The 56,379-nt window shown below is 35.4% G+C and carries 62 protein-coding genes and 1 riboswitch (1 of these 63 only partly in view); of the genes, 30 read left to right on the top strand and 32 right to left on the bottom strand.

From position 1 onward, the window contains the following. The 3 genes from CQ046_RS14845 to CQ046_RS14835 all read left to right on the top strand — a co-directional run. Positions 1–191: the 3' portion of an alpha/beta fold hydrolase gene (locus CQ046_RS14845; protein WP_105703021.1), read on the top strand. The gene continues 670 nt to the left of window position 1, outside the view; 191 of the gene's 861 nt are visible here — the last part of the coding sequence; the start codon falls outside the window, past its left edge; its stop codon occupies positions 189–191. A 7-nt stretch (positions 192–198) separates the two neighbouring features. Continuing rightward, positions 199–567, top strand: coding sequence for a VOC family protein (locus tag CQ046_RS14840; protein WP_105703071.1), 369 nt, complete (start codon positions 199–201; stop codon positions 565–567). Between the two features lie 104 nt (positions 568–671). Further along, positions 672–1,214 carry a hypothetical protein gene (locus CQ046_RS14835; protein ID WP_105703020.1) on the top strand — a complete coding sequence of 181 codons (543 nt, stop codon included), beginning with the start codon at positions 672–674 and terminating at the stop codon, positions 1,212–1,214. Between the two features lie 79 nt (positions 1,215–1,293). Here CQ046_RS14835 and CQ046_RS14830 read toward each other — a convergent pair whose 3' ends face one another. Beyond that, on the bottom strand, positions 1,294–1,755 hold the full coding sequence (locus CQ046_RS14830; protein WP_079241360.1) for an Lrp/AsnC family transcriptional regulator: 462 nt from the start codon (positions 1,753–1,755) through the stop codon (positions 1,294–1,296). Between the two features lie 195 nt (positions 1,756–1,950). Continuing rightward, a riboswitch (cobalamin riboswitch) is annotated at positions 1,951–2,137 on the top strand. Positions 2,138–2,311: 174 nt separating this feature from the next. Between CQ046_RS14830 and metE the strand changes: the two genes are divergently transcribed. Continuing rightward, complete coding sequence (gene metE, locus CQ046_RS14825) at positions 2,312–4,615, top strand: 5-methyltetrahydropteroyltriglutamate--homocysteine S-methyltransferase (protein WP_105703019.1); 2,304 nt, start codon at positions 2,312–2,314, stop codon at positions 4,613–4,615. 101 nt (positions 4,616–4,716) lie between these two features. On the opposite strand, the gene CQ046_RS14820 is transcribed toward metE, so the two are convergent. After that, positions 4,717–5,514: a helix-turn-helix domain-containing protein gene (locus CQ046_RS14820; protein ID WP_105703018.1), complete on the bottom strand. Its 798-nt coding sequence runs from the start codon at positions 5,512–5,514 to the stop codon at positions 4,717–4,719. Between the two features lie 124 nt (positions 5,515–5,638). Beyond that, positions 5,639–7,054, bottom strand: a complete 1,416-nt coding sequence (locus CQ046_RS14815) for an aldehyde dehydrogenase family protein (RefSeq protein WP_105703017.1) — start codon at positions 7,052–7,054, stop codon at positions 5,639–5,641. Positions 7,055–7,542: 488 nt separating this feature from the next. On the opposite strand from CQ046_RS14815, the gene CQ046_RS23910 reads away from it, so the two are divergent. Continuing rightward, the gene (locus CQ046_RS23910) at positions 7,543–7,845 is read left to right on the top strand and encodes a DUF1062 domain-containing protein (RefSeq protein WP_228406965.1); all 303 of its coding nucleotides are present in this window, start codon (positions 7,543–7,545) and stop codon (positions 7,843–7,845) included. 393 nt (positions 7,846–8,238) lie between these two features. Here the strand turns inward: CQ046_RS23910 and CQ046_RS14805 are convergent, their stop codons facing one another. From CQ046_RS14805 to CQ046_RS14765, 9 genes are all read right to left on the bottom strand, one after another. Continuing rightward, a complete protein-coding gene (locus tag CQ046_RS14805) occupies positions 8,239–9,477 on the bottom strand; it encodes an RNA polymerase sigma factor (protein WP_105703016.1) in 1,239 nt (412 codons plus the stop codon). Positions 9,478–9,786: 309 nt separating this feature from the next. Next, complete coding sequence (locus tag CQ046_RS14800; RefSeq protein WP_105703015.1) at positions 9,787–10,188, bottom strand: DoxX family protein; 402 nt, start codon at positions 10,186–10,188, stop codon at positions 9,787–9,789. 13 nt (positions 10,189–10,201) lie between these two features. Continuing rightward, entirely contained in the window at positions 10,202–10,822 is a 621-nt protein-coding gene (locus tag CQ046_RS14795; RefSeq protein WP_105703014.1) for a hypothetical protein, read from the bottom strand. A gap of 65 nt (positions 10,823–10,887) precedes the next feature. Further along, complete coding sequence (locus CQ046_RS14790; protein ID WP_105703013.1) at positions 10,888–11,484, bottom strand: Crp/Fnr family transcriptional regulator; 597 nt, start codon at positions 11,482–11,484, stop codon at positions 10,888–10,890. A 105-nt stretch (positions 11,485–11,589) separates the two neighbouring features. Continuing rightward, a complete protein-coding gene (locus tag CQ046_RS14785; protein ID WP_105703070.1) occupies positions 11,590–11,907 on the bottom strand; it encodes a hypothetical protein in 318 nt (105 codons plus the stop codon). A gap of 124 nt (positions 11,908–12,031) precedes the next feature. Continuing rightward, positions 12,032–12,379 carry a hypothetical protein gene (locus CQ046_RS14780; RefSeq protein WP_105703012.1) on the bottom strand — a complete coding sequence of 116 codons (348 nt, stop codon included), beginning with the start codon at positions 12,377–12,379 and terminating at the stop codon, positions 12,032–12,034. Between the two features lie 177 nt (positions 12,380–12,556). After that, complete coding sequence (locus CQ046_RS14775; protein WP_105703011.1) at positions 12,557–12,970, bottom strand: hypothetical protein; 414 nt, start codon at positions 12,968–12,970, stop codon at positions 12,557–12,559. A 196-nt stretch (positions 12,971–13,166) separates the two neighbouring features. Continuing rightward, positions 13,167–14,369: an MFS transporter gene (locus CQ046_RS14770; RefSeq protein WP_105703010.1), complete on the bottom strand. Its 1,203-nt coding sequence runs from the start codon at positions 14,367–14,369 to the stop codon at positions 13,167–13,169. 114 nt (positions 14,370–14,483) lie between these two features. Further along, positions 14,484–15,440, bottom strand: a complete 957-nt coding sequence (locus CQ046_RS14765) for a helix-turn-helix domain-containing protein (RefSeq protein ID WP_105703009.1) — start codon at positions 15,438–15,440, stop codon at positions 14,484–14,486. Positions 15,441–15,711: 271 nt separating this feature from the next. Between CQ046_RS14765 and CQ046_RS14760 the strand changes: the two genes are divergently transcribed. Next, positions 15,712–16,557: a hypothetical protein gene (locus CQ046_RS14760; protein ID WP_105703008.1), complete on the top strand. Its 846-nt coding sequence runs from the start codon at positions 15,712–15,714 to the stop codon at positions 16,555–16,557. Positions 16,558–16,707: 150 nt separating this feature from the next. On the opposite strand, the gene CQ046_RS14755 is transcribed toward CQ046_RS14760, so the two are convergent. Continuing rightward, the gene (locus CQ046_RS14755; RefSeq protein ID WP_105703007.1) at positions 16,708–17,319 is read right to left on the bottom strand and encodes a response regulator; all 612 of its coding nucleotides are present in this window, start codon (positions 17,317–17,319) and stop codon (positions 16,708–16,710) included. Positions 17,320–17,324: 5 nt separating this feature from the next. Beyond that, on the bottom strand, positions 17,325–18,299 hold the full coding sequence (locus CQ046_RS14750) for a sensor histidine kinase (RefSeq protein WP_105703006.1): 975 nt from the start codon (positions 18,297–18,299) through the stop codon (positions 17,325–17,327). A 743-nt stretch (positions 18,300–19,042) separates the two neighbouring features. Here CQ046_RS14750 and CQ046_RS14745 point away from each other — a divergent pair. Further along, positions 19,043–19,252, top strand: a complete 210-nt coding sequence (locus tag CQ046_RS14745) for a hypothetical protein (RefSeq protein WP_105703005.1) — start codon at positions 19,043–19,045, stop codon at positions 19,250–19,252. A 93-nt stretch (positions 19,253–19,345) separates the two neighbouring features. Here CQ046_RS14745 and CQ046_RS14740 read toward each other — a convergent pair whose 3' ends face one another. After that, complete coding sequence (locus CQ046_RS14740) at positions 19,346–19,993, bottom strand: DUF1349 domain-containing protein (protein WP_105703004.1); 648 nt, start codon at positions 19,991–19,993, stop codon at positions 19,346–19,348. Between the two features lie 89 nt (positions 19,994–20,082). On the opposite strand from CQ046_RS14740, the gene CQ046_RS14735 reads away from it, so the two are divergent. The 9 genes from CQ046_RS14735 (at position 20,083) to CQ046_RS14695 (ending at position 28,970) form a co-directional block, all read left to right on the top strand. Continuing rightward, positions 20,083–20,820 carry a response regulator transcription factor gene (locus tag CQ046_RS14735; protein ID WP_105703003.1) on the top strand — a complete coding sequence of 246 codons (738 nt, stop codon included), beginning with the start codon at positions 20,083–20,085 and terminating at the stop codon, positions 20,818–20,820. 96 nt (positions 20,821–20,916) lie between these two features. Further along, complete coding sequence (locus CQ046_RS14730; protein ID WP_105703002.1) at positions 20,917–21,276, top strand: helix-turn-helix domain-containing protein; 360 nt, start codon at positions 20,917–20,919, stop codon at positions 21,274–21,276. 424 nt (positions 21,277–21,700) lie between these two features. Continuing rightward, entirely contained in the window at positions 21,701–22,957 is a 1,257-nt protein-coding gene (locus CQ046_RS14725; RefSeq protein ID WP_105703001.1) for an aminotransferase class I/II-fold pyridoxal phosphate-dependent enzyme, read from the top strand. Between the two features lie 5 nt (positions 22,958–22,962). Next, on the top strand, positions 22,963–23,595 hold the full coding sequence (locus CQ046_RS14720; protein ID WP_105703000.1) for a TetR/AcrR family transcriptional regulator: 633 nt from the start codon (positions 22,963–22,965) through the stop codon (positions 23,593–23,595). A 98-nt stretch (positions 23,596–23,693) separates the two neighbouring features. Continuing rightward, positions 23,694–24,779: a DNA polymerase III subunit gamma/tau gene (gene dnaX, locus CQ046_RS14715; protein ID WP_105702999.1), complete on the top strand. Its 1,086-nt coding sequence runs from the start codon at positions 23,694–23,696 to the stop codon at positions 24,777–24,779. 38 nt (positions 24,780–24,817) lie between these two features. After that, the gene (locus CQ046_RS23905; RefSeq protein ID WP_228406964.1) at positions 24,818–25,393 is read left to right on the top strand and encodes a hypothetical protein; all 576 of its coding nucleotides are present in this window, start codon (positions 24,818–24,820) and stop codon (positions 25,391–25,393) included. Between the two features lie 400 nt (positions 25,394–25,793). Continuing rightward, positions 25,794–26,873, top strand: coding sequence for a chorismate mutase (locus tag CQ046_RS14705; protein ID WP_089691033.1), 1,080 nt, complete (start codon positions 25,794–25,796; stop codon positions 26,871–26,873). Positions 26,874–27,036: 163 nt separating this feature from the next. Then, the gene (rsgA, locus tag CQ046_RS14700) at positions 27,037–27,963 is read left to right on the top strand and encodes a ribosome small subunit-dependent GTPase A (protein WP_105702998.1); all 927 of its coding nucleotides are present in this window, start codon (positions 27,037–27,039) and stop codon (positions 27,961–27,963) included. A 590-nt stretch (positions 27,964–28,553) separates the two neighbouring features. Next, positions 28,554–28,970, top strand: coding sequence for a nucleoside-diphosphate kinase (locus tag CQ046_RS14695; RefSeq protein ID WP_034687444.1), 417 nt, complete (start codon positions 28,554–28,556; stop codon positions 28,968–28,970). Positions 28,971–29,037: 67 nt separating this feature from the next. Here the strand turns inward: CQ046_RS14695 and CQ046_RS23900 are convergent, their stop codons facing one another. Continuing rightward, positions 29,038–29,226, bottom strand: coding sequence for a hypothetical protein (locus CQ046_RS23900; RefSeq protein ID WP_228406963.1), 189 nt, complete (start codon positions 29,224–29,226; stop codon positions 29,038–29,040). Positions 29,227–29,231: 5 nt separating this feature from the next. Next, a complete protein-coding gene (locus CQ046_RS14690) occupies positions 29,232–30,884 on the bottom strand; it encodes an alpha-L-fucosidase (RefSeq protein ID WP_228406962.1) in 1,653 nt (550 codons plus the stop codon). Positions 30,885–31,040: 156 nt separating this feature from the next. On the opposite strand from CQ046_RS14690, the gene CQ046_RS14685 reads away from it, so the two are divergent. The 3 genes from CQ046_RS14685 to CQ046_RS14675 are packed head-to-tail and all read left to right on the top strand — an operon-like array spanning position 31,041 to position 32,891. Beyond that, positions 31,041–31,262, top strand: coding sequence for a hypothetical protein (locus CQ046_RS14685; RefSeq protein WP_105702997.1), 222 nt, complete (start codon positions 31,041–31,043; stop codon positions 31,260–31,262). 3 nt (positions 31,263–31,265) lie between these two features. Next, entirely contained in the window at positions 31,266–32,363 is a 1,098-nt protein-coding gene (locus tag CQ046_RS14680) for a DUF692 family multinuclear iron-containing protein (RefSeq protein ID WP_105702996.1), read from the top strand. Between the two features lie 36 nt (positions 32,364–32,399). Beyond that, a complete protein-coding gene (locus CQ046_RS14675; RefSeq protein ID WP_105702995.1) occupies positions 32,400–32,891 on the top strand; it encodes a DUF1772 domain-containing protein in 492 nt (163 codons plus the stop codon). Positions 32,892–33,109: 218 nt separating this feature from the next. On the opposite strand, the gene rpe is transcribed toward CQ046_RS14675, so the two are convergent. Both rpe and CQ046_RS14665 read right to left on the bottom strand, forming a co-directional pair. Further along, the gene (gene rpe / locus CQ046_RS14670) at positions 33,110–33,760 is read right to left on the bottom strand and encodes a ribulose-phosphate 3-epimerase (RefSeq protein ID WP_105702994.1); all 651 of its coding nucleotides are present in this window, start codon (positions 33,758–33,760) and stop codon (positions 33,110–33,112) included. A 117-nt stretch (positions 33,761–33,877) separates the two neighbouring features. Beyond that, positions 33,878–34,951, bottom strand: coding sequence for a M42 family peptidase (locus tag CQ046_RS14665; protein ID WP_105702993.1), 1,074 nt, complete (start codon positions 34,949–34,951; stop codon positions 33,878–33,880). A gap of 51 nt (positions 34,952–35,002) precedes the next feature. Between CQ046_RS14665 and CQ046_RS14660 the strand changes: the two genes are divergently transcribed. Further along, positions 35,003–35,707 (top strand): DUF4294 domain-containing protein, encoded by a 705-nt coding sequence (locus tag CQ046_RS14660; RefSeq protein WP_105702992.1) that lies wholly within the window; start codon positions 35,003–35,005, stop codon positions 35,705–35,707. Positions 35,708–35,739: 32 nt separating this feature from the next. Here the strand turns inward: CQ046_RS14660 and CQ046_RS14655 are convergent, their stop codons facing one another. Further along, positions 35,740–36,156, bottom strand: a complete 417-nt coding sequence (locus tag CQ046_RS14655; protein WP_105702991.1) for an NUDIX domain-containing protein — start codon at positions 36,154–36,156, stop codon at positions 35,740–35,742. A 208-nt stretch (positions 36,157–36,364) separates the two neighbouring features. Beyond that, positions 36,365–37,039, bottom strand: coding sequence for a tRNA (5-methylaminomethyl-2-thiouridine)(34)-methyltransferase MnmD (mnmD, locus tag CQ046_RS14650; RefSeq protein ID WP_105702990.1), 675 nt, complete (start codon positions 37,037–37,039; stop codon positions 36,365–36,367). Positions 37,040–37,124: 85 nt separating this feature from the next. Here mnmD and CQ046_RS14645 point away from each other — a divergent pair, with 85 nt between their 5' ends. From CQ046_RS14645 to CQ046_RS14620, 6 genes are all read left to right on the top strand, one after another. Next, a complete protein-coding gene (locus CQ046_RS14645) occupies positions 37,125–38,195 on the top strand; it encodes a branched-chain amino acid aminotransferase (protein WP_105702989.1) in 1,071 nt (356 codons plus the stop codon). Positions 38,196–38,389: 194 nt separating this feature from the next. Next, entirely contained in the window at positions 38,390–38,902 is a 513-nt protein-coding gene (locus CQ046_RS14640) for a hypothetical protein (RefSeq protein WP_105702988.1), read from the top strand. Between the two features lie 81 nt (positions 38,903–38,983). After that, positions 38,984–40,021, top strand: coding sequence for a peptidylprolyl isomerase (locus CQ046_RS14635; RefSeq protein ID WP_228406969.1), 1,038 nt, complete (start codon positions 38,984–38,986; stop codon positions 40,019–40,021). A gap of 166 nt (positions 40,022–40,187) precedes the next feature. After that, positions 40,188–40,763 (top strand): hypothetical protein, encoded by a 576-nt coding sequence (locus tag CQ046_RS14630; RefSeq protein ID WP_105702987.1) that lies wholly within the window; start codon positions 40,188–40,190, stop codon positions 40,761–40,763. A 118-nt stretch (positions 40,764–40,881) separates the two neighbouring features. Further along, positions 40,882–41,103 (top strand): hypothetical protein, encoded by a 222-nt coding sequence (locus CQ046_RS14625; protein ID WP_105702986.1) that lies wholly within the window; start codon positions 40,882–40,884, stop codon positions 41,101–41,103. A gap of 151 nt (positions 41,104–41,254) precedes the next feature. Beyond that, positions 41,255–42,277, top strand: coding sequence for a hypothetical protein (locus CQ046_RS14620; RefSeq protein ID WP_105702985.1), 1,023 nt, complete (start codon positions 41,255–41,257; stop codon positions 42,275–42,277). Positions 42,278–42,336: 59 nt separating this feature from the next. Here the strand turns inward: CQ046_RS14620 and CQ046_RS14615 are convergent, their stop codons facing one another. Then, the gene (locus tag CQ046_RS14615) at positions 42,337–42,567 is read right to left on the bottom strand and encodes a hypothetical protein (protein WP_123906630.1); all 231 of its coding nucleotides are present in this window, start codon (positions 42,565–42,567) and stop codon (positions 42,337–42,339) included. Positions 42,568–43,175: 608 nt separating this feature from the next. Between CQ046_RS14615 and CQ046_RS14610 the strand changes: the two genes are divergently transcribed. Then, entirely contained in the window at positions 43,176–43,694 is a 519-nt protein-coding gene (locus CQ046_RS14610; RefSeq protein ID WP_105702983.1) for a hypothetical protein, read from the top strand. A gap of 234 nt (positions 43,695–43,928) precedes the next feature. Here CQ046_RS14610 and CQ046_RS14605 read toward each other — a convergent pair whose 3' ends face one another. The 7 genes from CQ046_RS14605 to CQ046_RS14575 all read right to left on the bottom strand — a co-directional run bounded on the left by CQ046_RS14605 (position 43,929) and on the right by CQ046_RS14575 (position 51,954). Further along, positions 43,929–45,287 (bottom strand): M28 family peptidase, encoded by a 1,359-nt coding sequence (locus CQ046_RS14605; protein WP_105702982.1) that lies wholly within the window; start codon positions 45,285–45,287, stop codon positions 43,929–43,931. A 3-nt stretch (positions 45,288–45,290) separates the two neighbouring features. Further along, positions 45,291–46,649 (bottom strand): M20/M25/M40 family metallo-hydrolase, encoded by a 1,359-nt coding sequence (locus tag CQ046_RS14600; protein WP_105702981.1) that lies wholly within the window; start codon positions 46,647–46,649, stop codon positions 45,291–45,293. A gap of 2 nt (positions 46,650–46,651) precedes the next feature. Further along, entirely contained in the window at positions 46,652–48,055 is a 1,404-nt protein-coding gene (locus CQ046_RS14595; protein WP_105702980.1) for a M28 family peptidase, read from the bottom strand. A 54-nt stretch (positions 48,056–48,109) separates the two neighbouring features. Continuing rightward, positions 48,110–49,354 carry a DUF1015 domain-containing protein gene (locus CQ046_RS14590; protein ID WP_105702979.1) on the bottom strand — a complete coding sequence of 415 codons (1,245 nt, stop codon included), beginning with the start codon at positions 49,352–49,354 and terminating at the stop codon, positions 48,110–48,112. Positions 49,355–49,356: 2 nt separating this feature from the next. Beyond that, positions 49,357–50,322 carry a D-2-hydroxyacid dehydrogenase gene (locus CQ046_RS14585; RefSeq protein ID WP_105702978.1) on the bottom strand — a complete coding sequence of 322 codons (966 nt, stop codon included), beginning with the start codon at positions 50,320–50,322 and terminating at the stop codon, positions 49,357–49,359. Between the two features lie 106 nt (positions 50,323–50,428). Continuing rightward, a complete protein-coding gene (serC, locus tag CQ046_RS14580) occupies positions 50,429–51,493 on the bottom strand; it encodes a 3-phosphoserine/phosphohydroxythreonine transaminase (RefSeq protein WP_105703067.1) in 1,065 nt (354 codons plus the stop codon). A gap of 110 nt (positions 51,494–51,603) precedes the next feature. Continuing rightward, on the bottom strand, positions 51,604–51,954 hold the full coding sequence (locus tag CQ046_RS14575; protein ID WP_105702977.1) for a 4Fe-4S binding protein: 351 nt from the start codon (positions 51,952–51,954) through the stop codon (positions 51,604–51,606). A 59-nt stretch (positions 51,955–52,013) separates the two neighbouring features. On the opposite strand from CQ046_RS14575, the gene CQ046_RS14570 reads away from it, so the two are divergent. From CQ046_RS14570 to CQ046_RS14560, 3 genes are read left to right on the top strand one after another with little or no spacing between them, the layout of a single operon-like run. Next, entirely contained in the window at positions 52,014–53,048 is a 1,035-nt protein-coding gene (locus tag CQ046_RS14570; RefSeq protein ID WP_105702976.1) for an acyl-CoA reductase, read from the top strand. A gap of 46 nt (positions 53,049–53,094) precedes the next feature. After that, positions 53,095–53,532 carry a peptidylprolyl isomerase gene (locus CQ046_RS14565; RefSeq protein WP_228406961.1) on the top strand — a complete coding sequence of 146 codons (438 nt, stop codon included), beginning with the start codon at positions 53,095–53,097 and terminating at the stop codon, positions 53,530–53,532. A 38-nt stretch (positions 53,533–53,570) separates the two neighbouring features. After that, positions 53,571–54,260 carry a Bax inhibitor-1 family protein gene (locus tag CQ046_RS14560; RefSeq protein WP_105702974.1) on the top strand — a complete coding sequence of 230 codons (690 nt, stop codon included), beginning with the start codon at positions 53,571–53,573 and terminating at the stop codon, positions 54,258–54,260. Positions 54,261–54,792: 532 nt separating this feature from the next. Here CQ046_RS14560 and CQ046_RS14555 read toward each other — a convergent pair. The 3 genes from CQ046_RS14555 to CQ046_RS14545 all read right to left on the bottom strand — a co-directional run bounded on the left by CQ046_RS14555 (position 54,793) and on the right by CQ046_RS14545 (position 56,096). Continuing rightward, complete coding sequence (locus CQ046_RS14555) at positions 54,793–55,041, bottom strand: DUF6952 family protein (RefSeq protein ID WP_047495508.1); 249 nt, start codon at positions 55,039–55,041, stop codon at positions 54,793–54,795. Continuing rightward, entirely contained in the window at positions 55,041–55,349 is a 309-nt protein-coding gene (locus tag CQ046_RS14550) for a thioredoxin family protein (protein WP_034698499.1), read from the bottom strand. Before CQ046_RS14550 ends, CQ046_RS14555 begins: the two co-directional genes overlap by 1 nt. A 114-nt stretch (positions 55,350–55,463) precedes the next feature. Continuing rightward, positions 55,464–56,096: a peroxiredoxin gene (locus CQ046_RS14545; RefSeq protein ID WP_034698496.1), complete on the bottom strand. Its 633-nt coding sequence runs from the start codon at positions 56,094–56,096 to the stop codon at positions 55,464–55,466. Positions 56,097–56,379 lie beyond the last annotated feature (283 nt).

The raw sequence follows: 56,379 nt of genomic DNA, 5'->3' as shown, positions 1-56,379 counted from the left end.
TAGCCGGTGATAATGATGGATTGGATAAAACAGAACTTTCAAAGACCTATAAGTTATTAGGTGGTGATGTTTTTGCAGATATGGGGGCTATGCCCAAATCTCAATTGGCTATTGCTCCTGGGCAAACCCATGTGAGTCTTATGATGCAGACTACAATGATTCTTAATTACCTTAATGGTTTTTTAAAATAACTTGATGATGAATACAAAATTTGAAGCCGGAATTAATATCGCCATAAAAATTCCAAAAAGTAAATATGAAAAAACGATTGCTTTTTACAGAGATATTTTAAAATTGGAAGTTGAAGAAAAGCCTATAAAAAATCCTACTGTTTCCAGAACCCATGAAGTAAAATTCGGTCACAATATCATCTGGCTGGATTGTGTGGATAATTATACCCATTCCGAAACCTGGTTACAGCTTACTGTTCCTGATGTAGAAGCCACCACCCAATATTTACAGTCGAATGGAGTAGAAACCTGTGACGAAATTGAAGAACTTCCTGAAAATATGCATTGGATTACTGATCCAGCGGGTACAGTGTTTAATTTACAACAAAAGGAATAAAATTGGATATTTATCAGCTAGTCTATTTCGCGAAATTATATTGGGTGAATTGGGTAATTTTAATACCTTTAGCCATCAAATCATTACAATTTTAAAATATTCCCATGCAGACCAAACCTTTTACTTTTATTGTAACCGTTTTTTTGCTTGTATTAAGTGTAACAGCATCCTCGCAGAAAACAGCAGCTTTAAATTCATTACTAGACAAAAATTCAGAATTTGTATTTCCACAGACTGCCGATAAAATATCAAAAGCACTGAATGTAAAAACTGTTTTTTATGAGGACGCCAATGAGGAAAAATATGCAAAATGGCTCATGAATACTGGTTTGGAGCTATATTGTAGCCTGGGAAAAGATAATACTGTCAATGAGATGTTTTTCATTACTTCAGACAATAAACCTTTAGTGGTAGAAGGACTTCCTTTTGGACTTATCCTGAATAAAAGTACCTTACAGGATAGTAAAAATAAATTCAGTAAATACCATGCAAAAACACAAAAGCTAGGTGCTGATAGTGAATTTTCAGGAGGTTCAAAACTGGTTTTTAAGAAAGGAAAACATTATGCAACACTTTTTTTTGATAATAAGAATCTGTTGAAATCATTAGGTTTAACCACAGAACTTATTGATCCGGCCGCCAATTAATTATTGTAAAAGCCTCAAAATACTACAAAAATCCGTTATTAATTTGACGGATTTTTTTATTTAATAGAATGAGTTTGAACTATATTGTTAATCCATGGTTGTTTTTCACTTCAGCCATCACAAAAGTACTGTGGGTGCTTCCTATAGAATCCACAGATCCCAGCTTATTGAATACAAAATCCTGGTAATGTTTCATATCCCTTACCTGAACCTTCAGAAGGAAGTCAAAATCTCCGGAAATGTTATAGCATTCAGCCACTTCTTCAATTTCTAAAATCTCTTTTACAAAATCATACCCTACAGATCGGTCGTGAATTTTGAGCTTAATCTGGCAGAAAACAGTAAATCCCCGGTTCAGCTTTTCAGCATCAAGAACTGCTGCATATCTTTTAACAAATCCATCCTGTTCCAGCCTTTTTACCCTTTCAAAAACAGGTGAAGTAGAGAGGTTCACTTCCTTTGCCAATTCTTTAACAGTCAGTTTTGCATTTTTCTGGAGCAGCCTGAGCAGCTGTAAATCCTTATCATCGAGTTGTTCCACAGAATATTATTCTTTTAAATGATTAAAACAGTCAAATGTAAAGAATTATATGCTTTTAATTTGTGTTTTAAAAGTTTAATTTGCTTAATTATTTCTTTTTAATTGTATTTTTATTCTGTATTACTAATTTTACACAAAATTAAAAACTTTTACTGATGACCATTGTTAAAGGTAAAAGTACAGTTCTTTATAGATACTTCATCAAACAGGAAAGGTTTTACTTAAGGTAGATTAATAGGGAATCGTGTGAAAATCACGAGCTGTCGCGCAACTGTTAGTAACACATCAAAGGTTTCTGTCCTTGTATATCCACTGCCAAAAGCGGGAAGGATGACGGAAACTGTTACAAGTCAGGAGACCTGCCTTTACTGAATTGACAATGCTTTCGCGGTCTGAAGCTTTTGGGTCATACAGATGATATATCGGATTCAGGTATTTTCTCTTTAAGGGAAATGCATTGTTCGCTATGTCATTATTTCCTGAAATTTCTTCCGTTAAAACATACGAAGCATTTTAAAGGGCTTTTTCAATAAGTTTAATTAAAAAGTTTTAAAAAATGCAAACTCACATCCTTGGCTATCCGCGTATTGGTAGCAAAAGAGAACTCAAAAAAGCCTGCGAGCAGTATTGGTCAGGTAAAATCCTTCTGGAAGAACTTCTGAATACAGGAAGAACTATCTGTAACCAAAACTGGAATATCCAGAAAGAAGCCGGAATAGACCTTATTCCGTGTAATGATTTTTCATATTATGACCAGGTATTGGATATGAGCCTTGTGGTAGGAGCCATCCCAACCCGTTATCATGAAGTTGTATTTAAAAAGAACAATTCTGAACTGGATCTTTATTTTGCCATGGCAAGAGGGTATCAGAAAGATGGATTAGATATCACAGCGATGGAAATGACAAAATGGTTCGATACCAATTATCATTACATCGTTCCGGAATTTTACAAAAACCAACAGTTTAAACTAAGCTCAGACAAAATTTTCAATGAGTTTGCAGGTGCAAAACAAGCGGGAATCAATGCAAAACCTGTCATTATCGGATTGGTTTCTTATCTTTTATTAGGAAAAGAAAAAGAAGATGGGTTTGATAAGTTAGATCTTGCAGGAAATCTTCTTCCAGTATACACAGAGATTTTAACGAAGCTTCAGGATCAGGGTGCCGAATGGATTCAGTTTGATGAACCTTTTCTGGCATTGGATTTAACCGAAAAAGCAAAAGAAACCTATCTTTATGTATATGCTGAAATCAGAAAACGTTTCCCGAAACTGAAATTTATCGTTGCTACTTATTTTGATGGATTAAAGGATAATGCATCACTTGCTGTTTCACTTCCGGTGAACACACTACATATTGACTTGGTTAGAAATCCTGAACAGCTGGATGATATCCTGAATGTTATTCCTGAATGCTTAAGTCTTTCATTAGGGGTAATTGACGGCAGAAATATCTGGAAAAATGATTATGAGAAATCGCTGTCTTTCATCAGAAAAGCTGTTGAGAAATTAGGATCTGAAAGAATTTTCATCGCTCCATCATGTTCATTACTTCATTCACCGTGTGATCTGGATTTTGAAACCAGTCTTAATCCTGAAATTAAAAACTGGCTGGCTTTTGCCAAACAAAAAATAGCAGAAGTGGTGACCCTTAAAGAACTGGCAGCAGGAACGGAAAATGAACAGGTTCTTGAAGCATTCGAAGAAAATAAAAATGCTATTGAAAGCAGAAGAACTTCTTCTCTTATCCATAATGATCAAGTGAAACAAAGAGCAAATGCTGTTACTGAAAAGGATGCTCAGCGAATAAACACGTTCAAAATCCGAAAAGAAGAACAGCAGGAAGTATTGCAGCTTCCTTTATTCCCAACCACAACCATTGGATCATTCCCGCAGACAATAGAAGTGAGAAGCTGGAGAGCCCAATTCAAAAAAGGAGAGCTTACCGCAGAACAATATGATACTTTACTGAAAGAAGAAACTCAGAGAACAATCCGCTGGCAGGAAGACATCGGAATTGATGTATTGGTTCACGGGGAATTTGAGCGTAATGACATGGTAGAATACTTCGGAGAACAGCTGGAAGGATTTGTATTCACCAAAAACGGATGGGTACAAAGCTACGGAAGCCGTTGTGTGAAACCTCCTGTAATCTTTGGTGATGTTTCCCGCCCGACTCCTATGACAGTTTACTGGTCTCAATATGCACAATCCCAGACTGAAAAATGGGTAAAAGGAATGCTTACAGGTCCGGTTACGATTTTGCAATGGTCTTTTGTACGTGATGATCAGCCTCGTTCCGAAACGTGTAAGCAAATTGCTTTGGCGATCCGTGATGAAGTTGTGGATCTGGAAAAAGCTGGGATCAGGATTATTCAGATTGACGAACCTGCTATCAGAGAAGGACTTCCGTTAAGAAAAACAGACTGGCAGAATTATCTGAAATGGGCTGTGGAAGCCTTTAGAATTTCAGCAAGTGGAGTAGAAGATGCTACCCAAATCCATACCCACATGTGCTATTCGGAATTCAATGATATTATTGAAAATATCGCCGATATGGATGCAGACGTGATTACCATAGAATGCTCACGTTCTCAGATGGAATTGCTGAATGCTTTTGCAGATTTCAAATATCCAAATGAAATTGGTCCCGGAGTATATGACATTCACTCACCAAGAGTTCCGTCAAAAGAAGAAATGATCGAATTGTTGAGAAAGGCTCAGAATGTAATTCCTGCGAACCAGCTTTGGGTAAACCCAGACTGCGGACTGAAAACAAGACACTGGGACGAAACCGAAAAAGCTTTAATAGCAATGGTAGCAGCTGCTAAAGAAGCATCTGTAGAATATGCACTTTAAAAAAAATTAGAAATAATTAGATACAATCACTTGGATCGTGCCATGATATTCATGGCACGATTTATTGTAATATTCCTTGAAAACATTTATAAAATACTGAACTATTTGGTCTGCAATGTGCTTGGAGGATAACCAAACTGTTTTTTAAAGGCAAAAGAGAAATGAGACAAGTTTTCAAATCCCAGATCCAGGTAAATATCAGAAACAGACCTGCCTTTTTGGGTAAGCAGAAAATGAGCTTCTTTTAATCTTCTAAGTTGCAGCCATTGTCTTGGAGGTATCCCGAATATCTTCTGAAAATCTCTTTTGAATGCAGACAAGCTCCTTCCTGTTAAGTAAGCAAAACGTTCTACATTCACATTGAAATGAAAGTTCTTATTCATAAAAGCTTCAATATCTATCTTATACGGCTCAGAAAAATCAAATAAAATATCCTTAAGCCCCGGATCATACTTTAGTAGCAAAAGCAATGCTTCTTTCTGTTTGAGGCGCAGGATTTCTTCAGAAGCCGAAAGATCTTCATAGGCTAATAATGAATACATAAAAGATTGTAATGTCTTTTGATCCGGTTTTATATAAGCGGGAACATGTTCTTTTTTTTCTGCCTGATATCCATACTCCCGACTGAAATTGTGAAGCATAGTATCATCAAAATAAATGGATATCGTTCTGATCTCTCCATTTTTAGGAGGGTATTTTGCAAATTTCAATAAACTGTTTTTCCTTGCGGAATAAAGCTCACCTTCCTTGAAAATTGTTTTTGTAATACCATCATTCAGCTCCATTTCTCCGGAAAGAACCAGCCCGAGACTATGAATCTGCGCAAATTGTTCTCCTTCTCTGAATTCTGAAAAGTGACAGGAATAATTGATAGGAAAAGGAATTTTACTTTCGCTCATATCTCACATGGGTATTTTTTAGTCGATTCTTTTTCAAACTTACAAAACTTTTTTATGATCATCTCTTCATCAGATATTTAAATTCCCCAAAGTCCAATATTCATAGACTTTGAGGAATATAATATTATACAAGGATGGCTTTGGGTTCCAGATAGGCTTCCAACCCAAATACTCCAAACTCACGTCCGATACCACTTTGTTTAAAACCTCCGAAAGGAGCGTAAGGATCATGAGCAAACCCATTAATACAGATCCTTCCGGCATCAATCTGTGCAGCTACACGTTCTGCATGCGCTTGATCAGCAGAGCTGATATAAGCAGCAAGTCCATACGTAGTATCATTAGCAATAGAAATGGCTTCTTCTTCATTGTTATATGGAATGATGGATAGTACAGGCCCAAAAATTTCCTCCTGAGCGATACGCATATCATTTCGAACATTGGTAAATATGGTAGCTTTTACGAAATTACCGTTTTCTAGACCTTCCGGCTTTCCTTCACCACCTGCAAGCAGAGCGGCTCCCTCTTCCTGACCAAGGCGGATGTAGCTTTGTACTCTTTCAAACTGTTTGGCACTTACCATTGGGCCCACAAGAGTGTCTTCATCGTTAGGATTTCCTACTTTTACCTGTTCGGCAGCTTTTTTAGCCAGTTCATTCACTTCATTCAGTCTGTTTTGGGGAACAAGAAGTCGGGTAGGGGCAATACATGCCTGCCCGTTGTTCATGTAAGCTCCGAAAACAGCCATTGGGATAGCTTTCTCAAGATTGGCATCTTCAAGGATAATATTAGGAGACTTTCCTCCAAGTTCTAAGGTTACTCTTTTCATCGTATCTACAGCTCCTTTTGCAATCGCTTTTCCTGTTATTGTAGATCCGGTGAAAGATATTTTTGCAATGTCCGGATGCTGTGTAATTTCATTTCCTACCACATTTCCTAATCCGTTGACAATATTGAACACTCCTTCAGGTAAGCCTGCTTCATGGAAACATTCTGTAAGCAGCTGGGTTTGTACGGCACTCATTTCACTTGGTTTGATAACAGCTGTACATCCTGCAGCAATAGCAGAGGCAAGCTTATTACAGATAAAACTGTTGCTGGCGTTCCATGGAGTAATAATTCCTACTACGCCTAAAGATTCAAAACGTACTTTGGAATGTCCTACAGTTCTTTCGAAGTCATAAGATTCTAAGGTGTTGATGGTAGCTGTAAAAGAAGAAATGGCATTCTGAACACTCATTCTGCAGAATTGCAATGTTCCTCCATATTCATTTACCATGGCAGAAACCAGCTTATCTTCTCTTTTGCTTACTGCTTCGTGTAATTTTTTAAGAAGGCTGATTCTTTCTTCTTTTGTTGTTTTTGAAAATGTTTTAAAAGCTTTCTTTGCAGCTGCAATGGCCATTTGGGTATCTTCTTCATTTCCCAACACTACTTCTCCGGTTTTCTCATTGGTAGTTGGGTTTATAAGTTCAAAAGTTTCTGTTCCTCTTGGCGTAACAAATTCGCCGTTGATGTAAATTTTATTAATCTGTATCATTTTGATGATTTTAATACCACAAAGTTCGGCAGAAATGAAAAGAGAAGGTTTGTTGTATAGTTCAATTTTTGTTTGTTGTATGGTTCATTTTTTAGATTGTGAATTTTTACTTTTTTTGAATTTAAATGTAGAAATGCTCTGTTATTCAATAAAATTGACTACTTTTATCATAACCAAGTAAATAACTCGTTTTGAGAACAACTCTTAAACTTATTTTGGCTTAGTATCAGTCTCCATAACCACAGGCTGATCGTTCTTTCGTTTGGGTAACTCTGCCCGAACAGGTTTTCATTTCATCATATTATTATCGTATTACCTACAAAGGTGGCTTTATCCCGGCTGTTTTGGCTTTGATAACTGCTGAATATACAGCAACTGTGACTTAAGAAATAATCTATAAGCTCTAATCCGTATGTATATAATCTCCTTGTAATGTGTGAATAATATGGAAAAAATCCAACAAAGAATAATAAGCACCATTATAAGTTATGAGTACCCAACATAGCTGGGAGGTAAAAGTGAAAAATACTCCCTTACTCAAAAAGAAATGCAGTCAATGTAACAGCGAAAGATTTCAATGCAGCGATAAATTCAGACTGAATGCTCAGAAAAAGAATATTGATATATGGTTGATTTACCGATGTATAAAATGCAACAACACTTATAACATGACGGTATTTTCAAGAATCAGAACAGAATCGATCAGTAAAGAAATGTTCAATAAATTATCAGAAAATAATAAGGAGATTGCCTGGGAATACGCCTTTTCGCAGGAGTTAATAAAAAAATAATGTAGAAGCGGACTGGGAAAGTGTAGGATGTGAAATTTTATACCCCAATTTTTCTGTAGAAGATCTTATCAATATAAGTGATGAGATAATTTCGTTTCAGATACATTGTCCTTTTGATTTTAATAGGAGGGTTTCAACAGTAATCCGAACATGTTTAGGTCTTTCATCCTCTAAATTGAATCAACTGCTGGATACAGATGCCGTTTATTTTAATGAAAAACCATTACAAAAGAAATATAAAATTAAAAACGGTGATATTGTTAAAGTCAACAGGCAAGAGCTTGTCAACCTTTATTTTATTGGGAAAGAGGAAATATTTCTCAATACAGTAGGTGACCAATAACTTAAAAGAAAACCTTCTGGTCATTGATCGGGAGGTTTTTTATTAACATCTTACTTTGATTGTTTTAAAAGATGAATTTGTTTCTGCAAAGTCTGTTTTTCCCATTTTGATTTAGTCAGACGGATCGCTTCTTCATAATGATGAATAGCCTTATCAATATTAAGTTCCGAATATAAATACCCCAGCAATCCATGATAATATTCACTAGTGATGAGATTGAGCTTTTCTGCCTCAATAAGTGCTTTCTCATTTCCATAGACTTTGGAAAAAGCAAAAGCCCTGTTTAAAGCGGTAACAGGAGAATATTCAATAATAATAAGCTGATTATACAGGTTTACAATATGCTGCCATTTATCTTTACCAGCCGGAGAGGTATGCCAATAAGCAATTCCTGCTTCCAGATGGTACTTTGAAACGGAGATGCTGTTGTTCTGGCAGGCTTCTATCAGGTAATAATTACCCTTTTCAATCAAGGCTTTATCCCATAAATCTTCATCCTGTTCATCAAAAAGAATAGCTTCACCTTCATCGTTGGTTCTTGCCTCCAGTCTTGAACTTTGAAAACACATCAAAGCGAGCAAAGCATTGGTTTTAGGAGTATTGGTAAATTGATTGTCTGTAAGGACCAGGGTGAGTCTGATGGCTTCCAGACAAAGATCTTTGCGGATTAAAAGATTATTTGTTCTGGAAAAATAGCCTTCATTAAAGAGTAAATATAAAGTAGTCAGTACACTTTCCAAACGCTTGTGAATATCCTGTTCACCTAAAGAATCTATTTTAAAATGGTATGCTCTGAGAGTGTCCCGACCTCGTTGCAATCGTTTTTTTATAGTTTCTGTTTTGGAAAGAAAAGCATTGGCAATTTCTTCTACACTGAAACCACAGAGAATTTGCAGAGCCAGACCTATTTGGGTTTCCTGGGAATTGATCGGATTGCAGATAGCAAAAATCATTTCCAATTGGCTGTCAGATATGTTTTTGGTGTCGAAATCTATTACCTGAAGCTCTTTTTCAGTTGTCGTTACTTCTACTAATTTGTTTTTTTCAATAATAGAAAGATGTTTAAAATAGTCTTTCGTTTTATTCTTTGCAACGGTGTAAAGCCAGGCTGCCGGGTTGTCAGGAATTCCGTTCACTGTCCAATATTCTGAAGCTTTCAGAAAAGTTTCGCTGGCAATATCTTCTGCAATTTCGATATGTTTTATATCAAAAGTTTTGCAAAGTACCGCAACAATTTTGCTATACTCAGTTCTGAATAAATGCGGGGTTATTTCACTTGGATTTGCCATGGCTCATAAAAAGGCTGTCTCAAATTTCGTTGTTAATATTACAGATTACTGATCTCTCTGACTTCTATACTCCCTCACAATAAAAGAATAGGGCATTCATTGTATTCAATTTTTGATTCACCTTAATGACGACTGATTTTTTGTGACAAGGACATTTTTAAAAGAAAAGTATTTGAATAATTAAGTTTAATGTAAAAATACATAATGAACACGAAGGTGAAGGAACTTTTTTAATGACAATAAAAAAAATAAATCAGAATCCTGAGATCCTGATTTATCAATTAGTGAATAGAAAATTTCTGAGATATTTTAATCCCATTTATTTTGAGTAGAAACTGCATATTTTCCGGCACCAGCAAAGAAAAAGCTTAAACTTACAAGCATATAAATTACGAGCAGCTCCAAAGCCCAGCCTCCAAATTCATTAAGTTTGAAAATATTGGCTGTTTGGGCAAGAATAGTAGCAGTGAAGCAATTGGCAGAAAAAATCAATCCTGCCATGCGTGCCCGGAATCCTATGATCAGCATCACAGGAGCTATAATTTCTCCGGCAAATACACCATATGCAAAGAATGACGGTAATCCGTGCATGGTCATCATATCTTTAATAAAACCAACTCCGTGAACCAATTTACTGATCCCATAAACCAACATTGGAACCCCGATCGCTATTCTTGTGATAAGTATTCCTAAATCAATGTTCTTTTTCATTTCTTATAATTATTTAAAAGTTATATTTTACAAATGCCCCGATATTTTCCAGGGTCTTTTTTCCATTGTTAAACTGATCGAAGTTGGAAGCCAGTCCATACATCATTTTGTCCTGTTTTACACCCAGTCTGATAAACTGAAGACCTCTGGGATATCCGCTGTCATCAAGGTTTCCAATAGCAAGTACACTGAAATATCCTTTAAAGTTTTCTGTCAGATAGGGGGTGTATTCAAACGATATAGACTGTTCCAGCGAAAATCCTTTCTGATAAGTAGTTCCTATAGAGTAGGAAAGCGAATAGGAAGACTGGGTGATCTTATATTGGAGATAAGCGCTGAAAAATGCTCCCGGGTTTTTCATCCCCAAGGCAGCATTGGCACTCAATCTTTTGGTGAAATGATAAGCGAGGGTATTTCTGATGAAGAAGATATTCTCCTTGTCTTTGGTGTATTCTGTATCAAATAGGGTAAGATTGTTCAATTTCAATCGATCATTCAGCTGATAATTGATATTGTGCATGTAAGTATAAGAGCGGTTTCCTAAAACAAGATCCGGAGTATAGGAAAGTTTCTGTGCATTCAGACTCAGCGAAGCTGATGCAACAGCTGTTATGGCGATAATTTTTGCCTTCATATTTCACTCATTAAATTTCTGTGAGCAAAATTATTCGGGCTGGAGGGGAATAAACTTAAGAAATCTTAAGAAACGTCAGACAGATGTTTTTTTCTCAGATAACTCAGGTATTCTACAGTTATTCCAAGGTAGGATGCAATCATATATTGAGGAAAACGCTGTTCGATATTGCGGTAAGTAGTGACAAATGTGCGGTATTTGGTGTAGGCATCTACGCGTGAATGTTCAAAAGTTCTTTCCTGTAACGTAACATAGGCTGACTGCATTTTGAGGCGCCAGAATTCGGAAATCGCCGGAACTTCTTTGTATAATAATTCCAGGTTGCTTTTACTGATTTGTATGATTGTGGTATCTTCATTCGCCTGAATAAACATTCTTGAAGGCAGCTCACTCAGGTAGCTGTAAAGATCATTCACCCACCAGTTTTCAATACCTAGCTGAGTGGTGTTTTCTTTTCCTTTTTCATCAATATGATAAGCACATAAACTTCCCTTTGCAATGAAACGCATATGTCTGGAAACCTGTCCCTCACGAAGCAGATATTCCTTCTTTTTAAGGAATATGATTTCTAATTTTGACGTGATACAGGAGATGTCTTTATCTTCTAAAGAAACGATTTCTTTAAAGTGTTCTATGAGTTGTAAAAATATCGTATCTGTCATGAGAATTTGCGCTTATAGCATACAGATACAAATTTAAGCAAATATTAAAAAATTTCTTTAATAAAGTAATATGAACATTCATTGAAAGGACGATTGATAGGGAGTTTATTTGCTCTGCCCGATATCCAGTCTGTCAAATTTCCCTTCAGCATTCTTGTGAAATTTAAAAAATACTGGAAAATTTCCCCATTTTCCGGCTTTAAATTCGCCATAGATATCTTTTCCATCATTTTCTACACGGTCTATACTGAGAAATTTCTCATTACCCAAAGCATTGGAAAAGAAAGATTTAAAATCAACAGAATTGCCATCGTCTGTCATTGCAGGGTTTTCTGTAAAGAAGCTATACCAGCTTTTGTCACCATTCTGTAGTGCTTCTATAGCTTGTTTTACTACCGGGTCTGTAATTTTTGATATATCCATTGTGTGCTGTTTTTTTGAAGATTGGGTTGTATGATTTTGATTCTCGTTATGGGTATTTTGCCAGCAGGCTGTACAGGAGAAAGATAGTATTAATGAAATTATCCAGTTATAATTTCTCATTAATTTAGCCTTTAAGAGGGTGCTGCAGATAAATAATGAGCAGATTCAGACAAAGAAAAGGAAGTTCTATCATAGCACCTTTCAAATCTTTATTGAAAAGCTGCAGACAAATAATCATTAAGATACCTGCTGCCATTAGAAAATTGCCCCAGACAAATGTTTTAGGAAATAAAATCATTAAAGAAGCCAGAATGGTAACTGCTCCGTTAATCATAAGTGCTGTTTTGTCAAAGCTCCATTTTCCGAACATTTCTGCCATTTCAGGTTTACCTGAAATCATGGCAATTCTTTGTTTGAAACCCATGAAGACCGCAAATAAGATGAGAGCGGAGTTAATAATCTTGATAATCATTGCCGTGTTTTTTGTATTGCTGATACAAATATCAATGAAATTAATGATTTATCTATGGTGAATTTTTCGGGAAACTAGATAGATTTTTTCTTCACCTCATTTTGTTTGTGTTTCAAAAATAAGAAGACCACAATTTAGCCCGTAAATTGTGGTCTTCCTCAACTAAGAACTATTTAACTACGATTCTGTTTTCAAATACCCATAATGTAGTGCAGTTTCTTTTCCGAATAAGCTTGAGAAAATATTCTGAAACTCATGGATATACCTGCATTTTATGGCGTTCCCGTATATTTTTAGCCCTTCCAGAATCTTTCTGGAGCTGAGGTCTATATCGTATTTTATAAAGGATTCAGGCCTTTCATACCGAATGCTCTGATCCGAACTGTACGTTCTTGAAAATCCCAGTTTTTCAAGCCATTCTTCCGTTATTTTAATAGGTTTGATGGAGGCTGCCGGAACGGAAATACTTTGAATATCATTTTCAATTTTAACAAAATAATCCTGCTCGACATTGTGAAAGATCTCAGTGATTGTGAAAATTTGGTTTTTGTACTCCACTAAGTTCTTGATTTTTAAATCTGCTACGTTCATAATATTTTGAGTTTTAGTTGATGATATGGTCTCAGATAAACAGCAAATAGTATGCCCGGCATTGCTTTATTAAGCCTTGCTTTAGTGAAGATTAGGTTAAATTTTTATTATAAAAAATTAATAATATGTTAAAATAGTACACCTATAGGCAAATTATTGAATGTGCCGAAAAAATAAATGTGGTATGTATGTGGTACTAGCTTTTTGTGGTTGCTTTTGGATTCACATTCACCGTAGTCAAAATAAGTGCTATGATAACGAAAATGATAAGAATGGCGATGAAAACATTCCAGGAGTAAGCATGAAGCAAATATCCCGTACCACTTCCTAATATGCTTGAACCAAAATAATAAAACAGCCAGTAAATAGAAGTGGCTGAAGATTTTCCTCTTTTGGCATATAATGCCGTCATCTGGCTTGCCATCGTATGGGCTGCAAAAAATGATAATGTAAAAAGTCCAAGCCCGAAAATAAGAATATAGACATTTTCAGATAGCAATAAAGCGGCTCCGGTAATCATAGACAGGATAGATGCTTTAAGAATGTTATTCATGGGAAACCTTCTGGAAAGACGGCCTACGATCATGGTTCCAAATACCCCAAAAATATACATCAGAAAGATAAAAGCAATGATAAAATGGCTTAAAGAAAAAGGCTCTGCTTCTAATCTGAATGTCAGGTAATTGTAAACACTTACAAAAACACCCATCAGTAAGGCAGCTGTACAGTATAAGCGGAGCATATAAGGATTGGTAAGGAAAAACTTCATTTGTTTTACCTTAAGATGATAGTCTGTTTTCTGTGGGTTGAAAAACCTGGATTCCGGAAAGAGTTTCCAGAATATAACTCCGAGAATAAAACTCTCTACTCCGATAAGAAGAACAGCGTTTCGCCATCCGAATTCCCCCGCAAACAAAGTGGCCATTATTCTTCCACTCATTCCCCCGATTGTATTACCGCTAAGATACATACTAATGGCTGCTGGAACTGCCAGGGCATTTACTTCTTCTGTAAGATAAGCAAGAGCAACTGCTGAAACACCGGAAACCACAAAACCTTTCAGTACTCCAACAGCAATCAGAAGGCATAAGCTTGGGATCCAGGTGGAAATAATGGTGAGTAACGCAGACGAAATCAGTGAAAAAACCATTAAATTCTTCCTCGAATAGCTATCAGCTTTAAAAGCAAAAAATAATAACCCTAATGCCATTCCTATCGTGGATGAGGATACCAATAGGGAAGTATCACCTACAGATACCCCAAACTGTTCTGCAGCCATCGGCAGCATCGGCTGGAAAAGATAAAGCTGTGCAAAAACCGAAAGTCCTGAAAAGAAAATACAAAGTTTTATATATCGGAAACGTGAGCTTCCCTGAATGGCTTTTTCAGATGAATTCATGATTTTTTGCAATTAAGATGCAGTGGTTTGACAGAAAATTAAGTCTTACAAATTTCCTGATTATTTTCCGAATGTAAAAATTATTATCTCAATGATATTTATTGGTGAAACAAATCAGTGGAGCTGCAGGCTGCTGATATATTCGGAAGGCGTAATATTTTCCATCTGCTTGAATACCCTGTTGAAGGTAGACTGGTTAGAGAAACCTGCTTCTGTATAAATATACATAAGGGTTACCTTTTCAATATCATTTTCACTAAGAAGTCTTTTTACACATTCTATTCTGTGCATATTCAGATAATTGTTGAAGTTGGGATATCCTTTAGTACGGATTGATTTTGAAATATAACTGCTGTTAATATTCATTTCTGTGGAAAGCTTCGAAATATTGAAATTAACATCTTTATACAGCTGTTTTTCCCTCATGACAAGTTCTATTTTCTCAAATAACTCATCTGCAAATGGAGCCTTTTCTGTTACATTGGCTGGCTGTATTGCTATGTTTTGGTTCTTTTCTTCGATTTCATGGTAAATTTCAACTCTTTTTATTTTATCCTTAAAATAGAGCAGGAGTGCTATTACAGCTACATTGGACATCATAAGAATGGTGTCCGTAATTCTTACATCTTCAGGTCTGTGTTTTGGGAAATTAAAGCTGAATGTTTTAGAAATAAGATACCCCGCAATAATATTCACCAATACAAATAGGCTGTAAATAAAGACATACTTTCTCTGAAAGAAGACATATGCGGCTAGTGGAATTGGAATAAGCCATACAAAACTTGCTATAGAATTATCCCAGAAAGCAAGCATAATGTAAAAATTATAAAGGGTTGCAATAACAATATAAGAATGCACCATTACATCTACCGAGTACGTCTTATGTACAATCATGTAAGTGTATAATAGTAAAAAAAGCCCCCCGAAAAGATACCAGGCCATAATTTTATCCGGAATGATAAAAATAAATATCAAACCAAATATGGCAAGAATAACAGACATCAGAATGTTGTAATAATATACCAGCTGTCTTTTGTACTGTTCAATTTTTATATCTTTTTCAATTGTCATTTGTGGTAATAGATAATTTTAAATCTTTTAAATACATTTTTCTGCAATCAAATATTGGAAAATGATTGCGTTAATGATCTGTGTATTAATAATTTGTGTTTTATTGAGCCGTTTCCGGTTTTTCATTGATTATTCATGAATTTGATTTGTCAATGCGGATAACTTTGCACCAGCTAGCTCAATAAAAGTTGACTGATGATATCTCAGTTGATCCCACATGATTTATTCAATTCTTAAATAGTCAAATAATTTTTAATACAAATATACTAAAATGAAGAAAATAAAATTAACTCTTGCCAGCATAATGATGTGTTTTTCAGTAGCTGCATTTTCCCAAGTAGGTATTAATACAGATTCTCCCAAAGTAACATTACATGTAGAAGGAAAACCAGATGTGGCTACTGTGCCTGATGGTGTCATAGCTCCAAGAATAACAGGGGATCAGTTGAAAGCTAAAGATGATGTTTATTTAGCTGCACAGACCGGAGCACTGGTCTATGTAACACAGGCTGTGACTGCACCTTCTGTAAAAACGGCGAAAGTAGATAAAGCCGGGTACTATATGTTCAATGGAACCACATGGAAATTTGCCTTTGGGGGTAAAGACGATGATATTACCATTGGAGATCTGATTTACTATCATGGAAGCATTCCTGCAGGTACTTCCGGAGCTAATGTTTTAGCAAGCACCTATCTTACTGATCTTCCTGTTTTGGGAGGTTTTTTAAGACTTGACGCACAATTTAACAGCAGTTCAGCAGGTACAGGAGCAGCTACCACTTTTAATCCAAGGCTTTACAATGCAGGAACTTCAGATGTGAAAATCTGGGTGTCGGAAATGTCAACCCATACTGGGGATTCTGATAATGGAAATATTAAATTATCACCAGGAGCCTATAGACAGTTTGATGACGGTGTTTATCTTACCCAAACGAATAATGAAACGGTAACATTTGATATTACCATACAGGAACCGGAGCCAAGATGGTACAGAGTGTATTATGCATTCCGTGTAGATAATAAATCCACAACAGGAAGCAGTGATGCTACTACCACAGATTCCAATACTGCTGATAACACAAGAGAACTGTTTCTTTCTGTACAGAGATTATATTAAAAGTGGCTTTTTATAAAGCCATATGAGAATTCTAAAAATACAATGACAATATAAAAAAAATCTACGGGCTCAATAGGTTAGCTGTTTAAAACCTAATGAGATTTGTGTTTTTTCCGGGGTCGGAATTAAATTATTCCGACCCCATTTTTTTTAATGCATCATTTCATATACTTTGATTAATTCTGCAATATTGGCAACGTTAAGCTTTTGAAAAATTCTTTTCTTATAAGTGCTTACCGTAGACATTTGAATATTAAGTCTGTTGGCAATTTCCAGGTTTCCGTTTCCATCAGCAAGGAGTTTGAAAATTTCATACTCACGGGAAGATAGCTTTTCTACAGGATTGTCTCTTTTGTTTTGGATAATAAGGCCAATCAGCTCGGCAGGGTAGAAATACCCCTTTTCAATCACAGTTTTTACAGCATTCTTAATTTCTTCCTCACTGCTTTGTTTGTTCAGATAACCTTCTGCACCTTCTCTGATGTATTGAATGGCAACATCCTTATCATAACCTGAGAATATGAGAATTTTAAGTTCATTCTGTATATCTTTTAATTCCGGTATCATTTTTTTATACTGTGTCCCGGGCATATCGATATCTAAAATAAGAAGATCATAACGTGAAAAGCCGATCTTATTTTTTACTTGGTCGTAGTTTTCTGCAAAATCTATTTTCAGCTCCGGATAAGCAGTTTCAAGAACCAATGATGTGCCTGCCCTTACTACATAGTGATCATCGGCAATTAAAATTCTTTCATTCATACAAATTAGTTTTTATTGAGTGTTATTTCTACCACAGTTCCTTGAGGTTCATTTTGCCTGAACCTGATTTCAGCATTGATCTTTTTTACCAGATGGATAACCATATGAAGACCAAGTCCTTTTCCTTTGAAACTAGGGGTTTCCAGCTTAGGATTTCTGAACAGGCTCATATAACTTGCAATCTGTTCTGTTGACATTCCGATTCCTGTATCGGCAATAATTATTGTAGATTTTTGTTGGCTTTCTGTAATGTTTAGGGTGATATTTCCTTCAAAAGTATTTTTCACAGCATTATCAAGGATATTGTGAATAATGGCGGTTAAAATACTTTCATTTACTTTAGAATATACTTTATGATCAGTAAGATTCGTGATGACTGTTCCTTTTTCCTTAGCAATTTCACAAAATAATCTGTTCTTTATTTCCAGGATTCTGTTGATAGGATATTCTTTCTCTTCAAAAATATTTTCGGCTTTGTAAAGCTCTGTGTATTCCTTTAAATTCAGGGTAAACTGATAAAGCTGCTCCGAAGATTTATAAATGCTGTCAAAATATTTCTTCTGCAGTTCTACGTCATCAGACTCATGAATTTTTTGGGAAAGCATTGCAATAAATCTGATTGGTGTTGTAATATCATGACTGATAGTTTCTACCAGCTTTTTCTGATATTCTGTTTCCTTTTGCAGGTTGCTTTTTACCAGTTCCAGATGGAGATAAGTTTCTTTTAGTTCAGAATTCTTATTGTGAACAATTTGTTTTAATGTTTTATTCTTTATCCTTAAAAAATTAGTGGTTAGCTGGAAAATAATGATAATAATAATCAGAATAATGATGGCAGCAGACACTCTGAACAAGATAGTCTGATGAAAAGGCGGCTCTATTGGTGAAACTCCATTGTCTATATTGTGCCACGGGGAAATGTGGCGCTGTGCGGAAACAGTTAAAGATATACAAGCAAAAATAAATGCCCAAACTCTCATAGATGTGCAAAACTTATCTATACCTGCTGCTAATGCAATAGGCGGTTAATATTAGTATTTGTACAAGTCGAAGTTTTTTTAATGATCGGGAACGATTGAAAATAAATTTTTATCATTGATGTTTTCTGGTCTATTGTGTTTTATATTTTTTGATTGTGTAAAAATAGTGAAATTATGGAGATAAATCAGTATCTTATAATCTGTTTTCTATAAGTTTTATCATGTTTTGCGGTTGGTGTGGTACTTGCCATTTTCTGAAATATTTTCAGTATTTCAATAATAAGTGATAAATTTGTTTTGAAATATCTTGTTTGAATCCCAATGCTGTACAGAATTTTCGATTTTTTTTCGATTTTTATAAATGATAAATATTGATGTTTTTGTAATTTTTTAACTGTTTTTTGATTACAGGTTTAATTTATATATATTCATTCTTGTAGTAAAAGTTTGACAAAAAACAGAGGTTAATTCTACAGAATGTCTTTGTCATCACTGATGAATATTCATATTTTTGCAAAAATATTCTCAGAACAACTAAGGGAACTTTGTTTCTAAATAATGATTCTAAGAACACAAACGGTTTTATCTCACAAAGCAAAGGGTCTCTTGAAGGAGATCTTTTGATGTTTCTATTCCTTTTCATTCCATTAAAAAATACAAATTTATTATAGAAGTATTACTAGAATATGCTGATTTCTAGTTGAATGGCATTGGTTTTGTTAGGCACTGGCAAACACAAGGATATGAATAAAGATAATTTTAACTATCTTATTGGAAAAACACGCCATGAAGTGAAAGCGGAAATGGGTGATGGATTCAATTTTTTTAAAGATGACACCTGGACCTATCAGGTAGGTAAAACGTGGCTTGGGAAAAAGGTTATTCTGTCTGTTGTTTTTAGTAATAACAAAGCTGTTAATGTTAATTTGTATACAACTTTTAAAAACAGTTAGTTTCCATATCAATTATCTGTGTTCCCAAAAAAACCTCCCGAAAATGATGGGAGGTGAATAAAATTGACTGTATATTGAAGTGTAATTCAATCGTTATTTATGGGTTTCAAGCCACTTCAGTCTGCGCTCGTCCGGCAGATGTTTTACTTTGAAGTTTTCAAAAACGGCATTGAAACCTTGTCCGTCAGGGCAGGCTGCCATTAAACCTACCATTACAGGGGTGTTGTCCTGTAGAGGTGCATTTCTCATCATGATATAGTTTTTATCATCAAAAGAGTAAAATATTTCTACAGCGTCCAGCCTTCTCACTGCTTTTATCCATATGGCAGGAGGTGTTTTGTCTAAAGTGATAACGCTCCAGTCGCTTTTGTTGTGAGTTACCACAGTGCTGAGGTTATACTTACCATCTACAAATTCCACTCCGGCTTTGATGTAGTGCTCTTTATCTGTTCTGAGCATAAGTCCCATCTGGTCAAATCTTGCTTTATAGCTGCCTGTGATTTTTACTTTTGCTTCAAATTCTCCTCCATAAGTAGTATAGTAAAAAGGAGCATCATCAACGGTAAATCCATAGTGGGAAACTCTCCAGTAATCACTCTGCGGAGTCACAAACATAGACAGGCTGTTGTTTTTGATTTCCCATTTTTCAGGTTCATTAAACCATGTCATCTTCTCCAGAGTCTGGGCGGAAAGATTTTGAACCATGGGTAGTATACAAAAGCCTAAAAGCAATTTCTTCATTCTATTTTAAATAAGTTCTAAGGGTAAATTATTATTTTAGCAAAAGTATAATTAAACCCGAATCGCATCAATACTGATAAATAACCATTATGGAAATACGTGAACAGCTCAGTGATAAATTACTGGACAAAACCTCCAAAAAGTGTCTGCTGGACATAGAAATCTATAAACAAAGAGCACTTGTGTATTCTCAGATGGAAGGTGCTATAGCTGTATTGAGCGATATGCAGGAGAATAAAAGCTATATTTATAAATCCGCAGCAGCGGTCGAACTGGGACTCAATATGGGTGAAAATCCTATAGAAATTGATTCGATCTGGGAAGAAGAAATGTTGAAAAAGATACATCCCGATGATCGGCTAAAGAAATATATTCATGAGCTTCGTTTTTTCAAATTACTGGAAGCAATGGAGGCTGAGCAGCGTGCAGCTTACAGTGTGGTTTCAAAAATAAGAATGAAGGATAAAAATGAGGAGTATCGTTGGGTGAAGCATCGTATGTTTTATATTTATTCTCCTTACAATGGCAGGTTGAGACTAGCTCTCTGTCTTTATAATATTGCACTTTCTTCCTCATCAGTTCCTGATTTTATGATTGTCAATACCATCAAAGGAGAAGTTCTTGTAAAAGACAGGCTTGATTATAAAAATATTCTGAGTCCAAGGGAGATGGAAGTCTTGAGATTTGTAGGAGAGGGGTATGCAAGCAAAGAAATTGCTGATCTTCTTTCTATAAGTATCAATACCGTGAGCAGACACCGTCAGAATATTCTGGAAAAACTGAAAGTGAAAAATTCTACACAGGCTTTTAAAGATAGTTTTTATTAAATATTCAGCTTGAAATATCCGAAAAGTTCACCGTGTTATTTTGTATCTTATGATTAAATTTATATCTTGAATATAGATTAACAAGAACAATACACGATGAAAAGAAGCGAAGAAATCACCCTTCAGTATTTTGCTTTTTTAGACAAGCATATTCAGGATGTAATTTCCGGAACTGTTCCTGAATTTATGGAATTGAATGAAATTGCAGGAAAGCTTGCGATCTCTCATAAACATCTTTCTGATACTATTAAAAAAGAAACCGGACAGCACCCATGTTCTTTTTATGATGAAAAAATTATCGGTCAGATAAAAAAAATGCTTATTATTTCCGATAAATCTGTAGCAGAAATTGCCCGTATTTTTACATATGACCCTTCCAATTTTTCAAAATTTTTCAAAAAAATGACCGGTTTTACTCCCGGAAATTTCAGAAATTCTAAAAAGAACATAATTTGACTACTTTTTTTGTTTAATATTGCTATAGCAGGAGATTTGTACCTGCTTTTGTCTTTAAGTAGGGATTTGGCCGTCCAGATTGTCTGTTTTAAAAGGCTGTTTAGTGAATTAAAATGTTAAAATAATAAGAAAATAATCTTTTATAAATGAGTCGTTTGTGAAAAAAAACCATATTTTTTTATTATTTACGTACTAATATTTCTTTATTGTTTGATTTTTTTATTAAATTTAGGTAAGAAAAAACTAATTAATTCAAAAGGTGAAAACGTTAAAAAGATTGATAAACATATAAATACTTTGGTTTCCAGATAATAAGAATAAAATATTGTGTCTTTAATAATATTTAATCTTATGAGAGGCGCTTAAGCCTTCTAAATAGTTATATATTTGTTTCTTTTAAACCACACAACAAACAAGATTAAGGATGAGCATCAATTTCACAACAGCAACTATTAAAGACTTTGAGAATATACCAAATAATGATATGGCTCAAAGAGCTGAAATTTTTTATGAATATTTAGACTTTGTAAAGTCTAACGGACACATGAATTATAGACTGAAGAATACTTCAGGAACCAATGCAATACTGAATGTAAATATTGCAGACCAAAACAGAGAATTTGTTAGTTTTGTATCAAGTGATTATTTGGGATTTACGCAGCACCCAAAAGTAAAACAAGCTGCTATTGAAGGAATAGAGAAGTATGGAACAGGAACAGGAGCTACTCCTCTTATTGGCGGCTACTTTGATTACCATAATGCCTTAGAAAAAAGAATTTCAAGTTTTTTTAAACGAACAGAAGATGAAGCCGTAGTATTTACTACCGGTTATACCGCTAATAGTGCGAGTTTACAGTGCTTAATGCAGAAAGAAGACCTTGCTATTTTAGATATGGCAGTGCATGCAAGTGTACACGAAGGATGCGCTTTTACCAATAAAAAAACATTTCCGCACAATAATTTGGAATCTTTGGAACACATTTTGAAGGTATCTGAAAATCTGTACCGTACGAAACTCGTTATTGTGGATGGAGTGTATTCCCAGGATGGTGATACCTCCCGTATTAATGAGATCTATAATCTTGTGAAAAAGTATAATGCCTTCCTAATGGTGGACGATGTACATGGCGTTGGTATCCTTGGAGAAACAGGTAGAGGTACTTTGGAACAGGCTGGATTATTGGATAAAGTAGACCTTATCACAGGAACATTCAGTAAAACGTTTGGAAATCTTGGAGGATATGTCATTGCCGATAAAAAATTGGCTGCTTTTATGAGATTCCATTCCCGCCAGCAGATTTTCTCAGCAACAGCTCCACCATCATCCGCAGGAATTGTTAAAGCCATTGATTTAATAGACGAAGAACCCATCTGGAGAGAAAAACTCTGGAACAACATCAATTATTTCAAAAAAGGGCTTGATGATCTAGGTTTAGATACCGGAGTTACCTGTTCCGCAATTATTCCTGTGAAAATAGGAGATCCCTATGTAACAGGGGAAGCAGGAAAACTACTAATAGAAAAAGGAATCTATACCAACCCGATTCTTTATCCGGCGGTACCAAGAAAAGATGCGCGTATAAGAATGAGTGTAACGGCAAGACACGAAAAAGAACATCTCGACAAAACGCTTAATGCGTTTGATGATATTAATAAAAAATTGCATATTGCGAAAAAATAATAATTATGCCTAGAAAAGTAGTGCAGGGCCCCATTAGGGACAAAGAAAAAACAAAGCAAAAACTGCTTGCTGCAGTTGGTAAAATTTTAAGAGTAAAAGGATACTCCGGACTAAAAGTAAGTAAAATTGCCGCAGTAGCCGGATTTGATAAAAAATTGATCTATGAGTACTTTGGAAGTACTGATAAACTGATCGATGAATATATCAAATCTCAGGATTACTGGAGCCAGGTCAACCAGGATGTTGATATGGATTTCTCCGACGGTGGACATGAACTTACTAAAATGGTTGTACTCAACCAGTTCGAAAACCTGAAGAAAAATAAAGAACTTCAGAAAATTATCCTTTGGGAGCTTTCAGAAAGTAAGCCTATTCTTAAGAAATTAGTTGAACAACGTGAAGAGGTAGGAGAAGTTTTATTTGGAAATATCTCAGATCCTTATTTCGGTGAAGGAGTAGCTACAAGACACAGAGCAATTATGGCTTTGATTGTTTCCGGAGCTTACTATCTTAACCTTTATACAGGATATAACGCCAATAAATTCTGCGGTATCGACCTGAAGACTGAAGAAGGAAGAAAAGAAATTGAAGCTGCTGTTGTTGAGTTAATTGACTTTGCCTACAGCAAAAAGAAATAGAGATTAAAAGTTTTCCAATTTAAACAGAAATATGTTTTTTGTTGATATTTGAAAACTTTTAATTTTCAAATTAAAACTATATTTCTTATTTTTGACCAATGGAAAATTTTATAGTATCTGCAAGAAAATATCGTCCTCAAGAGTTTGATACAGTTGTAGGGCAATCCCATATTACGGATACTTTAGAACATGCAATTGAAGAAAGTCAATTAGCTCAAGCATTACTTTTTTGTGGACCCCGCGGTGTGGGTAAAACTACCTGTGCGAGGATTCTGGCAAGAAAGATCAATGAGAAAGATGGCTCGGTTTCAGAAGACGGCTTTGCTTATAACATCTATGAGCTGGATGCTGCATCCAATAACTCTGTAGATGATATCAGAGAACTGATAGATCAGGTGCGCTTTGCACCTCAGGTTGGTAAATACAAAGTATATATCATCGATGAGGTTCATATGCTGTCTTCTGCCGCTTTCAATGCCTTCCTTAAAACTTTGGAAGAACCGCCTGCTCATGCTATTTTTATTCTGGCAACCACGGAGAAACATAAAATTATTCCAACCATTTTATCCCGTTGTCAGATTTATGACTTCAAGAGAATTACTATTGAAGACATCCAGAATCATCTCAAAAATATTGCCCAGAAAGAAAATATCCAGTACGAAGACGATGCATTGTATCTGATCGCACAAAAAGCTGATGGCGCATTAAGAGATGCTCTTTCTATTTTTGACAGACTTTCTACTTTCTCCCAGAAAAATATTACGCTGGCAAAAGCAGCCGAAGTATTAAATATTCTGGATTATGATCAATATTTGAACATCGTGGATCTCGCCAAGGAAAACAAAATCCCTGAAGTGCTTTTCGCGTTCAATGAGATTGTGAAAAAAGGTTTTGATCCTCATATTTTCATTGCCGGATTAGGAAATCATTTCAGAGACCTGATGATGGCACAGAATGCTTCCACCATGGAACTCATAGAAGTGGGAGAGAAGACAAAGGCTAAGTTTGTAGAACAGGGACAAAAATGGGTCGCCCAGCAGTTAATTGATGGTATTGAGATCTGCAACCATGCGGATATTAATTATAAGAATTCAAAAAACCCTAGACTTACGGTTGAAATTGCATTAATGCAGCTGGCTTCACTGACAGCTAATTTAGGCGATACTAAAAAAAAAAGTTCCTGATCCTGGCTCCGTTTCTCAGTGAGAAACAGGAGGTGAAAATGCCGGAAAAAGCTACGGAGAAAAAGGAAATTAAAACAGAGCAGCCGACTCCAGTTTCTGATAAAGTAGAGGTAACTCCAGTAACAAAAACATCCAAACCATTATCAAGACCGGGAATGTCTTCCGGGTTTAGTATCAATTCTTTTCTGAATAAAGAAGATAAAGTAGAAGAAACAGAAAATGTAACTGTAAGAACCGAAAATCTTCCCCAGAACCATTTTACAGATACAGATCTGCAGATGGAATGGAAAATTATGCTTAAACAACTTCAGGTAAAAAATAACTTTGTATTTAATGCAGTAAAAACCTTCAAGCTGGTAAAAGCTGAAGAGCATAAAATCAAAGTTTTGTTCCCTTCAGATTCTGCAAAAGTAGAATTTGATAAAATAAGTGGAGAATTTTTTAATCATTTTAAAAGAAAAATTCAGAATCATATTATTGAGGTAGAATACGTCAGAGACGTTGAAAATCTGAAGATTGAGGTAGTGACTAAGAGAAAGATGTTTGAAAAATTTATCGAAAAAAATCCACTTTTAAAAGATCTTGATGATTTAATGAAGTTTGATTTGACATAATTTTTATATATTTGTCAAATATTTGTGTCGAAAATAAGTTTTTGACAAAAGCAAATTACAACCAGAAACGCTAAAACAAGACATTTCCAGAATAAAATGGAAAATTTGACTAACACATATCAGTCTTTTTTTGCACCCGCTAATTACTTTTTTAGCGGTTATTTTAGTTTTTCTGCTTCTTATTATAGAAATTTCAGAACGTATTACCGATTTTATTGGTACTGTTAACTGAATTTCTTTCCAAAAAATACAGGAGAAGTAGAGCCCTATTATTTTCCTGATTCCTTTAAACAATTTTGAACGGCATTTTTTGAAAAGAATTATAAATTAAATTTTATAATCCAAAGGGCTATTGCTGTTAACGAAAAAATGATATAAAAAAACAATAAAATTTAGAATAATGAATTTAAATGATTTAAAAAATGAGTGGATCAATGAGCTTACGCAACCTTTAATGATCGCGGGACCATGTAGTGCAGAAAGTGAAGCTCAGATGCTTGAAACGGCTAAGAGGATTAAAGAATCCAACGCCAATGTATCCGTTTTCCGTGCAGGAATCTGGAAACCTCGTACTAAACCAAACGGTTTCGAAGGAGTAGGAGTGATTGGTTTGAACTGGCTAAAAAAAGTAAAAGAAGAGTACGGTTTTAAAACAGCTACCGAAGTTGCCAATGCACACCACGTATTTGCTGCTTTAGAAGCAGATGTGGATGTTCTTTGGATTGGAGCTCGTTCTACAGTAAATCCATTTACAGTACAGGAAATCGCCATGGCTTTAAGAGGAACAGATAAACCTGTATTCGTAAAAAACCCTGTTAATCCGGATCTTGCATTATGGATCGGAGCTTTGGAAAGGCTTTTAGGCCAGGATATTAAAAACCTTGGAGCGATTCACAGAGGATTTTCAACATACCAAAAAACTAAATACAGAAATAACCCAAACTGGCAGATTGCCCTTGATTTCAAGAGCCAGTTCCCTAATATTCCAATGTTGATTGACCCTTCTCACATCTGCGGAAACAGAACAGGTCTTGCTGATATCACACAGGAAGCTCTTAACGTAGGATACCAGGGTGCTATCATTGAATCACACTGTAATCCTGATGAGGCGTGGAGTGATGCTTCTCAGCAGATTACACCGGAAGTTCTTGCAGATCTTATCGGTAATCTGAAAGTAAGAAGTTCCAATCTTGCAGGTTTTGAAGGTGAAATGGGTAGACACAGAACCCTTATTTCAGATCTTGACTTCCAGTTAATTGAACTTCTTTCTCAAAGAATGAAAATTTCTGAAAAGATCGGTAAACTTAAAAAAGAGAATGACATTGCGATCTTCCAGCCTGAACGTTGGAAAGTCATCACAGAATACGCTAATCAAAAAGCAAAAGAAACCGGAATGTCTCAGGAATTCATTGAAAAAGTTTTCAAAGCGATTCACGAAGAATCAATTGAAGTTCAAAATAATATTATGATCGAAAGATAAGTTGTAAATAATAGGTAAAAGACAACAAAATTTTTACTTATTTTTCAGCTGAAAAATAAATTAGGGTTTAGACATCAGTATTTAGGGCAATTGAAACATGTGTTTTTAAACCTATTTCCTGAATGCTAAGCCCTAATTGCGTATATTTGCACCAGCATTATCTATGAAAGGAAAAATCATTAAATCTACAGGCAGTTGGTACCAGGTTTTGGAATTGGAAACAAATAAAATTTTCGAGGCCAGAATCAGGGGGAAATTCAAATTAATAAAAACCAGACTTACCAATCCACTTGCTGTAGGAGATTTTGTTGAGTTTCAACTGGAACAGGATGATATCGCCTGGATCACGAAAATTGAACCTCGTACCAATTATCTGATCAGAAAATCGGTAAACCTTTCAAAAGAAGCTCACATTATTGCATCCAATATTGATCTGGCATGCTTTATCTTCACCTTGAAACATCCCGAAACGTCTTTAGGATTCCTTGATAGATTTTTGGCATGTTGTGAAGCTTATAATATCACACCCGTAATCCTTTTTAATAAAATGGATGTTCTTCATGAAGAGGAAATTGAAATTGTAAAAGACGTAGAGCTTCTGTATCAGGAAATAGGGTATGATACTTTGGAAATTTCATCCTATTCAAAATTAAATCTTGAGCAATTACAGGAAATTCTTAAAGATAGAACTTCTGTATTCTTTGGTCACTCCGGTTGTGGAAAATCTACTTTGGTGAATGCCTTACAACCTGGATTGAACTTAAAGACATCCGAGATTTCTGACACCCATCTTAAAGGGAAACATACAACAACTTTTGCGCAGATGCATTTCTGGCATTTTGGCGGAAATGTTATCGATACCCCAGGTGTTCGTGAATTTGCTATGATTGATATCGAAAAAGAAGAAGTACAGCATTACTTCCCTGAGATTTTCAAGAAGAGAGAAGAGTGCAAATTCCACAATTGTCTACACATTAATGAACCAAAGTGCGCTGTAATTGACGCTCTTGAAACGGGAGAAATTGAGCATTCACGTTATGCTACATACATTAAACTGATGGATGAGGCAGAAGAAGCTGCTCAAAAATAATCAAAAACAAATTCGTTTTCACATAACCATTGCAGATTAATTCGGACAATCTGTACATATACTCATGTTGTTGCATGAGTATAAAATTTTATGATATTAATTATTTTAAGATTAAATTTAATGCTTTGACAGAATGTCTGTTTTTAATAACTAGATTTTTTAGTTTTTGATGAAAAAAAATCGGTTTTTAAATAACTCTACTTTTTGATATTCCTGTTTTGGCAGATAACTCCACTTTTGTCCTGTTTTAATAGATCTTAAAAATCATTTTTGATAAAAAAGAATTGTTTTATCAATTGAAATAAAAACGATAATATCATTAAATATGGCGCAATATTCTTTTAAAAATTGCATAATTAATAAAAAAAACGCCCTGTTTTTTGAAAATAAAAAACCCAGCCGAAGCTGGGTAAAAACTAATAACCATGAAAACTCAAATTAAACATGAGAATCGCAATAGAATAAACAATTACTGTGCCAAAGATTGGTTCATGATTTCTTAATAAAAGTTATTTTTATGTTAAAAAAAAATTAAAATAAAAATCAAAGATATTTTTTGTAATTTTGCGCCATTAAAAAAATATACATTTATGTCTAACATTACATTCACTATGATTAAGCCTGATGCTGTTGCTGACGGACATATCGGTGCTATATTGGGTAAGATTGCTGAAGGAGGTTTCAAAATCAAAGCTTTAAAATTAACTCAGCTTACAGTTGCTGATGCAAAAAAATTCTATGAAGTACACGCTGAAAGACCATTTTATGGAGAATTAGTAGAATTCATGAGCTCTGGTCCTATCGTAGCTGCAGTTTTAGAAAAAGACAACGCAGTTGAAGACTTCAGAACATTAATTGGTGCTACTAACCCTGCAGAAGCTGCAGAAGGTACAATCAGAAAAATGTTCGCAAGAAGCATCGGAGAAAATGCAGTTCACGGTTCAGATTCTGACGAGAATGCATTAATCGAAGCTCAATTCCATTTTTCAGGAAGAGAGATTTTCTAAGAAAATCATCTTACAAAATAAAAATCCGGAGATAATTCTCCGGATTTTGTTTTTATAGGCTGCTGTTTTAAAGATTATTTTCAATCGCTCCCACATTTTCTCTGTATAACTCCAGGGGCTTATTAAGTAAAACTGCAATAACGGTCATCTGCTTGTCAAGTTTTTCCTTTGGAATATCAATATAAATAATTCCAGGCCGGTCACTCCAGTAAAGTTTATTGTAAATGGTGTGTGACAGCATAGTGCCTTCGCCCACCACTCTTATTCTGGCAATTCCATTTTTATACCTTTTAAAGCGATAGGACCTGTAGGCGTTCCTTCTACAAAAAGGAAAAGCGTTTGTTTGTCCTTTGATAATGCGCTTACTCCGGAATAATGCCCATTAGGTAATCCTTTTTCGGTTTCAAAAAGAGCTTCCGCATGTTTACTTATCCATTGTAGGGTTTCCGGATTGGTTTTGGCTGTTTTCTCAATTTTCATGTTAAGACCATCGCTGGTCAATCCTGCGGGAGTCAACAGATTTTTGCCATTATAAATTGTGTTGGCAATATTGTATGCGGCTTCCTGAGTGTTCTTATTGTCTAAAATTTCGGACAGTGAACGTTCCTCTGTTTTAAAATCCTTCAAAAATACAGGTGGAGTATCAAAAGTGAGTTCTACAACGGTAACATCTTTGTCAAATTTTACATTAGAAAAATTAAGAGTGAGTGTTTTTTCAGCATTGTGATCCATTGTAATGAAGGCTGAAGGATCTCCTATTACTTTTATTGAAAGAGGTTTTGTTGTTAATCCATAGATTTTTGTGAAATTTTTGGCTTCTTCCAGATAGAGAAACAACGATTTCTTTGAAGTTGACAAAGATGATTTCCCTTTATAATTTTCAAAAGGAATTCCACGGGTTGTTTCGTAAATAGCTTTCTGATTTTTAGACGTCCATCTTCCAAGATTTTTCAAAATCTCAACCTGTTCCTCAGGAATGGTACCGTCAGATTTTGGACCAATATCGAGCAGAAGATTTCCTCCCATACTAATCACATCTGCCAGGGTTCTGACGATCATATTAGGGGTTTTGTATGCCTTATCGTAAGGTTGATATCCCCAGGAATCATTCATGGTGTAACAAAGTTCCCAGTAGGGATTTTGTGGTGGAATGACCGGAATTCCCTGCTCAGGCGTGTCATAATCTCCATGATTATTGAGCCTTGAATTAATAATAATATTGGAATTGTATTTTTTTAGTAAATCAAGAGTCTGAGGCGCTTTCCATTCCTCAGAAGTATGTTCCCAGTCTCCATCAAACCAAAGAAGATCAGGTGAATATTGAGATGACAGTTCATTAAGCTGAGTCTGATAATAGCTGATGAAATTCTGCCAGCGTTTCGGATCATCTTTTATTTCATAACGTTTTTTTGTGCGGGTATTAATGTTATAATAGGGATGGCTCCAATCTGGTAATGAAAAATAAAGCCCGGTTTTTAATCCCGATTTTTTCAAAGCAGAAACAAATGGGCTTATAACATCTTTTTTGGCTAAAGACTGTTGAGGAATTGTCGTCGCATTTTCTGCTTTTGAGTTCCATAAAGCTATGCCATCATGATGTTTGGTGGTAATGACTGCATATTTGGCTCCGGATTCTTTTATCAGGTTTGCCCATTGCTCAGGCTGATATTTTGACGCTGAAAAACCATTCAGCTGTTTCATATAATTTTCGTGGTTGATGTAATTATTGAAGAATGACCAGGATTCAGAAATTCCATTGACGGAGTAGATTCCCCAGTGAATAAAAATACCAAGCTTGGCATTTTTAAACCATTCCATTTTTTTGCTGTTGTCAACTGTTTGAACCTGGGCTTCGGTAGTATATGCAGATAATACGAGCCCGAGGAAAACAGCTTTAATCAGACTACTTTTCATAGATAGATTTATTTTAACATTAAATATAAATAAAGAATGTATTATAGCATAAAATAGTTTCTAATATTTATTAATTAATAGTATTAAAGCGTTACTTATTGTTGTATTTTTATAAATGGAACGCTTCTTGCAAATTTTATCTGAAAAATATCGATTATGAAAATTCCAGCAATATTAATGGCAAGCTTACTAGCTGTAGGAGTTTCGGCACAAACCACGAAACCGAATGCTAAAGTGAAGAAGCCTATTAAAAAAGTAAAGAAAGCAGCTGCACCGGACACTATTGAAAAGAAAAAGCCGGGAACTCCTAAACCCGTAGTAAAACAAGATACACTTGTCCTTCGTGGGCATGGCTGTCCGGCTTGCGGAATGGGATAGAATATGGATAAACCACTATTAGGAATATCAATGATGGCGGAAACAGAGTTTGTTTCTGCCCTTTTACCATTATTGCAAAGCAATTCTGTGGATATACTGGAATGGTCTTTTGATACGCTTTACCATTCAAATGAACCAGGCTGGCTTTGTGATCTGCTGAATTTTTATGCAGAAAATGACCGATTAATAGGGCATGGTGTTTATTATTCCTTGTTTGATGCAAGATGGACAGGAAGGCAGGAAGAATGGCTGAAAAAGCTTAAAGAAGAAGTAAGCCTGCGGAAATACAATCATATCACGGAACATTTTGGTTTCATGAACACTGAAAATTTTCACCAGGGAGTGCCGTTGCCTGTATCTTTGAATCCCAAAACCTTAGAGATAGGAAAAGATAGGCTGTACAGACTTCAGGAGGCTGTAAATATTCCTGTGGGGATAGAAAATCTAGCCTTTTCGTTTTCTGTTGACGATGTTAAAGAACAAGGTGTTTTCCTGGATAAACTGACAGAAGATACCGATGGTTTTCTGATTCTAGATCTTCATAACATCTATTGCCAATCGTATAATTTTGAAGTAGAAATGCAGGAAATAATTGATTTATATCCTTTGGGAAAAGTCAAAGAAATTCATCTTTCGGGAGGAAGCTGGCAGGAGAGTGCTTATGGAAAAAAGCAGGTAAGAAGAGATACGCATGATGATGTTATACCAAAGGAGATTTTTTCTGTTTTACCCTCTGTGCTGACACAATGTCAAAATCTTGAATATATCATTATTGAAAGGCTGGGACATACTTTAAAAACGGATGAAGAAAAAGACAACTTCCTGAAGGATTTTAATAGTGTTAAAGGGACTATTGAAGCTTCGGACTGGAAAAGAGAAAAGAAAAAAAACTGGAATAAGAAGGATGTAAAAATTGCTGAGAAACCTTTGGAAGATCTTGTTTTGTTTGAAGAACAGTCGAGACTTACACAGCTTCTTTTTGACAATATAGATGCGGCAGTCATTAAAGATCTGGACTTTCATTATTTTAAAACTAAAAACTGGGATCCTGAGATGATCTTGACTGCCCAGAATATCATTAGAAAATGGAATCCTTATTAATTCATTCCTACTACCTGATAACCAAAATCAAATTATATGAAAATGACAACACTCGTATTGATCATTACCGCTGTCCTCACTGCTCTGATAGGAGGACTTTTCTATGCTTATTCATGTTCTGTTGTTCTTGGACTGGGAAAACTGTCCGATACGGAATACCTGAAGGCAATGCAGAATATTAACCGGGAAATTCTAAATCCTGTCTTTTTTATGAGCTTTATGGGAACGGTGATTCTTCTTCCGGTATCTACCTTTTTATTCCGTGGGCATCAGCCGGCTTTTATTTTTCTCCTGTTGGCCACATTGGCTTATCTGATTGGTGTTTTCGGGGTAACAGTCGCCGGAAATGTTCCCATGAATGATGCTCTGGATAAGTTTGATATTTCCAATTCTACAACAGAAGCAATCAAACAGATGCGTGATAATTTTGAAAACAGATGGAACTTCCTGAATAATATAAGAACCGTTTTTTCCGTCATTTCAATCATTTTTGTAGTCTGTGCCTGCGTATGGAACAGGGAAGTATAAAGGAATGATTAAGTAAAAATACTTAATGGCAGATTTGGTATTTCTACGGATGTGTAACAATGGTTTTATTCTGATCTTTGTGTTGTTAGCAAGACAAAACAGATTTTAACATTTCGAAATGTTGAAAAAAGATTTATAACCACGAAGACTTTAATTCCAAACAAGAGAAAAGGCAGCCATTGGCTGCCTTTTGTTTATTATTAAGATAAACTGATCTGTTAAATCTTTAAAAGTTCAATCATTCTTTCTGGACTTTCTGCTGAGAACACAGCATTTCCTGCTACAAGAACATCAGCTCCTGCTTCAAAAAGTTTTGAAGCATTGTCAATATTTACCCCACCATCTATTTCTATAAGCGCTGTAGAGTTGTTGCTTAAGATCAGATCTTTAGTTTCAGCAATTTTTTTGTAGGTGTTTTCAATGAATTTCTGACCTCCAAACCCTGGATTTACACTCATCAACAAAACAAGATCTACATCTGCAATAATGTCTTCAAGCATTAATACCGGAGTAGATGGGTTTAAAACGACGCCCGCTTTTGCCCCTTTGCTTTGAATATGATGAATAGTTCTGTGAAGGTGAGTACATGCTTCATAGTGTACAGAAATAAGATCTGCTCCATGATTGATGAATTCATCAACATATTTTTCAGGTTCTACGATCATCAGGTGAACATCCACGAATTTTTTGGCATGCTGCTGCACAGTTTTCATCACCGGAAAACCAAATGAAATGTTAGGAACAAATCTGCCGTCCATTACATCAATGTGGAACCAGTCGGCCTGAGAGTTGTTCAGCATTTCAATGTCTCTTTGCAGATTCCCAAAGTCTGCAGATAAAAGGGATGGAGCAATAAGCTTCGTTTTCATTTTTACTTTATATTAGATATTTAGAGTCAGGAACCAAGAATCAAAATAGGTTGAAAACAAATGTTTTATGGCCATACTTTAATTGTCTTGAATCTTGTGTCTGGCATCTTGATTCTACTAATGATACTTCAATTTCATTTCTGGATTAATCTTCAGAATAGTCTCATAGATAAGTTTAATCACGTTACCTACATCTTCTTTAGAGACCATTTCTACCGTAGTATGCATATAACGCAAAGGTAAGGAAATTAAGGCACTTGGTACTCCGCCATTAGAATGAGCGAATGCGTCTGTGTCTGTTCCTGTTGCTCTGCTTGCCGCTGCTCTCTGGAAAGGAATCTTTTTAGCTTTTGCAGTGTCAATAATCAGTTCTCTGATCGTGTGATGAACGCTTGGTGCAAAGAAAACTACCGGTCCTGCACCACATTTCTGATCGCCCTCTTTTTTCTTTTCGATCATTGGAGTAGTGGTGTCGTGGGTAACATCTGTTACAATCGCGATATTAGGTTTGATGGTATCAGCAATCATATCTGCACCGTATAAACCTACCTCTTCCTGTACAGAATTGGTAATATAAAGTCCGAAAGGAATAGATTTTTTATTTTCTTTTAAAAGTCTCGCTACTTCAGCAATCATAAAACCTCCGATTCTATTGTCTAATGCTCTGCAGACGAAATATCTGTCGTTCATTTCAAAGAATTCATCAGGGTAAGTAATCATGCAGCCTACGAAAATTCCCATTTCTTCCACTTCCTTTTTAGAAGTGGCACCACAATCAATGAAGATATTTTCGATTTTTGGAGTTGGCTCATTTTGATTGGTTCTTGTATGAATAGCCGGCCATCCGAATACTCCTTTTACAATTCCTTTTTCTCCGTGAATATGAACCACTTTTGAGGGAGCGATTGTTTGGTCTGAACCTCCGTTTCTGATAACATAGATTAATCCGTCATCTGTAATATAATTAACGTACCACGAAATTTCATCAGCATGGGCTTCAATCACTACCTTAAATTCAGCTTCCGGATTGATGATCCCGTAACAGGTTCCATAATGGTCTACTTCTATTTTGTCTACATAAGGTCTGATGTAGTTCATCCAGACTTCCTGTCCTTTGTGTTCATAACCGGTTGGTGATGATGTGTTTAAATAATTTTCTAAAAATTTCAAAGATTTCTTTTCAAATTTCATAAAAAGGAATGATTTTTGCGTTCAATTTTTGTTCTTATAAGTGTAAAAATAATGAATTTTAGTAAGATTATCTGCCTTTTTGTTTTCTTTTTTGGAGTCAGCGTTTTCGGACAAAAAGATGGTATAGTGGCAAAACCACTGAATCAATATCCGCCAGAATCTCTGAAAGTAGATGAATTTGGAAGTAAATACTATTACGATGAACAGCAAAAGTTCAGAGTGTATGAGACGAACGGAGAGCCGGTAATTGTACTGGATGAGTTGGTTTTGGTAAATAAACCAAGATTTAATAATCAGCTGGATAAGAATTACTATTATTTCCTCAATAAAAAGCTGTACAGAGTATATCCGTTATTTGTAACTGCGCTCCAGCAGTACAGAGATATCCAGGTGGATATGAATGACATGGACAGCAAAGCCAAAAGAAAATTTGTAAGAGAGAGACAGAATATGCTTGCAGATCAGTATGAAAAACAACTGAGAGACCTTACCACAACCGAAGGACAGGTTTTTGCAAAGCTGATGAACAGAGCTACCGGGAAAAATGTATTTGAAATTATCAAAGAATTAAGAGGAGGGTGGAGTGCTTTCTGGTGGAATGTAAAAGGAAAAATGGCCGATATTGATCTGAAAGACCGCTACGATCCTCATACGAACAGAACGGATGAATTTATTGAGTCACTGCTTCAGTCCAATTGGAATTCAGGTTATCTGCAGCCTTATCCGGGGGCTAGTGATTTTAAAGTTAAGAAATAATATAATAATATAAAAAATTCCTGTAAGAATACTTACAGGAATTTTTCTTTTAATTTATCGAATACAATCTTATCTATTGGAAGAGGAAAAGGATTGTCTGGTCTGTCTATATCAATCCATTCTGTTTTTTCGATACAGGGATCCAGAATAATAAAATCTTCCTCATTTACGATGTCTACTATATAATATATGGTAAGAAGCTGCTCATTTTCTTTGAATCGGGAAACCAGGAAGTTTTCCTGAGTATAGAAATGTTCCAGAATATTGATCTTCACATTCAGTTCTTCATCAAATTCGCGATGCAGACACTCTACAACTCCTTCACCATATTCCAATCCGCCACCCGGAAATTTCATTAAAGGTTCACCGGCATATTCCTCAAATAAAGTCAGAACTTGTTTGTCTTTTACCGCACACGCATACACTCTAATGTTGATCTTATCTATCATATATATAATGTATAATATTTGTATAGCTAATGTAAGGAATTTTGTTGAGAAAAAGCTGGAAGTTGGAAGCGCGAAGCTGGAAGTTTAATCCTATTTATTTTTAGTAATCTTGAATCAACGAATCTTATATATTGATTATTATTTTAAAATAAAAAATTAATTAAACAGTCGGTTGTAAACATCCAGGACCCATCCCCAAGCTTCCATTCTACAATTTAATGGCATTAATCATCTCTCTTTTCCCTGGAGGTCCCTGTTTTTTTTCAACCTGGAAATTAAGTTCCTGAAGGATTCGTCTTACACTGCCTTTAGAAGAGTAAGTGGTTAATAATCCGTTAATGGCCATTTTGTCAGATACCAGTTCAAATAATGGCTTTTCCCAAAGGTCAGGCTGTACTCTGGCTCCAAAACAATCGAAGTAAACTAGATTGATTTTGGGCAGATCAATGTCTTTCAGGTCAAAAAAATCACATTCTATCTTTTTTAAGTTGAATCCACTAATGATTTCTACTGACTTTTCCCAATCTGCCAGATGAATTTTCTGATAAATATTTTTAAACTCAGGCTTGTCAAAAAGCTCAAAGTAAGCCAAATCCTTAACTTCGGATTCATTTATGGGATATTTTTCAAGCGAAAAATAATTGATGACATGATTTTTGTCAGTTTTTAAATATTCATTAATTGTCACCAAAACATTCAAACCTGTTCCAAAACCGAGTTCTAAAATATTAATTTCGTAATCATTTATCAAATTTAGTCCGTTTTTGATAAACACGTGTTCAGCTTCCTGAAGTGCTCCGTGATGGGAATGGTAGTTTTCATTTAAATCATTGATAAACAATGTTTTACTTCCGTCGTTTGTGGTCTTAATCTCTCTTTTCAAGCTATTTTTTTGTCAAATTTACTCTAAAATTTTTATATTTAGAAAATTATGTTAAATTTGTAGAACATCGTAAAAATTTTAAAAAATGATAATTCAAAAAACTGAAAACTCCAGAATTTCTACATTTGACCCTAACAATTTTTCATTTGGTGGTACTTTCATTGATCATATGATTATATGTGAGTATGAAGACGGAAAATGGGGGGATGTAAAATTAGTTCCTTACGGTCCAATACCATTTACACCTGCCATGATGGGAGTAAACTATGGACAAGCTTGTTTTGAAGGTATGAAAGCCTATAAAGACAAAGACGGGCAGGTTTTCCTTTTCAGGCCTGAAAAGAATTTTGAACGTATCAATAAATCGGCAAAGCGTCTTGCTATGCCTGAGGTAACTGAAGAAATGTTTTTAGACGGATTGAAAGCATTGGTAGATATCGATAGAGAGTGGATTCCACAGGGGGAAGGAATGTCACTTTATATCAGACCATTGATTTTTGCTACGGAAGAAGCTTTGAAAGCAAGAGTATCTAATAAATATATGTTTGCCATCGTTGCAACACCTGCGAAGAGCTATTATTCTGAGCCGGTATCTGTAAAAATCTCTGATCACTATTCAAGAGCGGCAAATGGAGGAGTAGGTTCTGCAAAAGCTGCAGGAAACTATGCTGCTTCTTTCTATCCAACTCAATTGGCAATTGAAGAAGGCTACGAGCAAATCATCTGGACAGATGATGCTACTCACGAATATTTCGAAGAAAGTGGTACTATGAACGTATTTGTAAGAATCAACGATACGATCTATACACCTCCAACATCTGAGAAAATTCTGGACGGAGTAACAAGAGACAGTTTCATCCAGTTAGCTAAGAAAAGAGGAATCGAAGTAAAGGTAGAACCAATTCCTGTAAAAACAGTTATTGAAGCTTTGAAAGAAGGTTCTCTTAAAGAAGTGTGGGGAGTAGGTACGGCAGTTGTAACCACTCAGTTCCAGGCTTTAGGATATCAGGGTGAGAAATTGGCTCTTCCAAGATTATCTGATGAAGAAAGCTTTGCTGCTCTTCTTAAGAAAGATTTGGTAGACCTGCAAAACAACCTTTCTGAAGATCCTTTCGGATGGAGAGTGACTGTAGATCACGCTCTTGAAACAGTTTAACAGTATTTAAATAATGATATGAAAGCCGGGATTTTTCCTGGCTTTTTAATTTTCCTGTAAACTAAAATTTAGCTTAAATATTTAAATCATTTTCCAGAAGTTAAGCAGGTATTTTTATTCTCACTAAATTGTTCCTGTAAATCCTAGATAAGTTTTGTAATTAATTCGCGAAATGTGTATTTTCGCAGAAGTTTATGAAAAAAATACTCTTCATATCAGCCATAAGCCTGTTGAGCTGCAACAGAAATGCACAGACGGCACACCCTCCTGTAGGTGGTGTTTTAAGCCAAAAAGATCTGGATGTTTCTAAAAACAGGATGAAAAATCTTAACGTAATAGAAAGAGGTCAGATTCAGGATTGGATTGGTGGCCAGTCTGTTAAGTATTATCCTACGCAGCTTAATTACTGGGTGACGGTAGAAGGTTATGATCAGAGAGAAAGAAGAAAAGACGAATCTTTGATTTCTTATTCTTATGATCTGTACGATTTTGACCAGACTAAAATCTATGACAAGCCTTTTGAGAGAAGAGATGCCAAATTCGGGCACTTTGATGAACTGAGAGCAGTGGAGAACGCCTTGCGTTTTATACATGATGGAGAGGAAGTAACGCTTTTGGTGCCATCTTCTTTAGCGTACGGAACTTACGGAGACGAAAAGAAAATAGACAACGACATTCCATTAATCATAAAATTAAAAGCCCTATAATACATGAAATTGTTTAACAAGAATATAATTCTGGCAGCGGCAAGTATTTCGCTGATGAGTTGTACCCCAATTTATAAAAAAATGAACGTAGACAAAGAAACTTACGAAGGTCTTAATGACGGACTTTATGCCAATCTTCAAACTACAAAAGGTAACTTAATTGTAAAATTTGAGGACAAGAAAGCACCAGTAACTGTAGCCAACTTTATCGGTCTTGCAGAAGGGAAAATCGACAACAAAGCTAAGGCTAAGGGAGTTCCTTACTATGACGGAACTATTTTCCACAGAGTAATCAAAGATTTCATGATCCAGGGAGGTGACCCTAAAGGAACTGGAGCAGGTGATCCGGGATATAAATTCGAGGATGAAAGAAATGACCTTAAGCATACAGGGAAAGGGGTTCTTTCTATGGCAAACTCTGGACCTAATACCAACGGTTCTCAGTTCTTCATCACTGAAGTGGCTACACCTTGGTTAGATGGAAGACACACTATCTTCGGAAAAGTAGTAAAAGGTAACGATGTGATTGATGCTATTGCTAACGTTGAAAAAGGAGCTCAGGATAAGCCTAAAACAGATATCGTTTTAGAAAAAGTTTCTGTTTTCAGCAAAGGTGACGAATACAAGCACTACGATGCAGCTAAAACTTTCAACGAAGGAAAAGCTAAAATCGCAGAAAACAATAAAGCTTTCATCGCTAAAGAAGAAGCTGAAAAGAAGAAAAAAGAAGAAGAATTCAAAGCTAACCAGGAGAAATTAGTTGAAAACCTAAAAGCTGGTATGCAAAAAACAGAATCAGGTCTTTACTATAAAATCACAAAAACAGCTGACGGTAAAGCTCCGAAGGTTGGTGATAATATCTCTGTACACTATGCAGGTAAATTGGTAGACGGAACTGAATTCGATTCTTCATTCAAAAGAAATGAGCCTATCGAAATTCCTATCGGAATGGGAAGAGTAATCAAAGGATGGGATGAAGGTATCCTGTTATTGAAAGAAGGTGAAACTGCTACATTATTAATCCCGCCAGCAATGGCTTACGGAGAGAGAGGTGCAGGAGGAGTGATCCCGCCAAACTCTTGGTTAGTTTTCGATGTTGAGCTTGTAAAAGTAAAATAATTGAATCTTTTTAAGATATGAAGCCATCCGAAAGGATGGCTTTTTTTATTTGGCTCAAATATATTCTGTAACGATCTGCATAGATATTGCGACCCATTTTAAGAGCTGGAAAAAGATAATGATTTTCTGGCAAAAAGTAATTTTAAAATTGTAACACCATTTAATAATGAAAACCAAATCATTTCTGTTTCTATTCGTTCTGCTGTCGTTTATAGCTTTTTCACAGGCCAAGGCAAATCCTGATGATGCAACCATAAAAAAATCACTTACTTATTTTGTAAACAATATTAAATCTAAACAGATAGACCAAGCAGTAAGTTGTATATATCCAAAATTCTTCACCATCGTTTCAAAAGAGCAGATGACGCAGATTTTGAATATGACTTACAATAACCCATTCATGAAAATTGAAATGCAGGATCTAAAGTTTGGAAACATTGAAAACCCTGAACTCATTACTGGTGAATATTTTTCTATTACCCATTATTTTTTGAAGCTGAAATGCAATGTAAGTTCATTAAATGATGAGATGAAACAAAAAATGAACAGTGCTCTAACGGCCAAATATGGGGCAAAAAATGTAAAATATTTAGCCAACGAAGGTTCATATCTCATCAATGCCAGTATGAAAGCCTGTGCTGTTTCAAAAGATAAAAAGACATGGAAGTTTGTTATTCTGGAAAAAGAATATAAAAAAGAACTTGTGAAAGTCTTACCAAAGAAAATTCTGGATAAATTTTAAAAGGTTAAGCAGTAAGCATCAATTTTTTGTTTCCCGTAAATACCGTAGAAATACGGATTTCGGCAAGGGTTTATTACTTCTATCTTTATCATGCACTTAAAGAAACAAAATAGAAAATATGTTTGATCTGAATTACGACCTGATAAAGAAAGAAATAGAGTCAGAAGTATGCAAAGAGCATGGTCTGCATCCTGAATTGATAAAAACAGATGAAGGTTTCGGAATCAAGGCCTGCTGTGAACCTTTCAGAGAAGAACTTGTTGAAAAGTCCGGAAAAATGATTGAAGAAGAAACTAAAAAGATGCTCGATGAAATGATGAAGGATCTATCTAAAGAATAAATTATTACGATGTGACGATAGCACTTGTTGTTGTCGCGAGAGCTGCTCCGGATGGGGTGGCTTTTTTGTTGGAAAATATTGTAGTTTTATGGATTCCCGTAAGGTCTATTATGTACAACTAATTAGTTTTGAAGTTTAAAATATTTAATAAATGAAAACAATATTACTTGTAGGAAATGGATTTAACTACATGATTGAAAACTGGATAAAAAATCTTTCAGAACATTTTGTGAAAGAAACAATTGGTGAAGAAACTGCTAACATAACAGAAAAAATCCATGAAATAACTACATTGTGGCAAAAATTCAATGAAATTTTCGAAGAAATTAAAATTAAAAACCCTAAACTTAATGAGGAGGAATTAATAAGGATTATTTATTCAGTTATTGATCTTTTTTCTTCTATGGATGGACTTGAAAAGATTATGGGACGCGATAAACTTGAGCAGTTAAAAGGTTTGTTTGACTCCTTGCTTTTGGAAAAAATTAGAGATATTGCTTTAGAGTTTAAAAATCACCATGAATCAGTCGGATATAAAAATATAAAAAAGCTATTTCCTGATTTTGGAAGTAGATTTTCTAAGATGCTTAGTGATAAAAAATCTAAATATTTTCACATTTTCACAACTAATTATGATGGAGTTCTGGATACATTATTAACAGGTAATCCTCACGGATTTATTTTTCAAGATGGCTTTGGAGGCTATACAAAAGAGTTTTTAAAATTTTATAATTATAATATTGAATTTGATAAAATTATATGTCATTTGCATGGATCATATCTTTATCAAAAGATTTATGGTGTGACTTACAAATTAAGAGATAATATCGAAAATACGGATCCTGTAATGATCTTTAATAATCCAGATTTCAAGGAAGATATAATTAAAAGAGATACAGTATTGTTGCAGTATTATGAAATTTTGAAAACTGATTTAAAAGATGCTGACCAACTAATAATATTTGGAAATTCTATGATTAATGAGCCCCATATTAAGAATTTAATTAGTAAATATGGAAATCGAGAGGATTTGAAAATAATTATTTTTTCCACTAGTCCTGAAAAGGTTTCTGAAGAATTAAAAGGAATTTATAACTTTAATGTTGAACAAATAAATACAAAAGAAGTCTTAGATATGGATACTTTTTTTATCGAGCTTGAAAATACACTATAAAAAACCGCCCCAAGCAGGGCGGTTTTTCAGTAAAAGTAAATTGAAAGTTATGTTTTCTGTTATCTTTTTTTCATCTCTTTTCCGGCAAGGGAACTGATGAATACAAGGCCAAAGCCTAAATAGGCGGCAAATGCCGTTAGGTATATAATTAAGCTATTGAAGCTTGGTTTTGAAGCGTATACCAATACAGAAAACGCAGCAAAGCTCAGAACCAATAACAGGCTCCAGATATTCAATTTTGCAGCATCTTCATTTCTCTTAAAAATCATTTCAAAAAAGGATCTCATCATTACTTACATTTTAAGGGTTATACAATTAATTAAAAAATAAAGGCGTACTCATCACGGTAAAAAGAATAAACATTCCTTTACTGGGCTAAGGTTCACGATGACTTTGCCGTTTATCTATATCGTTATTCCGGGCTAAAAGTCCGGGAATTTTTTGTTTTTTTTGAATCTATAAAGATTCTTGGTTATTGATGATACCAGTTAGATACGGGGTGCAAAATTGCTGTGAAAAACCAACGGGGGAGTTAGTTAATCACGAACCCGTATCTTGTACGGCATCGTAGAAAAAAAAGGATTCATATACTAGATATGAACTTGAATCGGTGGAAAAACTGAAAATCCACAGAAAACCTTTTTTCTCATCCTTAGTGTCTTTTTATAATTTTTTTCTCATTATCTTACATGCCAATTTCATGCCAAAGTTTTGATTTGCCGATTAACACTTTGTTTTTGGAAATTATGAAAGTGCGTATTGGAGGGTGTTTTTGGTGATTATTTCCTTAAACGTAGAAAAAAATCGAGATCGTTTTCGATAATTTGAAATAGGATAATAATAGCGAAATGGTTAATTTTTTTCATATCTTAAAATTCTTTACCAATCATTTGAAGAGATGAATCAGGAGGATTTAAAAAATAATATCGAGTTTTGTGTTGCCAGTGTTTTAAAGCTGGCAAAAGTTCATTGCTGGAATATTGTTTCTGATAATCTCTTTTTTATCGTATCTGATTTTAATGAATTTGAATCAGAATTCCGCGAGTATAGAGCCTCCCGCAGCAGGATTAATAATTCAAAAATGGTATTGGATTTAGATTCTGCCATAGAAATTTTGCACAGGGAAATGGAAGACCTTTACGATGTTATTCTGTATATTTTTCGAACCAATAAGAACGAAACGATTCTCGAAATTCAATATTACAGGAAATCAAATCTTAATCCTGATTATTTGGCTTTAGTAAAAGATAATATGCCCATGTTTCATTCAAAGATTCCTATGCCTGTATATGCATGGGAAGGTGGAAAGTTTGATGCAAATTGGGAATCAGGAGGCGGGATACATCACAGATGGAAAATTTTTTGGTGGCGGAATTTTTTGTATAAACGTAAAATCAGAGGTAAAAAAATCAGATAAGTTAACGTCGGAAAGAGCTATAAATTATTTTATTGAGTTTGTGTTATTGGTGAAATTATTAGTGTAATTTGTGTTTAATTTTAAGAACCATTAATACCACAAATATTTTTCACAAATGGAATACGTGAAATTTATTGATTAGGAAATATGCAACTATAGGTCAGAGCCTATTCCTATTAAATAGTAGTATCCGTGTTTTAAAAACAAAACCGTCTCTAGAGACGGTTTCCTATTTTACCAGTTTTTATCAATCATATAAATAATCTGTGTCAAAGCTGTAGCGCCCAATAGGAGCTCTCTTCGGTTCACCTTTTCAAAAGTATCTTCTTCTGTATGGTGAATATCGAAATAACGTTGAGAATCCGGCATCAGTTCTGCCGCAGGAATTCCCATATCATGGAGTGGGTAAAGATCGGTTCCTGAAAATCTCTCTTCAAAGTTGTAAACTCCGTAGGGAAGGAAAAGATTTGACCAGCCTTTGATCTGATTTCTTTTTGCATCATCCATATCAAGTGCAATACCTCTAGGAGCAAAACCTCCTGCATCGGTTTCGATAGCAAAAAGATGTTTTTCGTTTTTCTCTTTTACGGTTTTACCATATTGAATTCCGCCTTTTACTCCGTTTTCTTCATTGGCGAAGCAGACCACTCTGATGGTGTGATTATTCGGAATACCTAATTTTTTAAAGGTCCTTAAGACTTCAATACTCTGTACTATTCCGGCTCCGTCATCGTGAGCGCCTTCGCCTACGTCCCAGGAATCAAGATGTCCTCCGACAACGATCACACTCTGATCTTTTTTGCCCGTGATTTCACCAATAACGGAGTGGGACAGTTTTTCTCCTTTCATTCCGCAGTTGGAATTAAGCTTGGCGGTAATTTTCTGATTCTTTAACAAAGCTTCCAGCTCATCTGCTGTTGTGCTTCCGATGGCTACTGCAGGTATTTTGGAAACTTTGTCTTCATAACGCATCGCTCCGGTGTGAGGAACATCGTCAAAAGCAGAAGATAATGACCTAACAATGGCAAATTTACCTCCTTTTTTTGCTGTTAAAGAAGCTGCTGTAGTTCTGTATTTGGCGGCATCGCCATATGCTTTGAAAGTTTCTATGAATGACTGGCTGAAAGGGTAGTTGAAGAATACAATTTTATCCTTCACCTTTTCAGCAGGAAGTTTATCATACTCTTCCATGGATTTTACCATAATAATTTCTCCTGAAACATCTTTTCCTCCTGTTCCTTCGGAATTTCCAAGGGAAAGCATTTTAAGGCTTTTCCATTTTCCATGGGAGGTTTGGATATGCAGGGATTCTTTTCCTCTTTCCCATACCGGAATCATCACTTCCTGAAGCCATACTTTATCAGCTCCTGCATCACGAAGTTTTTGTTCTGCCCATTTTACGGACTTTTCATAGGCTTCAGAACCGCTTAAACGGTGACCTATGTTTTTTGTAAGCTCTCTAAGCTCTGTATATCCTTTTCCATTGTTCAGAATTTCTGTAGAGATTTTTTTGAACTGGATGGAATCTTCTTTAGACTGACCAAAAGCGACCATTCCAAAAAGCAATAATGAAGTTCCTAGTATCTTTTTCATTGTTTACCAATTTTTATCAATCATATAAATAAGTTGGGTCATCACCGCGGAACCGAGTAACAGTTCTCTTCGGTTGACTTTTTCAAAAGTGTCTTCTTCTGTGTGATGAATATCGAAATAACGTTGCGGATCGGGTACCAGCTCTGCCGTTGGGACTCCCATTTCATGGAGGGGAGCAATATCAGATCCTGAATATTTACCTTCAAAGTTGTAAACACCATAAGGCAAAAACAAATTCACCCAGCTTTTGATCTGGTTTCTTTGAGGTTCATTCATTTCAAGGGAAATTCCCCGTGGTGAAAAGCCTCCTGCATCCGATTCTATGGCAAAAAGATGTTTCTCGTTGTTTTCTTTGGCAACTTTACCGTATTCTTTTCCGCCTTTTGTTCCGTTTTCTTCATTAGCAAAACAAACTGCACGAATCGTATGGTTATTTTGTATGCCTAATTTTTTAAAGGTTCTTAAAACCTCAATACTTTGCACGATCCCGGCTCCGTCATCATGAGCGCCTTCGCCTACATCCCAGGAATCAAGGTGTCCACCAACAACGATTACGTTTTGATCTTTTTTACCTGTAATTTCTCCGATAACAGAGTGGGAGCGTTTTTCTCCTTTCATTCCGCAGTTGGAATTGAGCTTAGCTGTAACTTTTTGACTCTTCAACAAGGTTTCAAGCTCATCTGCCGAGGTATTTCCAATCGTTATTGCCAGTACTTTAAAAATGTTTTCATCATAACGCATGTTTCCTGTGTGTGGAACATCGTCGAAAGCAGAAGAAAGAGATCTGATAATGGCAAATTTCCCTCCTTTTTTAGCTGTTAATGAAGCTGCAGTTCGTCTGTAAGCTCCAGCATCACGATAAGAGATAAATGTCTGTATATTTCCCTGATTAAAAGGGTAGTTGAAGAAAACAATTTTGTCTTTTACCTTTTCAGTAGGAAGTTTGTTGTATTCTTCAAGTGATTTTACCATAATAATATCCCCTGAAACATCTTTTCCTCCGGTTCCTTCAGAATTTCCAAGGGAGAGCATTTTGATACTTTTCCATTTTCCATTGGAGGTCTGGATATGCAGAGATTCTTTCCCTCTTACCCATACCGGAATCATTACCTCCTGAAGCCACACTTTATCAGCTCCGGCATCATGAAGTTTCTGAGCCGCCCACTGTACAGATTTTTCATAAGCCTCTGAACCGCTTAAACGATTGCCTATTGTTTTGGTAAGCTCTCTCAGTTCATTATATCCTCTGCCATTGTTCAGAATTTCTGTAGAAATCTTTCTGAACTGAATAGAATCTTCTTTAGACTGACCAAATGCAGCCATTCCAAAAAGCAATAATAAAGTCCCTGTTATCTTTTTCATTGTTACCAGTTTTTATCAACCATAAAAATCATCTGCGTTATTGCAACTGCTCCCAGAAGAAGCTCTCTTTTATTCACTTTGTCAAAAGTGTCCTGTTCTGAATGATGATAATCAAAATATCTCTGTGTATCTACCACGAGCTCTGCTAAAGGAATGTCCAGCTTTTTTAAAGGAGAAATATCCTGAATAGCTTCTGTCTGGTCGAAATCATAAACTCCATAAGGTAGAAAATACTCTTTCCACGGATAAACCAATCTTCTCCTTTGAGGTGACATATCCAAAGAAAACCCTCTTGGAGAATAGCCTCCAGCGTCAGTTCCTAAGGCAAAGACATGTTTTTCGTCTTTCTTTTTTACATAGGCAGCATACATCTCACGGCCTTGTCCGCCGTTTTCACTATTGGCATACAGAACAACACGGATGGTGTGGTTATTTTCATATCCCAGTGCTTTCAGTGTTCTTAAAACTTCAATGCACTGAACAACACCAGTCCCGTCATCCACAGCACCTTCACCAACATCCCAGGAATCAAGTTGGGCACCTAAAACGATTACTTTAGAATCTTTTTTGCCTCCAATTTCAGCAATGATATTGGGATTAGTCGTATCGCCTTTTGATTCGGCGGTCATGTTGATTTTGGCGGTGACTTTTTGCTTTTTTAAGGTTTTCTCCAGTTCTTCTGCGGATCTTACTCCAATTGACAAGGCCGGAATTTTAACTTTATCATCTGGCTCATAGTAAATCATTTTGGCATGAGGAGTATCGTCATTAGCAGTTGTCAGTGATCTTATGATTAATGCTTTTGCGCCTGTTTTAGCAATTACGGAAGCGGAAATTAATTTTGATTTTGCAGTTTGCAAGTAAGAATCACTGGTATCGATAATTTTTGGATCCATTGGAACGTTTACGAAAACAATTTTGTCTCTTAATTGTCCTTCTGACATGGCGTTAAGCTCTGAAGTGGAATTAATTAAAACAATTTCTCCTGTAAGATCTTTTCCGCCTGTTCCTTCGGAGTTTCCAAAAGAAAGCATTCTGATGTTTTTCCAGTCTCCATTTCCGGCTTTTATCTGTAAGGATTCTTTTCCTCTGATCCAGACTGGTGCTTTGGCTTCCTGCCTCCAGATCATATTAATACCAATTTCTTTGAATTTTTTTTCAGCCCATTCTACAGCTTTTGCATATCCGGGGGTTGCACTGAAACGTGGGCCAATTCCTTTGGTAAGTTCGCCGAGATTATCATAAGCAGTACCGTTGGTCATAATTTCATCTGAAATTTTTTTGAACTCATCATGATAATTGAATTTGGCAACAGTACCTTTTTTTGCCGGGCTTTTTTGTGGCTTTTTCTGAGAAAATAAAAATCCACTCAAAAAGAGTGGAAGTATAATGAATATTTTTTTCATTTTTTATTTACTTATCTTTTCCGTTGATAAAAGTAGGGAAAAATTAGTAATTTATTAAGGTTTCATGTCGTACATTAACAGGGCTGTAATCAATTTTGGCTCAATGAATGTACATTTCGGAGGCATACTTAATTTTAAGTCTGAAATTTTAATCATATCATTAAAACTTACAGGATAAATTCCGAAACCTACTTTACCTTCACCGTTGTCTACTTTTTCTTTTAAAAGATTAATTCCGTTGATGTTGGAGGTTCCTTTTACGTAAGAAATAAGTTCAGAACTATCCGGATCTTCAATTTTCAGGATGTTTTTGAAAATATACTTGTCCAGAAGGTGGTGATCCAGGTTATCCAGAGACATTTCTTTGGAACGAAGATCGTGCTTCACGTGAAGAGAGTAGAACTTCCCATCCATATACATTGAAATATGGAATTTCTGAGAAGGGTAGTATGATGTTTCTCCTTTTTCGTGAATAAGGAAATATTTATCAAGTTCCTTCAGGAAATCTTCGGGAGCGATGCCATTCAGGTCATGTAAGATTCTGTTATAATCATGAATCTTAATTGACTGGTTGGAAACAATAAAGCTGTATACAAAGTTGTAAAGCTCTGTACCATTATGCTTTTTGTTCTTTTCTTTATGATATTTGGCGTTTATTGCTGTGGAACCAATTCTGTGGTGACCGTCTGCAATATAAAACGAATCAATCTGATCTATTACTTCTTTAAACTGCTGCAGCTTCAGGCGGTTGTCTATCCTCCAGATTTTATGTCTGATACCAATAGAGTCTACATGATTGAAGATAGGAACATTTTTTTCCTCGTGGTTCATCAGCAGCTCAATTTTTGAATTGGCAGGATAAGTAAGAAGTACAGGTTCAGCCTGCAGATTTACTTTTTCAAGGTAATGAGCGAGTTTTTCCTTTTTCTGAGGAATGGTACTTTCATGTCTTTTGATTTTTCCATTCCAGAAATCTTCAATACTTGCCAATCCAAGAAGCCCCCTGAACACCTGTTTGTTGGGATAGATCTGCTCATAAAGATAGTAGGCAGAATTGTCCTGGACCAATTTCTTTTCGTCCAGAAGTTCTTCAAATGTAGAGCGGATCTTTCGAAGATTCCGGTCAATATCTTTAGATTTACTTACAACATAGGGTTTAATCATATTAATGTAAGTATTTTCAACTTGAGCTTTCTCTGCGATCTCTTCCTGGGTGAAATTATCCAGTGGATGGGTAGGGAAAGTACTCTCAAAGTCTCTATGAGGTCTAATTCCACGGAAAGGTTTAAAAACAGGCATATTTATCTTATAGTTTCTTTTTGTAGCTTAATAATTTGTTCTGCAAGTTCAATACCGATTTTTTCTTGCGCATCCACTGTATTACCACCTACATGAGGGGAAAGTGATAATGCAGGGTTCATCAGTAAAGGCAGTTCCGGGCTTGGCTCGTTTTCAAAAACGTCTAATGCAGCTCCGGCTACTTTTCCTGACTCGATAAAATCGATAAGGGTCACTTCATTGATGACGCCTCCTCTTGCAGTATTTACAATATAGACCCCATCTTTCATTTTTTCAAACTGAGGCGTGTCTATGATATATTCATTCGTTTTCGGCGTATTGATACTGATGAAATCTGCATCTTTAAGAAATGCATCCATATCATTGGTAGAAGTGATTTCAAAGTCCACAGACTGCCCGTTGAAGAAATTCAGGGTAAGAACTTCTGTCTTAGGGCTTCTTGTCAGAACGGTTACTTTCATTCCTAAAGCAATTCCTATTTTTATAACTTCCTGGCCAATACTTCCAAAGCCGATTACTCCTAATGTTTTTCCGGAAAGTTCATACGCATTGCTGAATGACTTTTTCATAGCGTTGAAATGAGTTTCTCCTTCCAGAGGCATCAGTCTGTTGGATTCGTGAAGGAATCTTGCCAATGAAAGAAAATGTCCGAAAACCAATTCTGCCACTGATTTTGAAGATGCTGTAGGCGTATTGATGACTTTGATCCCTTTGCTTTTGGCATATTCTACATCAATATTGTCCATTCCGATACCGCCTCTTCCAATGATTTTAAGGCCGGGGCATGCATCAATCAGATTCTGTCTCACTTTCGTTGCACTTCTTACCAGAAGAACGTCCACATTATTATCGTTGATAAAATTAATAACGTGATCCTGAGCCACTCTATTGTCCAGAATTTCAATTCCGGCTTCTTTTAGAGTATTTTCTCCTGCTTTTGAGATTCCGTCGTTTGCTAAAACTTTCATGAGTTATTTTATTACAGATTTTAGATTGAAGATGCCAGATTTTGAGGCCTGTTATCCGACATCTGTTGTCTGATATCTTTTTATTTTTTCGGTCGCCTAATATAAGTTATTTTATTGACTTCATTACATCCACCAAAACCTGCACACTTTCAATAGGTAAGGCGTTGTATAAACTTGCTCTGTATCCGCCTAAGCTTCTGTGTCCGTTTAGTCCGCTGATTCCCGCAGCTTTCCATGCGTTGTCAAATTCTTCTTTCTTGCTTTCGTCTGTAATTTTGAAAGAAACATTCATTAATGAACGGTCTTCTTTTACGCAGAAAGTTTCGAATAATGGATTGCTGTCGATTTCATCATATAAAAGCTTGGCTTTCGCTTCATTTCTTTGTTCTGCAGCCGCAATTCCTCCGTTTCTTTCAAGATATTGAAGGGTAAGTAAAGAGGCGTATACAGGAAATACCGGTGGCGTATTGTACATAGATTCTTTAGAAATGTGCTGAGAATAATCAAGGATAGAAAACATGTTTTCTCTTCCTGTTTTCCCAAGAATTTCTTTTTTAATCACCACTAAAGTAACGCCTGCAGGCCCCATATTCTTCTGAGCACCAGCATAGATCAGATCAAATTTAGAGAAATCCAGTTGTCTTGAGAAAATATCAGAACTCATATCACACACCATCAATGTATCCACTTCAGGGAAAGATTTCATTTGAGTTCCATAGATGGTGTTATTGGATGTACAGTGGAAATAATCGTATTCTGCACCTACCGTATAATCTTTAGGAATAAAAGAATAGTTTTCTTCTTTTGAAGAACCTACTACATCTACTGTTCCTACTTTTTTTGCTTCTTTGATGGCTCCGGCTGCCCAAGTTCCTGTATCCAGGTAAGCTGCTTTTCCACCTACTTTCATCAGGTTGTAAGGAACCATGGCAAACTGCAGGCTGGCACCTCCCCCTAAATAAAGTACTTCATAATCATCACCAAGATTCATCAATCTTTTTACAATCGCACGCGCTTCGTCCATTACCGCAACGAAATCCTTACTTCTGTGAGAAATTTCAAGAAGAGACAATCCTATACCGTTAAAGTCAAGGATAGCCTGTGCTGATTTTTCAAATACCTCTTGAGGTAAAATACATGGTCCTGCGCTGAAGTTGTGCTTTTTGTTCATATTTTTATTTTTTGGTGCTTCAGGATTTGAAATTCCTTCAGCTTTATTTTTGGTTAAATGTGATTTTTTATCAAAAAATTCCGTCTCACAGATCATGAGACGGAATTTTTTTATTCTCCGTGTAAGAATGCTTTTTTGTCAAGAAGAGCTTCTTCAGATTCTACGTGATCCTCGTCAGGAACACAGCAATCTACAGGGCATACCGCTGCACACTGAGGTTCTTCGTGGAATCCTTTACATTCTGTACATTTATCTGTTACAATGAAGTATACATCATCACTTACAGGTTCCTGTGGTGAATTGGCATCTACAGTAAGTCCCGACGGCATTGTAATGGTACCTTGAAGTGCCGTACCGTCAGAAGCTTTCCAATCCACAGCTCCTTCATATATTGCATTATTTGGACATTCCGGTTCACAAGCCCCGCAATTAATGCATTCATCAGTTATTTTAATAGCCATCGCTAATTTTTTTTAAATTTGCACAAAATTACAAAATATTCCCCAATTTTAAAGTAATTATGAATACCGAAAATCAAGTTTTAGGACTTATTAAATTAAGTGATTATATAAAAACGTTTTTAACGAAGAAACCGGAAGATCACAATGAAGATGATGCAGATATTGAATTATTGTTAAAAAGATCTGAAATAGAGAATCCGTGGTTTACCATTGATAATCAGAAATTTGCTTTACGGCAATGGGCAGATCTTTTAACTGAAGAGAATATCAAAAACTGGCTTAAAAATTATTCAATCTCTAAAATTTCAAAAAGAGTTGGACTTATTTTAGCTGGAAATATTCCTTTAGTGGGTTTTCATGATGTAATGTCCGTTGTTTTGAGTAATCATATTCCTGTGATTAAACAGTCTTCAAAAGATAAGTATATGATTCCGTTTTTATTAAAGAAATGGAATGAATTTTCTGATGGAAATATAGCTTTTGAATTTGTAGAAAAATTAGAAAATTTTGATGCCGTTATTGCTACAGGAAGTAATAATACTGCCAGATATCTGGAATATTATTTTAAAAATCATTTAAGCATTATCCGTAAAAACAGAACTTCTGTTGCCGTACTGAAAGGTGATGAAACACAAGAAGAACTGGAACTGCTGGCAAATGATATTTTTCAGTATTTTGGATTAGGATGCCGAAATGTGACGAGAGTTTTTATTCCTCAGGATTTTTTAATTGACAGATTGTTTGAAAGTTTCTTAGGCTTCCAGGATATCATCAATCATAATAAATATGCCAACAATTATGATTATAACAGAGCGGTTTATCTTTTGAATCAGGATAAGTTCTGGGATAATAATTTTGTGATGCTAAAAGAGGATGATAAGCTATTTAGCCCGCTTTCTGTAATTAATTTCAGCAGATATGAATCTTTGGATGATGTGAAATCTTTCATTGAAGAAAACGAAGAAAATATCCAGTGTGTAGTGGCAAAAGAGGAGATTGGCTTGAATGCAATTCCGTTTGGAGAAGCACAAAATCCAGGGCTTGATACGTATGCAGATAATGTAGATACGATGAAATTTTTAGAACTGGTCTGATTTTCGTATCTTCCATCACTTATTTCACCAGATAAAAATAGATACTATGAAAAAATTATTGCTGGGGCTTGCTCTTGTGGGTGCGCAGTTAGTGTTTGCGCAGAAGGTAGCAGGTGTAAAGGTTGAAAATGGCCAGAAGAAAGAGCAGCAGGCTGCTATAAGTAAGGAAAAAGTCAGTTTGTATAATGATAACTTCCTTAAGTTTGTGGATGCTTTACAGGCTTCTGACCGGGCAACTATTGATGGATTGCTTTCTGAGAAAGTAAAGGAAATCGTTACAGATACTGTTTTGAAAAAGGTTAAAGACGGTATTGACCCAACTAAAAAGCTTGAAATTTTAAAAGCAGGATATTATAAAACGATGGATGGCACCAATCATCCAAGTATTAGGTATAAATATGCAGGAGAATCATCTTCCAAAGAGGCTATTACCGCTGTATTTGAGGATGACGGAAAAATCCTGGGAGTATTGCCTGCGAAGTAAATAAAATTTATTTTCGATTAACTAAAAAAATATTAACTATGATGACAGATGTTTTAGTCGCTCATTCTTCGGATGTTGAGAAGGCGAGTTTTTACAAGAAGACGTATTTGCATGTTGCTTTATCTATTCTTGCATTTATTGGAGTTGAAACGATATTATTGAAAACTGTTCCGGCGGAACTTATTGCAATGATGTTCGCTCAGAGATATATCTGGCTGCTGATTATCGGAGTTTTCTGGTTGGCTTCTGTTTTAGCTTCCAAGTGGTCTCTTTCACAAAGTAAATCTACCCAGTATTTAGGATTAGGATTTTACATTTTGCTGGAAGCGATTATCTTTTTACCTCTGCTTTTTATTGCAACCAATATGACGGGTGGCACCAATGTGATCTTCCAGGCTGCTACTTTAACGATTGCTATGTTTGCAGGGATTTCTGCAGTGGCATTTACTTCTAAAAGAGATTTTTCTTTCTTAAGAAATATCATTGTAATTGGTGGATTTATTTCTATCGGACTGATTGTAGGAGGGATGATCTTTGGTTTTAACCTTGGATTATGGTTCTCGGTTGGAATGGTAATTTTAGCTTCAGCTACTATTTTATATCAAACCAGTAAATTAAAAGACTCGTATGGAACGAACCAATATGTAGGAGCTGCATTACAGCTTTTTGCTTCCATTATGCTTTTGTTCTGGTATATTCTAAGTATTTTAATGAACAGAAGAAGTTAACTGATAAGTTGTTTTAGCTTTAAAATAGAGTCTCGGTGATTTTTCATCGGGATTTTTTATTATTTAAACACAAAGTTCACAAATGTTTTCACGGATAACACGAATCCAGTAAGAACGCGCCTGATCGGAGGGAGACTGTTTTTATCTTTAAAGATTTATTCTAATAGGTTTAGCCTAAAGTTATAATGATTTTAAAGCAATATTTTTTAACCACAGATTTCACGGATTGACACAGATGATTGTGGGTATTTATTTGTGTTATTTGTGGGAAAATATTTGTGCTATTCGTGTTTTAAATCGTAAACCCAAAAAATCCTGATGAAAATATCACCGGGATTTTAATTGGTTATTCCTTGAAATTTTTCATGCAACTTCCCGCCTCATGTGACTGATTAAAGTCCTTTGAAGTACATTTTTTAGTTGAAATAAAAGATTCTTAAAGAATAGAAAAAAAGTATAGTAATGAGGAAAACCTCAGGTATTGTATATTTTGTGTTTTTACAGTCTTTTGATTAAAAATGATCACAAGATGTTATTTGTCTATGGATCCTAAAACCTTTTGAGCAAAAGAGTTTAAAGCATCTTTTTCACTCATACCATTTTGTACGTTGCTGTGAACTTCTAAAGCTCCGCAAATGTTGGTGATCAATTCTCCTGCAACATTAAGATCTTCTTCGCTTGTTCCTCTGAATTCGCAGAAACTTTCCAGTACTTCTAATGTTTTTTCAAGGTTTTCAGGAGTCTGATTCTGGTAAAACTGTCTGATTACGGGTAATTTCATTATGCTAATTCGTTAAAAAGGTTAATTAAACTTTCTGCCTGGTTAGATTGAACCTGGTTCACTAATTCTCCGTTTTTAAAGATGGCGAAAGTAGGTAAGTTGTCTACTTTTGCTAATTTTCTGCTTTCTGGAAGCTTTTCAGCATCTACATATAAAAATGGGATAGAATCATTTTCAGAGGCTAATTTTTTGAATTTCGGCTTCATGATTCTGCAGTTTCCGCACCATGTTGCGCCATATTGAACAACTACTTTTTCGTTGTCGTTAACTATATTTTGTAATGTATCTTCGGTTAATTCTGTGTACATGATTGTAATTTGAAAATTTGTTAATTTGAAAATGTGTCAATGCTTTGTAAAGAAGAAAATGAGATAATTTTTGATAATCCTCAAATTATCTCATTTTCAAATTAACACATTATATTAGTTCTTCGCTAAGTATTCTGCTGTAGAAGTTCTGTCAGCTTTCATAGCATCTTTTCCTTCTTCCCAGTTTGCAGGACATACTTCACCGTGTTTTTGTACGTGTGTGTAAGCGTCAATTAATCTTAAGAATTCTTTTACGTTTCTTCCTAGAGGCATATCGTTTACCGCTTCGTGGAAGATTTTTCCAGTTTCGTCGATAAGGTAAGTTGCTCTGTAAGTTACATTAGAACCTGTGAAAACTTCGTTTCCATCCTCATCATATTCGAAATCCTGATCAACAATTCCTAACGTATTAGCCAATTGTCTGTGAGTATCAGCTAAAAGTGGGTAAGTTACTCCTTCAATTCCTCCGTTATCTTTTGGTGTGTTCAACCAAGCGAAGTGTACTTCGTTAGTATCACAAGATGCACCGATTACTTTAGTGTTTCTTTTTTCGAATTCACCTAAAGCCTCCTGGAAAGCATGAAGCTCAGTAGGACATACGAAAGTGAAATCTTTAGGGTACCAGAATAAAAGAACTTTTTGCTGGTTGTTTACTGCTTCATCAAGGATGTTGATTCTTAAATCGTCACCCATTTCAGACATTGCGTCGATTGTTAAATTTGGGAATTTTTTTCCTACTAAAGACATAATTTTCTGTTTTTATATTTAAATTTCTATTGCAAATATATAAAAGATTCATCTATCAAACAAACTAAAATCGATAAATAAAATCTATAATTGTTTTTGGTGGGTTGTTAAATAAAAAAGCCCTGATATCAGTAGTCATGGTCGGAAGAAATTTCCGACCATTTTTTATGTTTTAAGTTTTGAAGACTTTTGCAGGATCACCCCCCGCAAATATTATTAGAATTGCGGTAATCATATCCCGAAGTTCCATAGCGATGCGTCTTTTAGCTGTTTTATATCCTAA

It is taken from the genome of Chryseobacterium sp. MYb7 (assembly GCF_002979455.1).
Lineage (GTDB): Bacteria > Bacteroidota > Bacteroidia > Flavobacteriales > Weeksellaceae > Chryseobacterium.
This window is presented reverse-complemented; position numbering and strand designations above follow the sequence as displayed.

Excerpts from the sequence above, each read along its gene's own strand:
- CQ046_RS14840 (WP_105703071.1), top strand. The coding sequence starts at position 199 with ATGAATACAAAATTTGAAGCCGGAATTAATATCGCCATAAAAATTCCA.
- CQ046_RS14835 (WP_105703020.1), top strand. The coding sequence starts at position 672 with ATGCAGACCAAACCTTTTACTTTTATTGTAACCGTTTTTTTGCTTGTA.
- metE (WP_105703019.1), top strand. The coding sequence starts at position 2,312 with ATGCAAACTCACATCCTTGGCTATCCGCGTATTGGTAGCAAAAGAGAA.
- CQ046_RS14820 (WP_105703018.1), bottom strand. The coding sequence starts at position 5,514 with ATGAGCGAAAGTAAAATTCCTTTTCCTATCAATTATTCCTGTCACTTT.
- CQ046_RS14815 (WP_105703017.1), bottom strand. The coding sequence starts at position 7,054 with ATGATACAGATTAATAAAATTTACATCAACGGCGAATTTGTTACGCCA.
- CQ046_RS23910 (WP_228406965.1), top strand. The coding sequence starts at position 7,543 with ATGAGTACCCAACATAGCTGGGAGGTAAAAGTGAAAAATACTCCCTTA.
- CQ046_RS14805 (WP_105703016.1), bottom strand. The coding sequence starts at position 9,477 with ATGGCAAATCCAAGTGAAATAACCCCGCATTTATTCAGAACTGAGTAT.
- CQ046_RS14800 (WP_105703015.1), bottom strand. The coding sequence starts at position 10,188 with ATGAAAAAGAACATTGATTTAGGAATACTTATCACAAGAATAGCGATC.
- CQ046_RS14795 (WP_105703014.1), bottom strand. The coding sequence starts at position 10,822 with ATGAAGGCAAAAATTATCGCCATAACAGCTGTTGCATCAGCTTCGCTG.
- CQ046_RS14790 (WP_105703013.1), bottom strand. The coding sequence starts at position 11,484 with ATGACAGATACGATATTTTTACAACTCATAGAACACTTTAAAGAAATC.
- CQ046_RS14785 (WP_105703070.1), bottom strand. The coding sequence starts at position 11,907 with ATGGATATATCAAAAATTACAGACCCGGTAGTAAAACAAGCTATAGAA.
- CQ046_RS14780 (WP_105703012.1), bottom strand. The coding sequence starts at position 12,379 with ATGATTATCAAGATTATTAACTCCGCTCTCATCTTATTTGCGGTCTTC.
- CQ046_RS14775 (WP_105703011.1), bottom strand. The coding sequence starts at position 12,970 with ATGAACGTAGCAGATTTAAAAATCAAGAACTTAGTGGAGTACAAAAAC.
- CQ046_RS14770 (WP_105703010.1), bottom strand. The coding sequence starts at position 14,369 with ATGAATTCATCTGAAAAAGCCATTCAGGGAAGCTCACGTTTCCGATAT.
- CQ046_RS14765 (WP_105703009.1), bottom strand. The coding sequence starts at position 15,440 with ATGACAATTGAAAAAGATATAAAAATTGAACAGTACAAAAGACAGCTG.
- CQ046_RS14760 (WP_105703008.1), top strand. The coding sequence starts at position 15,712 with ATGAAGAAAATAAAATTAACTCTTGCCAGCATAATGATGTGTTTTTCA.
- CQ046_RS14755 (WP_105703007.1), bottom strand. The coding sequence starts at position 17,319 with ATGAATGAAAGAATTTTAATTGCCGATGATCACTATGTAGTAAGGGCA.
- CQ046_RS14750 (WP_105703006.1), bottom strand. The coding sequence starts at position 18,299 with ATGAGAGTTTGGGCATTTATTTTTGCTTGTATATCTTTAACTGTTTCC.
- CQ046_RS14745 (WP_105703005.1), top strand. The coding sequence starts at position 19,043 with ATGAATAAAGATAATTTTAACTATCTTATTGGAAAAACACGCCATGAA.
- CQ046_RS14740 (WP_105703004.1), bottom strand. The coding sequence starts at position 19,993 with ATGAAGAAATTGCTTTTAGGCTTTTGTATACTACCCATGGTTCAAAAT.
- CQ046_RS14735 (WP_105703003.1), top strand. The coding sequence starts at position 20,083 with ATGGAAATACGTGAACAGCTCAGTGATAAATTACTGGACAAAACCTCC.
- CQ046_RS14730 (WP_105703002.1), top strand. The coding sequence starts at position 20,917 with ATGAAAAGAAGCGAAGAAATCACCCTTCAGTATTTTGCTTTTTTAGAC.
- CQ046_RS14725 (WP_105703001.1), top strand. The coding sequence starts at position 21,701 with ATGAGCATCAATTTCACAACAGCAACTATTAAAGACTTTGAGAATATA.
- CQ046_RS14720 (WP_105703000.1), top strand. The coding sequence starts at position 22,963 with ATGCCTAGAAAAGTAGTGCAGGGCCCCATTAGGGACAAAGAAAAAACA.
- dnaX (WP_105702999.1), top strand. The coding sequence starts at position 23,694 with ATGGAAAATTTTATAGTATCTGCAAGAAAATATCGTCCTCAAGAGTTT.
- CQ046_RS23905 (WP_228406964.1), top strand. The coding sequence starts at position 24,818 with ATGCCGGAAAAAGCTACGGAGAAAAAGGAAATTAAAACAGAGCAGCCG.
- CQ046_RS14705 (WP_089691033.1), top strand. The coding sequence starts at position 25,794 with ATGAATTTAAATGATTTAAAAAATGAGTGGATCAATGAGCTTACGCAA.
- rsgA (WP_105702998.1), top strand. The coding sequence starts at position 27,037 with ATGAAAGGAAAAATCATTAAATCTACAGGCAGTTGGTACCAGGTTTTG.
- CQ046_RS14695 (WP_034687444.1), top strand. The coding sequence starts at position 28,554 with ATGTCTAACATTACATTCACTATGATTAAGCCTGATGCTGTTGCTGAC.
- CQ046_RS14690 (WP_228406962.1), bottom strand. The coding sequence starts at position 30,884 with ATGAAAAGTAGTCTGATTAAAGCTGTTTTCCTCGGGCTCGTATTATCT.
- CQ046_RS14685 (WP_105702997.1), top strand. The coding sequence starts at position 31,041 with ATGAAAATTCCAGCAATATTAATGGCAAGCTTACTAGCTGTAGGAGTT.
- CQ046_RS14680 (WP_105702996.1), top strand. The coding sequence starts at position 31,266 with ATGGATAAACCACTATTAGGAATATCAATGATGGCGGAAACAGAGTTT.
- CQ046_RS14675 (WP_105702995.1), top strand. The coding sequence starts at position 32,400 with ATGAAAATGACAACACTCGTATTGATCATTACCGCTGTCCTCACTGCT.
- rpe (WP_105702994.1), bottom strand. The coding sequence starts at position 33,760 with ATGAAAACGAAGCTTATTGCTCCATCCCTTTTATCTGCAGACTTTGGG.
- CQ046_RS14665 (WP_105702993.1), bottom strand. The coding sequence starts at position 34,951 with ATGAAATTTGAAAAGAAATCTTTGAAATTTTTAGAAAATTATTTAAAC.
- CQ046_RS14660 (WP_105702992.1), top strand. The coding sequence starts at position 35,003 with ATGAATTTTAGTAAGATTATCTGCCTTTTTGTTTTCTTTTTTGGAGTC.
- CQ046_RS14655 (WP_105702991.1), bottom strand. The coding sequence starts at position 36,156 with ATGATAGATAAGATCAACATTAGAGTGTATGCGTGTGCGGTAAAAGAC.
- CQ046_RS14645 (WP_105702989.1), top strand. The coding sequence starts at position 37,125 with ATGATAATTCAAAAAACTGAAAACTCCAGAATTTCTACATTTGACCCT.
- CQ046_RS14640 (WP_105702988.1), top strand. The coding sequence starts at position 38,390 with ATGAAAAAAATACTCTTCATATCAGCCATAAGCCTGTTGAGCTGCAAC.
- CQ046_RS14635 (WP_228406969.1), top strand. The coding sequence starts at position 38,984 with ATGAACGTAGACAAAGAAACTTACGAAGGTCTTAATGACGGACTTTAT.
- CQ046_RS14630 (WP_105702987.1), top strand. The coding sequence starts at position 40,188 with ATGAAAACCAAATCATTTCTGTTTCTATTCGTTCTGCTGTCGTTTATA.
- CQ046_RS14625 (WP_105702986.1), top strand. The coding sequence starts at position 40,882 with ATGTTTGATCTGAATTACGACCTGATAAAGAAAGAAATAGAGTCAGAA.
- CQ046_RS14620 (WP_105702985.1), top strand. The coding sequence starts at position 41,255 with ATGAAAACAATATTACTTGTAGGAAATGGATTTAACTACATGATTGAA.
- CQ046_RS14615 (WP_123906630.1), bottom strand. The coding sequence starts at position 42,567 with ATGATGAGATCCTTTTTTGAAATGATTTTTAAGAGAAATGAAGATGCT.
- CQ046_RS14610 (WP_105702983.1), top strand. The coding sequence starts at position 43,176 with ATGAATCAGGAGGATTTAAAAAATAATATCGAGTTTTGTGTTGCCAGT.
- CQ046_RS14605 (WP_105702982.1), bottom strand. The coding sequence starts at position 45,287 with ATGAAAAAGATACTAGGAACTTCATTATTGCTTTTTGGAATGGTCGCT.
- CQ046_RS14600 (WP_105702981.1), bottom strand. The coding sequence starts at position 46,649 with ATGAAAAAGATAACAGGGACTTTATTATTGCTTTTTGGAATGGCTGCA.
- CQ046_RS14595 (WP_105702980.1), bottom strand. The coding sequence starts at position 48,055 with ATGAAAAAAATATTCATTATACTTCCACTCTTTTTGAGTGGATTTTTA.
- CQ046_RS14590 (WP_105702979.1), bottom strand. The coding sequence starts at position 49,354 with ATGCCTGTTTTTAAACCTTTCCGTGGAATTAGACCTCATAGAGACTTT.
- CQ046_RS14585 (WP_105702978.1), bottom strand. The coding sequence starts at position 50,322 with ATGAAAGTTTTAGCAAACGACGGAATCTCAAAAGCAGGAGAAAATACT.
- serC (WP_105703067.1), bottom strand. The coding sequence starts at position 51,493 with ATGAACAAAAAGCACAACTTCAGCGCAGGACCATGTATTTTACCTCAA.
- CQ046_RS14575 (WP_105702977.1), bottom strand. The coding sequence starts at position 51,954 with ATGGCTATTAAAATAACTGATGAATGCATTAATTGCGGGGCTTGTGAA.
- CQ046_RS14570 (WP_105702976.1), top strand. The coding sequence starts at position 52,014 with ATGAATACCGAAAATCAAGTTTTAGGACTTATTAAATTAAGTGATTAT.
- CQ046_RS14565 (WP_228406961.1), top strand. The coding sequence starts at position 53,095 with ATGAAAAAATTATTGCTGGGGCTTGCTCTTGTGGGTGCGCAGTTAGTG.
- CQ046_RS14560 (WP_105702974.1), top strand. The coding sequence starts at position 53,571 with ATGATGACAGATGTTTTAGTCGCTCATTCTTCGGATGTTGAGAAGGCG.
- CQ046_RS14555 (WP_047495508.1), bottom strand. The coding sequence starts at position 55,041 with ATGAAATTACCCGTAATCAGACAGTTTTACCAGAATCAGACTCCTGAA.
- CQ046_RS14550 (WP_034698499.1), bottom strand. The coding sequence starts at position 55,349 with ATGTACACAGAATTAACCGAAGATACATTACAAAATATAGTTAACGAC.
- CQ046_RS14545 (WP_034698496.1), bottom strand. The coding sequence starts at position 56,096 with ATGTCTTTAGTAGGAAAAAAATTCCCAAATTTAACAATCGACGCAATG.